This window comes from Belnapia sp. AC561, from assembly GCF_979252845.1.
On sequence record NZ_CEEDBP010000018.1, the window covers coordinates 1 to 56,337 of the forward strand.

Sequence of the window (56,337 nt, forward strand, 5' to 3'; positions counted from 1 at the left end):
GCCCCAGCAGGGTCGCGGCGCTGAAGATGTTGTAGGTGGTCATCAGGTTGTTCTGGAAGGTGACGGCATCGGGGGCCGAGGACCAGGCGGGCGGCCAGGGCGGCGTCCTCCTCGGTGATGCGGTCCCGGCCGGCCAGGGCAGCGGCGGCGCGGGCGGTCCGCAGGGCGAGCAGCGGGGCGCGGAGGGAGGCGATGCCGAGCGCCTGGGCGGTGCCGCAGAGGGCCTCCAGCACGTCGGCACCGGCCTGGATGGCGGGGAGGCGTGCCCGGGCCTCCGCCAGTGCCGTCGGCGGTGGCAAGGGACAGTCGGCGGCGCGGAGGCTGGCCAGGTCCAGGCGGAAGGCCAGGCGGTCGAGCAGCGCGGCGGGCGGGGCTTCCTCGATCCCCTCGTCCAGCGCCACCAGGCCGAGGCGGGCGGGGGAGCGGAGGGCGAGGCCGTCGCGCTCGGTGACGACCTCGCCGCGATCCTGCACGGCGGTGAGCCGGGCGGCGGTGCCGGCGGGCAGGCGCTCGGCCATGGCGAGCAGCAGGATGCCGCCATCGGCCTCGGCCAGCAGGCCGCGTTCGGCGACGGGGCGGCCGGCGCGGAGGGTGGCGGTAAGGTCGAGGCCGCCGAGCAGCCGGCCGTCGGCGATCTCCAGCGGCAGGCGGCGCCAGGGGGTGCCCTCCGGCAGCAGGGCGCGGAGCGCTTCCAGCCAGCGGTCCCGCACCGGGCCGGGCATGGCATGCAGGCTGGCGCCGCCGAGGCCCGGCGGGTCCAAGGCCAGCAGGGTGGCGGCCAGCAGGGCGTCGCCCCAGATGTCCCTCGCTGGGGGTGGGGCGGCGTCCATCACACGCCGAACAATTCCTGGATGGCGCGCTCGACCCGGGTGGTGGAGACCGCCTCGTCCAGCGGGTTGCGGCGCAGGCGGTGGCGCAGCGCCGGCGGGGCGACGCGGCGGAGCGCGGCATCGTCCACCGCGGCGCCGCCCTCGAAGGCGGTCAGCGCCCGGGCGGCGCGGATCAGGGTCAGCTCGCCGCGCAGCCCGTCGGTGCCGAGGGCCATGCAGAGCCGGGCGGCGCGCTCCAGCGCGGCATCCGGCACCTCGATGGCGGCGAGGCGGCCGCGGGCGGCGAGGATGCGGCCCCGCAACGCGCCCTCGGCATCCGCCCAGTCGGCGGCGAAGGCCGCGGGGTCGCGGTCGAAGCGGTCGCGGCGGCGGATGACCTCGATGCGGCTGGGCAGGTCCTGCGGGGTGGCGACCTCGACCGAGAGGCCGAAGCGGTCCAGCAACTGCGGGCGCAGCTCGCCTTCCTCCGGATTGCCGGAGCCAACCAGGACGAAGCGGGCGGGGTGGCGGATGCTGAGGCCCTCGCGCTCGACCACGTTCTCGCCGGAGGCGGCGACGTCGAGCAGGAGGTCGACCAGATGGTCCTCCAGCAGGTTCGCCTCGTCGATGTAGAGGAAGCCGCGGTTGGCGCGGGCCAGCAGGCCGGGCTCGAAGGATTTCTCGCCATGGGCCAGGGCGCGCTGGATATCGAGGGCGCCGACCACGCGGTCCTCGGTGGCGCCGAGGGGGAGATCCACCACGGGAACCGCGGCGAGGTGGTGCGGCAGCGGGCCGGCGGCGCGGCGGCTGCGGCAGTCGGTGCAGAGGGCGCGGTCATCGGCGGGGTCGCAGCGATAGGGGCAGCCATCGACCACGGCGATATCGGGCAGCAGCGCGGCCAGGGCGCGGACGGCGGTGGACTTGCCGGTGCCGCGGTCGCCGAAGACGAGGACGCCGCCGATGCCGGGATCGACCGCGGCGACCAGGATGGCAAGCTTCATCTCCTCCTGCCCGACGATGGCGGAGAAGGGAAAGGCGAGACGCGCGGTCATGCCGGCCCCCCGGGTTTCGATGGGGTCATGCGGCGCTTGAATGCAGCCAGATCGAAGAAGGCGCACAGCCGGGCCTCAGGACCCGGCCGCGACAGCCCCGTCGCGCAGGTTAGGTGGGCTTGGCGGCCCAGACCGCGCACCAGCCGTCCGGGCTGATGTTGCCGGAGACGATGGCGCAGGCATTGGGTGCCTGGAAATGCAGGCAGCCGCTGCAATGCTGGCCGTCCTTCGGCGTGCCCTGGTACATGACCATTTCCGGGGCGAGCTTGTCCTGGGCCTTGGCCCGGTGCGGGATGGCGAGAGGGGCGAGAGCCGCGAGGCCAGCGGCCTGCAATGCCGCGCGGCGGGTCTTGCGGAAGTTCTGTTCGTCCATAAGCTTGAGTGCCTCCGTCATTCAGCCAACGCCCATAGGCTGGGCATGGTTTCGGTTTTGCCAATCTCCGGCAAGCTAACTTCCTTGCAATGCGCGAGGTGTTCACGCTGCCCGCTGGAGGCTGAACTGGGACCAGATGCTCGAGAGCGCCTCCACCAGATGGTCGATGTCGGCAGCCGTGTGCAGCGGGCCAGGGGTGATGCGCAGGCGTTCCGTGCCACGCGGCACGGTTGGGTAGTTGATCGGCTGGACGTAGATTCCGTAGTGGTCCAGCAGCAGGTCGCTGATCTGCTTGCAGACCACCGGGTCCCGCACCATCACCGGGACGATGTGGCTGGGATTGTCGAGGTGGGGGACACCGGCCGCGTCCAGCCGGCGGCGGACCTCGGCGGCGCGGGCATGCAGGCCCTCGCGCTCGACGTTGCTCTGCTTGAGGTGGCGGATGCTGGCGACCACGCCGGCGGCGACCGCGGGCGGGATGGCCGTGGTGAAGATGAAGCCGGAGGCATAGCTGCGGACGAAGTCGCACATGGCGGCCGAGCCGGCGATATAGCCGCCGACCACGCCGAAGGCTTTTGCTAGTGTGCCCTCGATGACCGTCAGGCGGTGAGCGACGCCGTCACGTTCGGTGATGCCGCCGCCGCGCTCGCCATAGAGGCCGACGGCATGGACCTCGTCGATATAGGTCATGGCGCCGAATTCCTCGGCGACGTCGCAGATGGCGGCGATCGGGGCGATGTCGCCATCCATCGAATAGACGGATTCGAAGGCCACCAGCTTGGGCACGTCCGGCGAGAGCTCGGACAGGATGCGGCGCAGGTCCTCGGGATCGTTGTGGGCGAAGACGCGGCGCTCGGCGCGGCTGTGGCGGATGCCCTCGATCATCGAGGCGTGGTTCATCTCATCGGAGATGATGACGCAGCCCGGCATGCGGGAGGCCAGCGTCGAGAGGCTGGCCCAGTTGGACATGTAGCCGCTGTTGAACAGCAGCGCCGCCTCGGTGCCGTGCAGGTCGGCGAGCTCGGCCTCCAGCATGACGTGGTAGTGGTTGGTGCCGGCGATGTTGCGGGTGCCCCCTGCCCCGGCGCCGCATTTGTCCAGCGCCTCATGCATCGCTTCCAGCACCTTGGGGTGCTGACCCATGCCGAGGTAGTCGTTGGAGCACCAGACAGTGACCTGCTGGTTGCCGCGCGGGCGGTGGTGCGTGGCATAGGGGAAGGAGCCGGCCTGGCGTTCGAGGTCGGCGAAGACCCGGTAGCGGCCTTCGCGGTGGAGGGCGCCGATCTGCTTCCGGAAGAATGCTTCGTAGTTCATTGTCCCCTCCCTCCGGCCCCATGGGGCCTTGCTGTCAGTCACGCGACGGGACGCAGCGCATGCAGCGGCCCCGGCACGGCGGTTGTATCGGTGCCCGGCGGAGCGGCCTGGGCGGCCGGCGTCGCGCGGGATTTCATGGACCAGTTCCACAGCGCCTCGGCCGGGATCGGCAGCACCAGGAACCAGTGTTCGAGGATGGCAAGCGCGGTCAGCACGCCGAGGAAGGTGAAGCCGGCCGCCTGGAAATCATCGGCGCCGACGCCCAGCGCCCGGTGGAAGAACCAGGCACACAGCAGGGTGCCGAGCGTCACCGAGACCGGGAACAGCAGGTTCATCGGCTTGCGGGCGAAGAAGCTGCCGAGGTAGCGCAGGTGCGGCGGCAGGAACTGTTCGTTCAGGTTCCGCGCGCCGAGGAAGACGTTCAGCTTGGCCGATTGCCGCATGCCCCAGAGCAGCAGGTAGGTATAGGTGCCGATCTGGTTCGGCTGGCCCCAGGTGACCCAGACCACCGCGACGGCGCCCACGATGATGGCGAGCTCATGGTAGAGGATCGTCATCACCGCCAGGCGGAAGCGCGGCCAGCCGGTGCAGCCTTCCGGGCAGCGGTCCCGCTGCGGGCCGGTGGCGAAGCCCATCAGGAAGGCCATCTCCTGCCAGGCCCAGGCGAGCAACCCGCAGGAGAAGGCGCAATAGGCACCGATCGGCGAGGCATCGGCGCTGCTCGCCGCCAGGCCGTACAACCCCGCCACCAGCACGGCGGAGGCGCCGAGCATGCTCCAGCGATAGGTCCGCGCCGGCAGACCGTCCAGCCAGATGATCGCGCCGGTGCTGAACCACCAGATGAACAGCGCGAACAGGGTGGGGAAGCCGTAGTCGGCCATGGCGCGGTGCGGCCTCCTACCAGGCCGGCGCCATGCGGATTTCCGCCGGCAGCGGGGCATGCTTGCCGGGCAGCAGGTACAGCCGGGCAAAGGTCGCCGCCGCGGCGACGCTATAGCCCAGCCGCTTGGCACCGCCGGCGATGCCGCCCTGCGCCTTGGCCGCGGCGATCCTGCTGCTGAGGCGCCAGAGCCGGTCGAGGCCGCGCCGCATCGCCGGATGGTCGGTATCCAGCGTGACGGGGAAGACCTGCTTGCAGATCTCAGTGCAGGTCTCGAAGACCTTGTAGTCGTAGTCGGTCGGCGTCATGCCCAGGGCCTTGTGGAATTCGGGCCGGTCATGATCGCGCACATACATGGTGGCATAGACGGCGAGCTGGAAGAATTTCACCCAGAGCTTGTTGCCGCCCTCCAGCAGGTAGGGATTGGCGCGCATGAGCAGGGCGAAGGCCTCGCCATGGCGGAACTCGTCGTTGCACCACTTCTCGAACCACATGAAGATCGGGTGGAAGCGCAGCTCCGGATGCCGCTCGAACTGGCGGAAGATGGTGATGTAGCGGGCATAGCCGATCTTCTCGCTGAGGTAGGTGGCGTAGAAGATGAACTTCGGCTGAAAGTAGTGGTACTTCTTCGCCTTGGTCAGGAAGCCGAGATCGACGCCGATCCCGATATCCTTCAGCGCGTCGTTGATGAAGCCGGCGTGCCGGGCCTCGTCGCGCGACATGACGGCGAAGATGTCCTTCATGTCCGGGTTGGTCACCCGCTTGCGGATCTCGGCATAAAGCACGCAGCCGGAGAATTCGGCGGTGACGGAGCTGACGAGGAACTCCACCAGCTCCTTCTGCAGCGGCTCCGGCAGGGCCTCGAGACGGAACTCGTCGAAGGCCTCGGTGCGGACGAAGTGGCCCTTGTTCAGGTCCTGGTGGAATTCCGCCATCATGGCGTCCCACTCGGCGCGCACCGAGCTCACGTCGATCCGGTCCATGGCGGCGAAATCGGTCGTGTAGAAGCGGGGGCTGAGGACGGTCTCGGAGGTCGCCTGGCGCGTGGTGTCGTTCAGCGGCCGGCGTGGCGTGACGGCGTTCATGGCGCTTCCTTGGGCTCGAAGCCGCAATGATAGAGTTCGGTGAGTTCCAGGATGGCGACGAACTCGACCCAGGCGCGTTCGAGCCAGCCGGCGCGGATGACCGTGGCGCGGCACTGGAAGCTGACCGCCTCGTTGTAGCCGATGCCGGCGGGCGCGCCATGCACCACCACGCGGTCGCCGGGGCGCAGCATGACGCCTTCCGGGATGGCATGGGCATGCAGGCTGTCAAAGGTCTGCTCGATATCGACGGTGCAGGCGACGTCTTCGGTGCGACGGCCGCCGAGCCAGGCCATGAGGCCGGTTGCTGGCATGCTCATTGGGCTCCCTCCCTGATGGTGAGGAGCCTAGCGAAAGCTTCGCGGTTGGTGGAGCCAAAAGCGTCGAGCCCGAGCATTCTGCCGGTGCTCGGGTCCGTCAGCGTCAGCCGGCCGTCGGGCCAGGCGGCGAGGCGGAACTCGCTGCCCAGACCGATCTCGTTCAGCTTCCGCTCCCGCACCAGGGCGCGCAGGGTGCCGCGGATGAAGGCGTTGGAGCCGGGCTCCAATTCGGTCACCGCGGCGCCTGCATTCGGATCGCGCACCAGGATGCTGCCATCGGCGCGATCCTCGAAGGTGAGGGTGCGGGCGGCGAGCGGCAGGCCGGCCGGCGGGACCGGCGTGCCGAAGCCGGCGATGCGGCCGAGCGCCACGCCGAGCACGATCAATCCCAGGATGCCGATACCGATCAGCGGTGCCCGGGGGCGCAGGATGGGACGGGAGGGGGTGGGGTGACCGGCGGGCTGGCGCATGGGGTCCTCAGGCGGCGGCGGGGTGCTGCTGGGCCTCGCCGGCGGCACCGGCGCGGATGGAGCTGGGCATCGGCAGGACCGGCATGGCGGCTTCGGCGGCAAGTGCACGGGAAAGCAGCTGCGCGACGGCAGCGACCTCCGGGATGCTGCGGAGCGTCGGCTGCGCGCGGCGGAAGTGCCAGGGGCGGACATGCGGCCAGAAGAACAGGTAGGAGATCTTCTGCGTGGCGATCAGGGACAGGCTGATGTCGCCGCTGCCACCGGGGTTCAGCGTGACATCGGCCGACTGGATCACCTTGAAGGGCAGGTTCGCGGTGATCGGCAGCGCGACGCCGAGGCGCATCACCAGCCGACGATTGGTGACGGTATAGGCGGTGCTGCGCGCCGCGAGCCAGGCGATCAGCAGCACCAGGGCCAGGGTGACCAGCGCGAAGGGCGCGAACCACAGCGCATTCATCACCGCCGGCAGGGGATGCACGCCGTTCAGCATCGCCGAGATCGCATGGATGCCGAGCAGCAGCGCGAAGTAGCCGGCCAGCAGCGGCAGGTGCAGCGCCCGGCGGGCGAGGCTGCGCCAGTCCGGCTTGCCCTGCCAGAGGATCTGCTCGCCCTCGGGCGGTACCTCCGGCAGGCCCCAGACCGGTTCGTTCTCGTGCTCCCTCACAGCACGGGACCGAAGCGGTCGGGCGTGGCGTACATATGGCCGCCGGCGAAGTAGCCGCTGATCCGGTCCTCCTCCCGCAGGGTGATGGTCTCGGCATTCTGCAGGCCCGGCGCATCGAGGAAGTGGTGGGCCATGACGCTGACGACGTTCACCTGGCGCAGCCGGGCGTTGATGGTGGCGAGGAACATCGGGAAGACGACGCGGCGCGTGCCGGCGGTCCCCTCGGAATCGGCCTCGAGATAGCGGATCAGCATGTCGGAGCGATCGACCCAGGCATCGACGATGGTGCCGGCGACGATGCCATCCGCGGTGACGACGGAGAAGCCGACCGGGTTGGGGTCTTCCTCGGCGATGGAATAGGCCGGGGCGGTGCGCAGCGGGACGATCTTCGGCGTGTTGTCGTCGAAGGTCATGTCCGGCACGTCGGCGCGCAAAGCATAGGAGGCGGGGCCGACGCCATCGGCCATCGGGTTGCCGAGCGGCTGGAGCGGCGCGCCGGGCAGCAGGCTCTGCGGGCTCAGCAGGCCGGTGAGGTCGCGTTCCGGCGTATGCGGCACGATGCGGCCGTGATGCGCGGTGAGGAAGGACTTCGGCGCCGGCGGGGTATAGGGGGCCCGGACGACGAGCTCGCCCCGGACCTCGTTCAGCAGCGGGAAGCCTTCGCGGCGGCTCTCGCGCACCAGGTAGTAGATCAGCGCGGCGAAGGCCACCCAGAAGACATAGAGCGAGACAAGGGCGAGATCGAAATGGGTGTTGATGGTGTCCGATTGCATGGCGCTTTCTCCCCCGCGCTATGGTGAGTGGGCCGGCCGGGCGAGCCCGATCCGGTCGTTGTTCTGAAAGGCCGAGTTTGGAAAGGTTGGGATCGTGCTGCGCACCAGCGGCCCGATGACGGCGATGGTGGCAAACAGCAGGGCGATCTCGATGAGATAGACGGCGCCATAGCCGGTGACGGGGCCGGCCAGCGCCGGGCCGAGCCGGCCCGCCTCCGCCACATGCGAGATGAGGTCCCGGAGGATGCCGCCGAAGGCGATGGCGCTGCCCGCCGCCGTCGCCTGCACCGAGCCCCAGGCGCCGAGCGCCAGGCCCACCTGCTCGGCGGGTGCCGCCCGCATGCAGGCGGTGAGCGTCGCATGGGCGAACAGGCCGGCGCCGAAGCCGATCAGCCCGGTGCCGACGGCGAAGACCGCGCCGCTCTCGAAGGGCGCGGCGAAGATGACCGCGGCGAGACCGAAGGCGCCGCACAGGGCGCCATGGCCGGCGACGCGATGCGCGTCCCCGCCGCGGCCGATGACGGTGGCGGCGCGGATGAAGCCGGTGATGCCGCCGGCCGCGAACAGCGCGGTAAGCAGCGTGGTCTGCGCGACGGACAGGCGCAGGATCTGGCCGCCATAGGGTTCCAGCAGCACGTCCTGCATGGCGAAGGCGAAGCTGCCGAAGCCGACGGCGGTGAGGCGGCGGACCCAGGGGCCCTGGCGGCGGAGGCTGTTCCAGGCTTCCTGGAAGGCCGGGCGCTCGCGGTCCGGGCGGGTGGCTTCCGGGTTGCGGGCCTCCTGCTTCCAGACGGCGACCAGGTTCAGGATGATCGAGACCAGCGCCGTGCCCTGGATGACTTGGATGAGCCGGAGCTGGCTGAAGTTCGACAGCAGGGCGCCATAGACCAGCGCGGTGACGAGCATGCTGAGCAGCAGCATCACCGAGAGCAGGGCCACCACCCGCGGCTGGTTCTCCTGCGGGGAAAGGTCGGTCGCCAGCGCCAGGCCGACGGTCTGCGTCGTGTGCAGCCCGGCGCCGACGATGAGGAAGCAGACGCCGGCGATGAGCTGGTTGACGATGGGCGGCGCGGTGCTGTCGCCCGAAAGCAGGATGAGGGCGAAGGGCATCATCGACAGCCCGCCGAACATCACCACGGAGCCCATCCAAATATAGGGCACCCGGCGCCAGCCGAGGACGGACTTGTGCTGGTCCGAGCGGAAGCCGATCAGCGCCCGCAGCGGGGCGAAGACCAGCGGCAGGGCGAGCATCAGCGCGACCATCCAGGTCGGCACCAGCAGCTCCACGATCATCACCCGGTTGAGCGTACCGATCAGCAGCACGCTGACCATGCCGATCGAGACCTGGAACAGCGACAGGCGCAGGAGGCGGCCGAGCGGCAGGCTGTCCGACGCCGCATCGGCGAAGGGCAGCAGCTCCGGGCCGAGCTTCATCCAGGCGCGGGAGAGCTTCATGCGCGGCGGACCTCCAGCGCCTGGGAGGTATAGAAGCCGCTGGCGATGCGATGGGTACGGCCGGACTGCCACCCTACGACCTGCGTGCCGATGAGGCGGGCGAGGTGGCGCTCGCCGATCGGCACGATGGCGGGCGCCCGGTCGCTGCGCGGGAACAGCAGGCCGACGGTATGCATCATCGTCAGCAGCGGCGTGCGCGGGGCGAAGGTCAGCAGCATGGAGTGGCGGGTGCGGGCGGCGAGGCCGGCGAGCACCTTCACCACGTCGCCGGGGCGGTAGTGGATCAGGCTGTCCATGGCGACGACATGGTCGAATTCGCCCAAGGCCGGGTCCTGCATGTCGCCGGTGCGGAAATCGACATGGCCGGCGCCGAACTGGCCGGCGGCGCGTTCGGCGGCGAGGCCGACCAGCTTGGGCGAGAGGTCGATGGCGGTGACATGGGCGCCGCGGCGGGCGGCTTCCAGCGCCAGGGCGCCGGTGCCGCAGCCGGCATCGAGGATGCGGCGGCCGGTCAGGTCATCCGGCAGGTAGGAGAGCAGCGTCGCGCGCATCGCGTCCCGCCCGGCCCGGACCGTCGCACGGATGCGGCCGACCGGCGCGGTAGAGGTGAGGCGCATCCAGGCCTCGACCGCGGTGCGGTCGAAGTAGGTCTCCAATTGGCCGCGGCGATGCGCGTAGGTCTGCGTCGGCATCAGTCGAACCCCAGCAGGTCGAAGATGTCGCGGTCCTTCATGGGCGAGGCGCCGAGCGCCGGCGTCCCCGCCCAGAGATTGGCCGCGAGGCGGAGGTACTCGTTCTGCACCGCGATCAGCTCCGGCGTCGGGTCCATCTCGAAGAGGGTGGACTTCTTCAGGCGGGAGCGGCGGATGACGTCGAGGTCGGGGAAGTGGGCCAGGGTCTGCATGCCGGTCGCGGCGTTGAATTTGTCGATCTGGTCGGTGCCGTTGCTGCGGTTGACGATGACGCCGCCGAGCCGGACGTCGTAGTTCTTCGACTTCGCCTTGATGGCGGCGACGATGCGGTTCATCGCGAAGATGCTGTCGAAGTCGTTGGCGGCGACGATGATGCCGCGGTCGGCGTGCTGCAGCGGCGCGGCGAAGCCGCCGCAGACCACGTCGCCGAGGACGTCGAAGATCACCACATCGGTGTCTTCCAGCAGGTGGTGCTCCTTCAGCAGCTTCACCGTCTGGCCGACGACATAGCCGCCGCAGCCGGTCCCGGCCGGCGGGCCGCCGGCCTCGACGCACATGACGCCGTTGTAGCCCTCGAAGACGAAATCCTCGGTGCGGAGTTCCTCGGAGTGGAAGTCCACGCCTTCCAGCACGTCGATGACGGTCGGGATCAGCGACTTGGTCAGGGTGAAGGTGCTGTCGTGCTTCGGGTCGCAGCCGATCTGCAGCACCCGCTTGCCGAGCTTGCTGAAGGCGACCGAAAGGTTGGAGCTGGTGGTGCTTTTCCCGATGCCGCCCTTGCCATAGACCGAGAAGACCTTGGCGGTGCCGATGGTCAGGTTCGGGTCCAGGTGGACCTGCACGCTGCCGTCGCCATCCATCCGCGAAGGCTGCGGGCGGCGGTGCAATGCGGCGTGGGGCGTCTCGATTCTCATGCGGCCATCTCCACGCTGATTCCTTCGAGCCGGTCTTCCAGCTCCTCCCCCGCCTGGCGCAGCGCATCGAGCACGGATTGGTCCGGGGACCAGTATTTCCGGTCGTGCGCCTCGAGCAGGCGGTTGGCGATCTTGGCCGAGGCGGTCGGGTTCAATGTCGCCAGGCGTTCGCGCATGGCGGCGTCGAGCACGAAGGTCTCGGTCATCTGCTGATAGACCCAGGGGGAGACTTCCCCGGTGGTCGCCGACCAGCCGAGGGTGTTGCTGACCTGGGCCTCGATCTGGCGGACGCCCTCGTAGCCGTGCGCCAGCATGCCCTCGTACCATTTCGGGTTGAGAGTGCGGGTGCGGGTCTCGAGCGAGACCTGTTCGGACAGGGTGCGGACGGTGCCGTCGCCGCGGGTCTGGTCGCCGATATAGACCGCGGCGCTGGCGCCGCGGGCGCGCTTCACCGCGCGGGTGATGCCGCCGAGCGTATCGAAGTAGTGGTCCACGGTGGTGATGCCGAGCTCGACCGAATCGAGGTTCTGGTAGGTGATCTCGACGCTGGCGAGGACATGGGCGAGCACTGCGTCCTGGCGCACCGGCTTGCCGTTGGCGCCATAGGCGAAGCCCTTGCGCTTCTCATAGGCGTCGGCCAGCTCGTCCTCGTCGTTCCAGGCGCCGCTGCCGACCAGCTCGTTGACGTTGGCGCCATAGGCGCCATCGGCATTGCCAAAGACGCGGAGCGCGGCCTGGGCCATGTCGCCACCATGCGCGGCCTGGAAGGCCAGGGCATGCTTGCGGACGAAATTCTGCTCGATCGGCTCCTCGGCCTCGGCGGCCAGCAGCGCGGCTTCGGCGAGCAGGCGGACCTGCAGGGGCAGCAGGTCGCGGAAGATGCCCGAGAGGGTGATGACGACATCGACCCGGGCGCGGCCGAGCACGTCCAGCGGCACGAGCTGGGCGCCGCAGAGCCGGCCATAGGGATCGAAGCGTGGCGCGGCGCCCATCAGCCAGAGCGCCTGGGCGATCGGGCCGCCCTCGGTCTTCAGGTTGTCGGTGCCCCAGAGGACCATCGCCACGGTCTCCGGCAGGCCATGGCCCTCCGCCGCGTGGCGGGCCAGCAGCCTATCGGCCTGGTGGGCGCCGTCCTTCACCGCGAAGGCGCTGGGCAGGCGGAAGGGGTCGAAGCCATGCAGGTTGCGGCCGGTGGGCAGGACTTCCGTCGTGCGCAGCAGGTCGCCGCCGGGCGCGGGGCGGATATAGCCGCCGTCGAGCGCATGGATCAGCGCCGGCAGCTCATGGTCCTTGGCAAGCAGCGCATCGAGGTGGGCGCGGCGCTCCGGCTCGGTGACGCCGGCGGCGTCGAGCATCTCGGCGCGGTCGCGGGCATTCGGCGGCTGGCCGATGACGTGCAGTCCATAGGGGATGAGCGTCGCCTCGAGCTCCATCAGCGCGGCGCCGAGGCGGAGCGCCTCGGCCTCGGCCGCTTCACCCCAGGCGGGCTCGGCCGGGGCGAGATCGACCGCGGCGGCCTGGGCCTGGACGAGTTCGGCAAGCGAGAGGCGCTGCTCGGGATCGGTCTCGGGATCCAGCGCGCGCCAGCGGTCGAGCGAGGCCTTCAGGTCCAGCAGTCCGCGATAGAGGCCGGCATGGGCGACCGGCGGCGTGAGGTAGCTGATGAGGGCGGCGCCGGCGCGGCGCTTGGCGATGGTGCCCTCGGAGGGGTTGTTGCTGGCATAGAGGTAGAAATTCGGCAGGTCGGCGATCAGGCGGTCGGGCCAGCAGTCCCCGGACATGCCGGCCTGCTTGCCGGGCATGAATTCCAGCGCGCCATGGGTGCCGAAATGCAGCACGGCATGGGCGCCGAAGCTGTCGCGGATCCAGCGGTAGAAGGCGGTGAAGGCATGGGTCGGGGAGAAGCCGTGCTCGAAGAGCAGGCGCATCGGGTCGCCCTCGAAGCCGAAGGCGGGCTGCACACCGACGATGACGTTCCCGAATTCGGCGCCGAGGACGAAGATGCTGCTGCCATCGGTCTGGATGCGGCCGGGAGCGGCACCCCATTGCCGTTCGATCTCAGGCAGCCAGCGCTGGTTGCGGACATGGTCGTCGCTGCCGACGCGGGCGAGGACATTGGCGACGGTGCCATGCCGCGCCGCATTGCCGACGAGCAGGCTGTCGCGCAGCGCATCGACGCTTTCGGGGACGGTCACGGCATAGCCGGCATCGCGCATCGCGCCGAGGGTGCGGTGCAGCGACTCGAAGACGCCAAGATAGGCGGCGGTGCCGACGGCGCCGGCATTGGGCGGGAAGTTGAAGATCACCAGGGCGATCTTGCGCTCGGCCCGGGCAGCGCGGCGCAGCGCGACCAGGCGGGCGACGCGGCCGGCCAGGGTCGCGGCACGCTCGGGGTGCGAGACCATGTCGTGGCTGTGGTCGCGCAGGTCGGGCGTGCCATCGGGCAGGAAGCAGGGCTCGCTGGTGCCGCGACGGCCGCCGAAGGTCATCGGCCAGATGCCGCCGTCGAGCTCCGGGATGGCGACCATGATGGTGGTCTCGACCGGCAGCAGGCCGCGGGTGTCGTCCTGCCATTGCGCCATGGTCTGGAATTCGAGCGGATGCGCGGTGACATAGGGCACGTCGAGCTGGGCGAGGATCGCCTCCGCCGCGCGGGCATCGTTGTAGGCGGGGCCGCCGACCAGGGAGAAGCCGGTCAGCGAGACGACGGCATCGACGGTGGTGACGCCGTCGCGCAGGAAGAACTGCTCCACCGCCGGGCGGGCATCGAGGCCGGCGGCGAAGGCGGGGACGACGTTGAGGCCACGGGCCTCGAGCGCGGCGATGACCCCATCGTAGTGGCCGGCGTTGTTGGCCAGGACGTAGGAGCGGAGGATCAGCAGGCCGACGGTGCCCGCCTGGCCGCGGCGGGGCAGATCCTCCAGCCGTGCCGTGATGCGGCTGCCGATGCGCGGGTGATAGAGCCCGACATCGGGATATTCGACCGGTGCCGCGACGGTCAGCCGGGCGGCCATCCCCTGGCGCGGCCCGGCGGCATAGCGGCCGACCAGCAGGCGGACCATGTTGGCGAGGTTTTCCTCGGAGCCGGCGAGCCAGTATTGCAGCGACAGGAAATAGGCCCGCACGTCCTGGGCAGTGCCGGGGATGAAGCGCAGCAGCCGCGGCAGCTGCCGCAGCATCTTCATCTGGTCCTTGCCGCTGTTCGGCGTGCCCGGCTTCCGGCTGCCGCGCAGGCGCTTCAGCAAGCCCATCACGCCGGTGGCTTCGCCATCCATGCGGAACTTGCCGATGCGGGTGAGCTTCATCACCTCCCCGCCCGAAAGCAGGCCGACCAGGGCATCGCACTGGTCGCGGCGGGCGGCGAGCGCGGGCAGCACGGCGCGGATATGGTCGTCGAGGAAGAGCATCGCCGCGATGACGATGTCGCCGCGAGCGATATCGGCGTGGCAGGCGGCGAGCGCGAGGTCGTCCGAGCTCCATTGGTCGGCGGCATGGACGGTGAGCTGCAGGCCGGGGATGTCCCGCTGCACGGACGCGACGGCATTGGCCATCGCGCCGGACAGGTGGCTGTCCATGGTGACGACAACCACGCGGATGGGCGTGGCGCTAACGGGCGAAGTGGGCTTTTGCATCATACAACGTCTCGATCGTGATGGTGCCGATGCCGCGTTCGGATGCGTAGCGTTCCGTGTTCCGCCGGGCCTTGCCACGGACGAAGAACGGGATTTTGCCCAATTCCTTTTCTGCTTCGGTGGCCCAGGTTGCGGGGCCGGCCACCAGGGTGGTCTCTGCGTGGGTCTCGATGATGGTTTCGGCCTGCCGTTCCGTGGCGGCACCGCCGAGATGCGACGGCGCCGCCTGGCCGTGGAATTCGAAGTCCTCGCGGAACATGCCGAGGAGGTGCTCCTCGAGGCCCATCATCAGCGGATGGACCCAGGTGTCGAACAGCACGTTCGCCCCCTCGAAGCCCATCTGCGGGGAGTAGCGCGCGGGGTAGTCCTGCACATGCACCGGCGCCGAGATGACGGCGCAGGGGATGCCGAGGCGCTTGGCGATGTGGCGCTCCATCTGGGTGCCGAGGATCAGCTCGGGCTGCAGCGCCTGGATGGCGGCCTCGACCTCCAGGTAGTCCTCGGAGATCAACGCATCGATGCCGTGGGTCTTCGCGGCGTCGCGGACATCGCGGGCGAATTCGCGGCTGTAGGTGCCGAGGCCGACGACCTTGAAGCCGATCTCCTCCGCCGCCGTGCGCGCGGCGGCGATGGCGTGGGAGGCATCGCCGAAGACGAAGACCCGCTTGCCGGTGAGGTAGTTGCTGTCGACCGAGCGGGCATACCAGGCGGCGCGCGAGGTCTCGGCGGCGAGGATCGGGGCGGCGTCCAGCCCGGCGAGCGTAGCGACCTCGGCGATGAACTCGCGCGTCGCGTTGCTGCCGATGGGGATGGTCTTCGTGGATTTCTGGCCGAAGGTCCGGCCGAGCCAGGTGGCGGCCTGACCGGCGATCTCGGGGTAGAGGACGATGTTGAAATCGGCCTCGCCGAGACGGGTCAGGTCGTGCGGCGTGGCGCCGAGCGGGGCGGCGACGTTGATGGTCACCCCCATGCGGCCGAGCAGGCCGGTGATCTCGCGCAGGTCATCGCGGTGGCGGAAGCCGAGTGCCGTCGGCCCGAGGATGTTGCAGACCGGGCCGGGGCCGCGCTTGGTGCCCGGGGCTGGCGCATGCGGGCCGGCCAGCGCGCGGACCAGCTGGTAGAAGGTTTCGGAGGCGCCCCAATTCTCCTTCTTCTGGTAGCTCGGCAGCTCCAGCGGAATGACGGGGATGGGCAGGGCGAGCGCCTTGGCGAGGCCGCCCGGGTCGTCCTGGATCAGCTCGGCGGTGCAGGAGGCGCCGACGATCATCGCCTGCGGGCGGAAGCGCTCGAAGGCCTCGCGCGCGGCATTCTTGAACAGTTCCGCGGTATCGCCGCCGAGGTCGCGGGCCTGGAAGGTGGTGTAGGTGACGGGCGGGCGCTTGGCGCGCCGCTCGATCATCGTGAACAGCAGGTCGGCGTAGGTATCGCCCTGCGGCGCGTGCAGGACGTAGTGCAGGCCTTCCATCGCGGTGGCGATGCGCATCGCGCCGACATGGGGGGGACCTTCATAGGTCCAGACCGCGAGCTGCATGGCGCTAGACCATCAGCCGGGTGCGACGCACCAGCGGGCGGGCAAACAGCTCCGCCAGGTCACCGGCCTGGTCGTAGCCCTGGATCGGGGTGAAGACCAGCTCGATGGACCACTTGGTGGCGAAGCCCTCCGCCTCCAGCGGATTGGCGAGGCCGAGGCCGCAGACCACGAGGTCGGGCCGCGCCTCGCGGCAGCGGTCGAGCTGGCGGTCGACGTGCTGGCCCTCGCTGAGCCGGGTGCCGGCGGGCAGCAGGGCGAGTTCCTCGGCGAGGTGCTGGCGATGCAGGTAGGGCGTGCCGACCTCGACCGGGACCATGCCGAGCTCGCGCGCCAGGAAGCGGGCGAGCGGGATCTCGAGCTGGCTGTCGGGGAAGAAGAAGATCCGCTTGCCGGCGAGCTGGTCACGGTGGCGGGCGAGGGCGACCGCGGCGCGGGCCTCGCCGGCGGCAGTGACGCTGCGGAACAGGGCGGGCGCGACGCCCCAGGCGGTGGCGGCGGCCTGCAGCCAGGCGGTGGTGCCCTCGGCGCCCAGCGGGAAGGGCGCGGCGAGGCGTTGCGCGCCGCGGGCCTCGAGCAGCCGGGCGGTCTCGGCCAGGAAGGGCTGGGCCAGCAGCATGCGGGTGTTGCGGCCGACGCCGGGCAGGTCCGCGGCGCGGCGCGGCGGCAGGAAGGTGACGGGGCCGATGCCGAGCGCCTCGAAGAGCCGGCGCATCTGGTCCTCGACCACCTCGGCGAGCGCGCCGACGACAAGCAGGGATTGCGCCGTCGTCGCCGGCATCTCCGGCACCAGGGCGGCGAGGCAGGCGTCCTCGCCCTGGGTGAAGGTCGTCTCGATGCCGCTGCCGGAGTAGTTCAGCACGCGGACGCCGGGGGCATGGGTGACGTTCAGCCGCTGCGCGGCGCGGGAGAGGTCGAGCTTGATGACCTCGGACGGGCAGGAGCCGACCAGGAAGAGCAGCTTGATGTCGGGGCGGCGCGAGAGCAGCTGGGCGACGACGCGGTCCAGCTCCTCATTCGCATCGGCCAAGCCGGCGAGGTCGCGCTCGTCGATGATGGCGGTGGCGAAGCGCGGCTCGGCGAAGATCATCACGCCGGCGGCGGATTGCATCAGGTGGGCGCAGGTGCGGCTGCCGACGATGAGGAAGAAGGCGTCCTGGATCTTGCGGTGCAGCCAGATGATGCCGGTGAGGCCGCAGAAGACCTCGCGCTGCCCGCGCTCCCGCAGGACCGGGGCCTCGGCGCAGCCGATGTCCTTGGCCGGCGGGGCGAGCAGCGCCGCGCTCATTTGGAGAAGCCCAGGGCGCCGTGGTCGGCGCCGCGCCAGCCGGCCTCGTCGCGGCGGGCGGCGCGCAGCTTCATGATGAACTGCGTGGCGTTGACGACGTAGGAGGCATAGGCGGCGAGTGCGAGGAACATCAGGAAGCGGGCATCGCCGAAGCCGGTCGCCAGCGACAGCAGGTAGGCGGTGTGCAGCGCCAGCACCAGCATGCTGAAGACGTCTTCCCAGAAGAAGGCGCGGGCGAAGAGGTATTTGCCGAAGACCACCTTCTCCCAGATGCAGCCGGTGATCATGATGCCGTAGAGCAGCAGCGTCTTGACGACGATGGAGACGGTCGCCTCCGCATAGCCCTCGCCGGTGGCGAGGTAGCGCAGCACCAGGCTGACGCTGATGAGGAAGACCAGGAACTGCAGCGGCGCGAGGATGCCCTGGACCAGCGTCCACGTGGTGCCGTCGCGGCGCAGGCGTTCCTCCGGCGTATAGAGCGGCTGGCGCGAGCGATTGTCCTCGGCATGCCGAACGTGGCGGCCGGAGACGGTTCCCCAAGGGCTGCCATCGATGGAATCGATGATTCGGGCCATGAAGCCAGGTGTAAACATTGCTTGACAACCCTCTGTCCAGAAGGTCCGCTGACGAACTGGCCTGTGGCGGTGGGCCCTTGCACGCCGCAGTCCCGCCAGGGATTGCCGCGCTGCATTTGCCTTTTACCCGGCCAGCCTGCCTCCCCATGCGTGACGTTCTCAGTGGATCGAAGGCTAAGGCGCCCCGCTTCAAGGTGTCAAGCTCGATTGACGTAAAGACAGATTGACAGCGATCCGGAGCGGAGACGATAACCATCGGCGGGAGACAGCCGATGGCCACAATGGGACGAACCGCCCGTTCACTGGATCGCAGGGACCGCGCCGCGGAACTCCCTGATGGATCCGTCACGCTGCTCCAGCGGCCGGATACCGAGCCCCGGACGCCAACTCCTTCCCTCTGGTTGCCCGGCGCGGTCGCCGCGCCGCGCAGCGTGCCGGCGCATTTCAGCGCCGCCGTCGCAGCCGAGGTGATTCCCCGCCTGCGCCTCGCGCATGCGGCGCCGGTGGTGGAGATGCCGGCCGAGACGGTGCCGGATGCCGCCGATGTCGAGGCGCTGAGCACCCTGCTGGTGCGGCACGACGTCGCCGGCGCCCGGGCCTATGTCGAGGCGCTGGGCCAGGCCGGCACGGCGATGGAACAGATCTTCCTCGATCTGCTGGCGCCGAGTGCGCGGCTGCTCGGCGCCTGGTGGGCCAGCGATCGCTGCGACTTCGCCACGGTCACCCTGGGCACGATGCACCTGCGGCGCATGCAGCACGATCTCGCGCCGAGGCTGGTCGCCGGGGGCGAGGCCCGGCTGCGCTCCGAAGCGCATAAGGTGCTGATGGTGCCGCTGCCGGGCGAACAGCATGTCTTCGGGCTCGACATGGTGGCGAGCTTCTTCCGCCGCGCCGGCTGGCAGGCGCATGTCTCGCCGCTGCGCTCGGTGGAGGAGCTTTGCGCCCTGGTTCGACGGGAAAGCTATGCGGTGGTCGGCATCTCGACCAGCGCGACGAACCGGATGGATACGCTGGCGACGGCCATCCGCAAGCTGCGCCGGGCCTCCCGCAACCGTTCGGTCGGGGTGATGGTCGGCGGCCCGGCCTTCGCCGAGCACCCGGAATACGTGGCCCTGGTGGGGGCCGATGCCACCGCGACGGATGCACGCCAGGCGCCGGTCCAGGCCGAGCGGCTGCTGCGCTTGTTGGCCCAGGGCGACTGAGGCAGTGTCAGGTCTAAAAAAGGGAGGTATTTGGCCCTCTTCAGTGAAGGAATATGCCACCCGTGCAGGCGTTCAAAGCCCCGAAGACATCGCTGGGCAATCTGGATGCGGAAGCCGCAGCGGTCCTGATCTCCGCCGCGGCGGATGTCGCACTCATCATCGATGAGGCGGGCGTGATCCGGGATGCTGCCTTCAACAGCGAGGAACTCGCCCAGGAGATGGAGGGCCAGGAGAGCTGGCTCGGGCGTCCCTGGGTGGACACGGTGGCGGAGGACAGCCGTCCGAAGGTCATCGCCATGCTGCAGGACGTTGCCGACCGGGCGCTGCCGCGCTGGCGGCACATCAACCAGGGCGCCCTGCGCGGCACCTCGGTGCCGATCCTCTTCTCCACCGTCCGGCTGGGCGATGGCGGACGGACGGTGGCCTTCGGCCGGGACCTGCGGCCGCTCTCGGCGCTGCAGCAGCGGCTGGTCGAGGCTCAGCAATCCATCGACCGGGACTACGCCCGGCTGCGCAACGCCGAGACGCGCTACCGCATGCTGTTCCAGCTCTGGACCGAACCGGTGCTGATCCTGGAAAGCGGCTCGCACAAGGTGCTGGAAGCCAACCGGGCCGCCGACCAGTTGCTCGGCCGCGGCGGCAAGCGCGGCACGGCGCGGAGCTTCCTCGAGATGTTCGCCGCCGAGGGCCTGGGGCCGATCGACCAGCTGCTCTCCAGCGTCCGGGCGACCGGGCGGGCCGACGACGTCCGGGCGCTGCTGGCCGAGGACGAGCGGGAGGTGCTGATCTCCGCCACGCCCTTCCGGCAGGAGAATGCCAGCCTGGTGCTGGTGCGGCTGACCTATCCGCAGGGCGAGGCCGGGGCGATCGTGCTGCCCAAGGCCAAGTCGAAGCTGCTGAAGCTGATCGAGAGCGTGCCGGATGCCTTCGTCGTCACCGGTCAGGACGGCCGGGTGCTGACCGCCAATGCCGCCTTCCTCGAGATGACGCAGCTCGCCGCCGAGGAGCAGGCGGTGGGCGAGCAGCTCGAGCGCTGGCTGGGCCAGCCCGGCGTCGAGATGGAGGTGCTGACCGCCAACCTGCGGCAGCGCGGGCCGGTGCGGCTGTTCGCCACCACCATGCGCGGGGAATACGGCGCGACGGTCGATGTCGAGATTTCCGCCGTTTCGGTGATGAATGGCGTCGGCCCCTGCTTCGGCTTCGCCATCCGCGACATTGGCACGCGGGTGGCGCCGCCGCCCCGCATCGGGGTGAAGCAGCCGCGCTCGGTCGAGCAGCTCACCGAACTGATCGGCCAGGTCCCGCTGAAGGATCTGGTGCGGGAGGCGACGGATGTGATCGAGCGGCTCTGCATCGAGGCGGCGCTGGAGCTGACCGGAGACAACCGGGCTTCGGCGGCGGAGATGCTGGGGCTGAGCCGGCAGAGCCTCTACGTGAAGTTGCGGCGCTACGGGCTGGGCGACCTCCCGGCCGAGAATGGTGAGGCGGGATAGAGCATGGACCACGCGGCGCCCCGGCGACTGGAATTCTCGGCATGCCTCGAGCTGCTGAAGCCGATCACCTGGTTCGCGCCGATGTGGGCGTTTTCCTGCGGGGTGGTGTCCTCCGGCCTCGGCGGCAACGGGCGCTGGACGCTGATCGTCGCCGGGCTGCTGCTGACCGGGCCGCTGGTCTGCGGCACCAGCCAGGCGATCAACGACTGGTACGACCGGCATGTGGACGCCATCAACGAACCGAACCGGCCGATCCCCTCGGGGCGGATTCCGGGCAAGTGGGGGCTCTATATCGCCATCGGCTGGACCGTGCTGTCGCTGCTGGTGGCGACGCTGCTCGGCACCTGGGGCTTCCTCGCCACGGTGGTCGGGCTGGCGCTGGCCTGGGCCTATAGCGCGCCGCCCATCCGGCTGAAGCAGAACGGCTGGTGGGGCAATACCGCCTGCGCCGCCTGCTACGAGGGGCTGCCCTGGATCACCGGCGCCGCGGTGATGAGCGCGATGGCGCCCGATGCGGCGATCCTGCTGGTCGCGGCGCTCTACAGCCTCGGCGCGCATGGGATCATGACGCTGAACGACTTCAAGTCGGTCGAGGGCGACCAGCGCATGGGCATCGGCTCGCTACCGGTGAAGCTCGGCGTGGAGCGCGCGGCGCAGGTGGCCTGCGGGGTGATGGCGGTGCCGCAGGTGGCGGTGGTGGCGCTGCTGTTTGCCTGGGGGCGGCCCATCCATGCCGCGGCCATCGCGGCGCTGCTCGCGGTGCAGCTGGTGCTGATGCAGAAGCTGCTGGCCGACCCGCGCGGCAAGGCGCCCTGGTACAACGGCACCGGCACGACCCTGTATGTGCTCGGCATGCTGGTCACCGCCTTCGCGCTGCGGCCGGTGGTGCTGCCATGAGCAACGGCGCGGGCATGGGCTGGCTCGGCATCCTGCGGCTGGGGCTGGTACAGACCTCGCTCGGCGCCATCGTCGTGCTGACGACCTCGGCGATCAACCGGGTGATGGTGGTGGAGCTCGGCCTGCCGGCGACCATCCCCGGCCTGCTGGTGGCGCTGCACTACGCGGTGCAGCTCATGCGGCCGGCGATGGGCTATGGCTCGGACATGGGCGGGCGGCGGACGCCCTGGATCCTCGGCGGCATGGCGGTGCTGGCGACGGGTGGCCTCGGCGCCGCGGTGGCGACCGGACTGATGGCGGAGATGCGCCTCGCCGGGCTGGCGCTGGCGGTGGTCTCCTTCCTGCTGATCGGCCTCGGCGTGGGCGCGGCCGGCACATCCTTGCTGGCGCTGCTGGCGACGCGGGTGGCGCCGGCGCGGCGGGCGGCGGCGGCGACCATCGTTTGGCTGATGATGATATTCGGCTTCATCGTCACCACGGCGGTGGCCGGGCGCTTCCTCGATCCCTTCTCCCCGGCCCGGCTGGTCGCCGTCACGGCCACCGTCTCGGCGCTGGCGATGCTGGTGACCCTGCTGGCGGTGTGGCGGATGGAGGGGGCACCGGTCGCCGCCCCTGCCCCGTCGCCGCGCGGCGGCTTCCGTGCCGCACTGGGCGAGATCTGGGACGAGCCGCAGGCGCGGCAGTTCACCGTCTTCGTCTTCGTCTCGATGCTCGCCTACAGCGCGCAGGACCTGATCCTCGAGCCCTTCGGCGGCGTGGTCTTTGGGTTGAGCCTGGGCGAGACGACGAAGCTGGCCTCGGCGCAGCATGGCGGCGTCTTCGCCGGGATGATCCTGGTGGCGCTGGCGGCAGGGCGCCTTGGCGGGCTGAAGGCCTGGGCGATTGGAGGCTGCGCGGCTTCCGCGTTGGCCTTGTTCGCGCTGGCGGGCTCGGGCTTCGTCGGCCGGGGCTGGCCGCTGGCGGCGTCCTATGTGGCGCTCGGCGTCGCCAACGGCGCCTTCGCCGCGGCGGCCATCGGCACGATGATGCAACTCGCCGGCCAGGGCCGCAGCGGGCGCGAGGGCATGCGCATGGGCCTCTGGGGTGCGGCGCAGGCGGTGGCCTTCGGCGTTGGCGGGCTGGCGGGCTCGATGGCGAGCGACCTGGCGCGCAGCCTGATTGCCTCTCCGGCCGCGGCCTATGGCGCGGTGTTCTTTGCCGAGGGGGCCCTCTTCGTCGCCTCGGGCCTGCTGGCGGCGCGGATCGGCCGGGTGCCGGTGCCGCGGCTGCCCCTCGGCACTCTTGCCGCAACACGCAACTGAGGGAGGGCGCGATGGAAACCTTCGATGTCGTGGTCGTGGGCGGTGGCCCATCCGGTGCGACGGCGGCGCATGACCTGGCTCGGCAGGGGCGGCAGGTGCTGCTGCTGGACAAGGCGGGCCGCATCAAGCCCTGCGGCGGCGCCATCCCGCCGCGGCTGGTGCGGGACTTCGACATCCCGGACCGCATCATCGTCGCCCGGGTGAATGCGGCGCGGATGATCTCGCCCACCGACAAGGAAGTGGACATGCCGATCGACGGCGGCTTCGTCGGCATGGTGGACCGCGAGCATTTCGACGAGTTCCTGCGGGAGCGCGCAGCCGGGAGCGGCGCGGCGCGGCGGACCGGCAGCTTCGAGCGGATCGACCGCGATGCGGACGGCACCGCCATCGTCGCCTATAGCGGCAAGGACGGCACCGAGGTGCGGGTCCGGGCGCGCAGCGTGATCGGCGCCGATGGGGCGAAGTCCAAGGTGGCGAAGCAGGAAGTGCCGGAAGCCGCCAAGGTGCCCTGCGTCTTCGCCTATCACGAGATCATCGAATCCCCGGCCGATGGCGCCGGCAAGTTCGACGCCAAGCGCTGCGACGTCTTTTACCAGGGCAAGCATTCGCCGGATTTCTATTCCTGGATCTTCCCGCACGGGGATACCACCAGCATCGGCACCGGGTCGGCGCACAAGGGCTTCTCGCTGCGTGGCTCGGTCGGCGAATTGCGGAAGACGACGGGGCTCGAGGGCGCGCGGACCATCCGGCGCGAGGGTGCGCCGATCCCGATGAAGCCGGCCAAGCGCTGGGACAACGGCCGCGACGTGGTGCTGGCGGGCGATGCCTCCGGCGTGGTCGCGCCGGCCTCGGGCGAGGGCATCTACTACGCCATGCTCGGCGGCCGGCTGGCGGCGGAGGCGGCGGAAGCCTTCCTCGCCTCCGGCAATCCGGCGGCGCTGAAGCTGGCGCGCAAGCGCTTCATGAAGGCGCATGGCCGGGTCTTCTGGATCCTCGGGATCATGCAGTACTTCTGGTACTCCTCGGACAAGCGCCGGGAGAAATTCGTCAAGATCTGCGAGGACAAGGATGTCCAGCGGCTGACGTGGGAATCCTACATGAACAAGGAGCTGGTCCGGCAGGATCCCCTCGCCCATGTTCGGATTTTCTTCAAGGATCTCGCCCATCTTTTCGGCTTCGCACGCGCCTGAAGGACAAGAACCATGAGTCGCTTGCGGACCCTCGATACGCCCACCGCCCCGCGCCATGCCCGTGGCCAGACCCTGCCGCTGAAGGTCGGCACCCGCGGCTCGCCGCTGGCGCTGTGGCAGACGCGGCATTTCCTCTCGATCATCAGCGGCTTCTGCCCGGTGCTGCGGAATGCCGAGGCCTTCGAGGAACATGTCATCAGCACCGAGGGCGACCGGGTGCAGGACAAGCGCCTGGCCGACATCGGCGGCAAGGGGCTCTTCGCCAAGGAAATCCACGAGGCGCTGCTGGACGGCCAGGTGGATTTCGCGGTCCATAGCCTGAAGGACCTGGAGACCGAGCTGCCGCCCGGCATCGTGCTCGCCTGCCTGCTGAAGCGGGAGGATCCGCGCGATGCGATCATCCTCGGCCCGGTCTGCGGCGCGCCGGACCGGCGGGACCCGCTGGCCTGCATCCCGCAGGGGGCGCTGATCGGCACCGCCTCGGTCCGCCGGCAGTCGCAGATCCTGGCGGTGCGGCCCGACCTGCGCTGCGAGATCATCCGCGGCAACGTCCAGACCCGGCTCGGCAAGGTCCGCAACGGCGATTTCGCCGCGAGCTTCCTGGCCCTGGCCGGGCTGAAGCGGATGGGGCTGGAGCGCGAGGCGGGGGTGGTGCTGGACGCCGGCGCCATGGTGCCGGCCGCCGGCCAGGGCATCGTCGGCGTCACGGTGCGGGCGACGGATGTCGAGCTGCATGAGCTGCTCGGCGCCATCGAGGATCGCGAGGCGCGGATCGTGGCGACCGCCGAACGCGCCCTGCTCGGCGCGCTGGACGGGTCCTGCCGGACGCCGATCGGCGCCTATGCGCAGCTGCGGCCGGGCAATACCGTGCATCTCACCGGGCTGGTGGCCCGGGCAGATGGCAGCTTCCTGCTGCGCGAGACCGCGGAGGGACCGGCCGCCGATGCGGCGCGGTTGGGGCGGGAGCTCGGCGACCGGCTGCGGCGGGAGGCACCGGCCGACATCCTGGCTTGACGCGGCCCGTCGTCCTCCCGAGTCTGGCGCCTCGCTGGATGGTGGAGAGATCGCGTGCTGAGACGCCTGTTGCTGGCTGCCCCCGTTTTGCTGCTCGCCTTCCAGGCGCCGGCGCAGGAGGCTGACCATCCGGCGGCGAAGCCGCTGGTCGTCGGCTCGGACTTCGGCGTGGCGCCCTGGATGGTGCGCGGCGCCGCCGGGCCCGAGGGCTTCGGCGTCGACCTGGTGACCGAGATCGCCAGGCGGCTGGGCCGGCCGGGGGTCGAGATCGTCGACGTCAATTTCTCCGGCCTGTTCGCGGCGCTGTTCGCCAAGCGGTTCGAATTCACCGCCAACCCGCTGAACATCACCGAGGAGCGTGCCCAGCGCATGCTCTATACCGAGCCCTTCTTCGCGACTGGCAACGGCTTCGTCACCCGCCGGGCGGATACGCTGGCGAAGCTGGAGGACCTGAAGGGCAAGGCCATCGCGGTCAACCGCGGCACCATCAGCGATGCCTGGGCAACGGCGAACGCCGAGAAATACGGCTTCGAGGTGCAGCGCTACGACACCTTCCCCGATAGCGTGCAGGCGGTGCTGACCCGCCGCGCCTTCGCCGCCATCAACGAGATCCCGACCACGGTCTATGCCGCCAGCCAGAACCGGCAGATCCAGGTCGCCTTCAAGGACTACACCGGCCGCAATTTCGGCATCGCCTTCCGGCCGGAAAGCCGCGAGTACCGCAACCGGGTGGAGGAGGTGATCGAGTGCATGAAGCTCGACGGCTTCCTCGGCCGGCTGCACGAGAAGTGGTACGGCGCGCCGGCGGATGCCGGGTCCTCGCTGACTCAGGTCTTCCCCGGCTTCGGCCCGCCTGGCCTGCCCGGCTTCGAGGAGACGCCGCACACGCCGCGCTGCAACTGAGCGCGGCATGGACCGGCTCGGCGAGTACTACTTCAACCTCGACATCCTCAGGACTTACGGGCCGGAGATCGCGGCAGGGCTCTGGGTGACCCTGGCGGCGGCGGTGGCGACCGTGGCGCTGGGGATCGGCCTGGGGCTTGCCATGGCGGTGGCGCTGGCGGCGCGGGTACCGGTGCTGCGGCAGGCGGTCGTGGTGTGGATCGAGGTCTTCCGCACCCTGCCGCAGCTGGCCGTCATCATCGTGCTGTATTTCGGCCTGCCCTATGCGGGCCTCACGCTATCGCCCTTCTGGGCGACCGTCGGGGCGCTGGGGGCGGTGCTCTCGGCCTTCGCGGCGGAGATCTTCCGCAGTTCGATCCAGGCACTGCCGCGGGGGCAATGGGATGCCGGCTATGCGCTGGGGCTGCGGTTTCCGGTGGTCTTCTTCCGGCTGATCCTGCCGCAGGCGATCCGGCTGGCGCTGCCGCTGCTGACCAACCGGGCCATTGCCATCACCAAGGGCACGGCGCTGGGGACGGCGGTCTCGCTGTCGGAGATCCTCGGCCGGGCGCAGAGCGCGATGGCGATCGCCGCCAATCCCTCGCCGCTCACCCTGGCGGCGGCGCTCTACCTCGTGCTGTTCCTGCCGCTGGTGGTGGCGACCCGCTGGGTCGAGGCCGGCCGGATGGTGCCGCGCTGATGTGGCAGGACCTGCTGGACAACTTCGCGGACTGGGACAGCTTGGTGAAGGTCTGGCCCTTGCTGGCGCAGGGCCTGTGGCTGACGGTGAAGCTGGCGGCGGTGGCGCTGCCGCTCGGCCTCGGCGCCGGGCTGCTGGTCGGGCTGGGCTGTGCCCTCGGCGGGCGGGCGGCGCGGATCGCGCTGCTCTGCTGGATCGATTTGTTGCGCGCCTTCCCGGTGCTGGTGCTGCTGGTGCTGATCTACTACGGCCTGCCCTTCCTTGGCCTGACCCTGCCGGCCTTCGCCGCCACGGTGCTGGCGCTGGTGCTGAACAACTCCGGCTACTACGGGGAGATCTTCCGCGCCGGCCTCGCCAGCATCCCGCATGGGCAGCGGGAGGCGGCCTCGGCGCTCGGCCTCTCGCCGCTGCGGGCGATGCTGCTGGTGGTGCTGCCGCAGGCCTTCCGCGCGGTGCTGGCGCCGCTGGCCTCGAACAGCCTGGAGCTGGTGAAGGCGACCTCGATCGCGGCAATGGTGGCGCTGCCGGAGCTGCTGCGCAGCGCCCGGGTGGCGCAGGAACAGACCTACAACCCGACGCCGCTGATGGCCGCGGCGGTGCTGTATTTCGTGCTGCTCTGGCCCTTCGCGCATCTGGTGGCGCGGCTGGAACGGCGGATGCTGCTGGCGAGCGGGAACGGGCGATGAGATTAGCAGGCAAGGTGGCGCTGGTCACCGGCGGCGCCTCCGGCATCGGCCGGGCCATCGCGGCGCGCTTCGTGCGGGAGGGCGCGGTGGTGGTCATCGCCGATATCACCACGGCGGTGCGGGAAGGCGGCCAGCCGACGCATGAGTGGCTCGGCATCCAGCATATCCCGACCGATGTCTCGGTCGAGGCCGATTGCGAGGCGGCGGTCGCCGCGGTGGTGGCGCGGCACGGAAGGCTGGACGTGCTGGTCAACGATGCCGCCATCACCCTCGGCAAGCCGCTGCTGGACTGCACGCGGGAGGAGTGGGACCGGGTGCTTGCGGTGAACCTGACCGGCTGCTTCCTGATGAGCCGCGCCGCCGTGCGGCAGATGCTGGGCCAGGCGCCGCGCGACGAAGTGCGCGGGCGGATCGTCAACATCTCCTCCCAGCACGGCATGGTCGCCTCGCCGGGGGATGTCGCCTATGGCACCTCGAAGGCCGGGGTCGCCTACCTCACCCGGCAGGTGGCGGTGGATTACGCGGCGCAGGGGATCGTCTGCAATGCGGTGGCGCCGGGCAAGATCCTGACGGGCAAGACCGGGCGGGCGGTGGACCCGGCGATGCTGGCCTATTCCGCGGCGCGGACGCCCTGGCCGCGGCTCGGCCGGCCGGAGGATGTAGCCGGCGCGGCGCTGTTCCTCGCCTCGGACGACGCGATGTTCGTCACCGGCGAGAACCTGATGGTGGACGGCGGCTGGATGGCGTTCTGACGCGCGAAGTCAGCCTTTCGGCTGACCGCGGTACCAGTCCAGCAGCTGCACCCCGTTCCAGTGCAGCACGCCCGTGTGCTTCGCCACATGGTCGTAGAAGGCCTCGAGGTACTTGATCCGGTGCGGCTGGCCGGAGATGTAGGGGTGGATGGCGATGGACATGATCTTCGCCCGCTCCGCCCCTTCCTCGTAGAGCCGGTCGAATTGGTCGATGGCGCGCTTCAGCAGGTAGTCGCTCTCGTGGTGCTGGACCAGCATCATCGGGATGTCGTTCAGCTCGACGGTATAGGGCAGGGTGACCAGCGGGCCGCGCTCGGTGTGGATCGTCGTCGGCTCGTCGTCGTAGACCCAGTCGCCGATGTACTGCACGCCGGCGGCGGCCAATAGCTCCGGCGTCTCCAGCGTCTGGGTCAGCCCGGGTCCGAGCCAGCCGACGGGGCGCTTCCCCGTGAAGCGCTCGATCTCGTCCATGGACCGCGCGATCATCGCGGCCTGATCGGGTTCCTTGTGGATCGGCCCCTGTTCCCAGCTATGGCCCATGAACTCCCAGCCGGCGTCATGCGCCTGCTGCGCCACCCTTTCGTAGTCCTGGCAGACCCGGGCGTTGATCGAGAGGGTGGGCGCGATGCCGAGCTTCTCGAACAGCCTGAAGAAGCGCCAGACGCCGACGCGCATGCCGTATTCGTGCCAGGACCAGTTCGGCACGTCGGGCAGCAGCACCTGCCCGGTCGGCGCCGGCAGCACCTGCCGTGCCATCGGCCTGGCGATGTCCCAGACCTCGAGGTTGACGATGCTCCAGACCACGATGCGGGCGCCGCCGGGCAGCACCAGGGCTGGCCGGTCGACGATGGCGGAATAGGGGACGCGGTCCCGCGGCTGCATGCTCATCTCAGACCCTCCGTACACCCCAGAACAGGCTATGGCCCGGCTGGATATCGACCAGATTGCGCCGATGCGCCATCACCCGGGCATATTCGCCGAGCGGGATATAGGGCACGTCCTGCATCGCCTGCCGCTGGATCTCGCGCGCGATGGCCTGCTGCGCCGGCAGGTCGGGCGCGGCCATCCAGTCCAGCCGCAGCGCCTCCAGCCGCGGGCTGTCCGGCCAGCCGAACCAAGCGCCGGCGCCATTGGCCCGCAGCGCGAGGTGGGAGACGGGATCGAGCACGCTCGGGCCGCTGACGCCGGTGACGAAGATGCTCCAGCCGCCCTTCTCCACCGGCTCCCGGCTGCCGCGGCGCTGGGTGACACTGCCCCAGTCGGCGGCGACGACGTCGACGTTCATCCCGGCCCGGCGCAGCAGGTCGGCGCTGACCTCGGCGAGCGCCCGCAGGGTCGGGTAGTCGTTGGCCTGCAGGACGACGACCTTCTCCCCGCGGTAGCCGGCGGCGGCCAGGTCGCGCTTCACCGCGGCGATGTCGCGCGGGCCGCGCAGCGGCTCCAGCCCGGCGTCGCTGGCCATCGGCGTGCCGGAGAGGAAGGTGCCGATGCCATCGGACCAGGTGGTGCGGTCCTCGCCATAGCCGGCGGTCATGAAGTCGCTTTGTTCCACCCCACGCAGCAGGGCGCGGCGGATGGCAGGGTTGTCGAAGGGCGGATGCAGGTGGTTGAAGCGCATGACGCAAATGCTGCGGTCATCCACCGCCGTCACCGTCAGCTCGCGGCTGCGGCGCAGCATGGGGATGCTGTCGATGCCGGCGGCCTCCACCCAGTCCACCTCGTTGCGCTGCAGGGCGGCGGCGGCGGTGGCCGGGTCGGGGATGACGTTCCATTCCATGCGGTCGAAGTGCAGCCGCTTGCCGCCGGCGGTGCGGCTGGCGGGTTCGTCGCGTGGGACGTAGCCGTCGAACTTCGCATAGACCAGGCGGGCGCCGGAGAGGCGTTCCTCCGGCACGAAGCGCCAGGGACCGCTGCCGATGATCTCGGCCAGGCCACGCGGGGCATCCTGGGTCGCCAGCCGCTCCGGCATCATCGCCGGCATGGGGGAGGTGACCTTGCCCAGGGCACGGGACAGCAGCGGGAAGGGCCGCTTGAGGCGGAACAGGATGGTGCGGTCGTCCGGGGCGGAAAGCTCATCGGTCGCGGCCATGAGGTCGGCGCCGAAATTGTCCCGGCTGGCCCAGCGGCGGATGGAGGCGACGCAGTCCCGGGCACGGACCGGCTCGCCATCGTGGAAGCGCAGGCCCTCCCGCAGGGTCAGGGTCCAGCGGCGGCCGTCCTCCTCCACAACATGGCCGGCGACCATCTGCGGCCGGACGTCGTAGGCGGCGTGGGTCGCGAAGAGCGTGTCGTAGACGGCATAGCCATGCACGGTGGTGATGGTGGCGGTGGTGACGATGGGGTCGAGCACCGCGACATCGGCCTGGGGCACGAAGCGCAGCACGCGGCTCCCCTGCGCGGCGGCAAGGCGCGGGGTGGCCAGCAGGGGCGCGGCAAACAACGAGCGGCGGGTGAGCTGGGTCATCCGAGGCGTCCCTGTCCGGAGGTGTGAGCGTCGCGTCAACCCTTGGCGCTTTGCAAGCGCCGCGCCACTCTGGCGCCACCCCGGGAGAGCACCCATGGCCCTGCGCTGCGACCTCATCATCCGCGATGCCACCCTGGTCGATGGCAGCGGCGGGCCGCGCCGGCGGGGCGACCTCGGCGTCACCGGGGACCGGATCGTGGCGATGGGCGACCTCTCCGGCGCCAGCGCGGACCGGGAGGTGCTGGCCGGGGGCCGCGTGCTGGCGCCGGGCTTCATCGATGCCCATACCCATGACGACCAGATGGTGCTCTGCGGCCCGCAATGCATGGTCTGCAAGACCTCCCAGGGGGTCACCAGCGTGGTCGTCGGCAATTGCGGCATCAGCCTCTCGCCGGTGCCCATGGCGACCCGGCCGCCGGCGCCGCTGGACCAGGTCTGCGCCCCGGAATGGTGGATCTTCGACAGCTTCGCCGCCTATGCCGAGCGGCTGGCGAAGGAACCATCCTCGGTGAATACCCTGGCGCTGATCGGCCACATGTCGCTGCGGGTGGGCGCGATGGGCGCCGACCTCGACCGCCCGGCGACCGACCGCGAGGCCGAGGCGATGCGTCGCCGCCTGGCCGAGGCGCTGGCCGAGGGTGCCGCCGGCCTGTCCACCGGGCTGTTCTACGCGCCCAGCAAGCAGGCGCCGACCGGTGAGGTGATCGCGGTGGCGGAGGCGCTGCGGGCGCAGCAGGGCCTTTACGTCACCCATATGCGGGACGAGGCGGATGGGGTGCTGGACAGCATCCAGGAGACGCTCGGCATCGGCGCCGCCGTGGGCGTGCCGGTCATCATCAGCCACCACAAATGCGCCATGCCGGAGAACCATGGCCGCTCGGCCGAGACGCTGCCGATGATCGAGGCGGCGGCGGCGCGGCAATCCGTCGCCTTCGACGTCTATCCCTATACCGCCGCCTCCACCTCGCTCGGCGCCCGCAGGCCGCGGCCGGACGTGCCGGTGCAGATCACCACCTCCCTCCCCCATCCGGAGACGGCGGGGCGGATGCTGGCGGATGTGGCGGCGGACTGGGGGCTGAGCCTCGAGGCAGCGGTGGCGCGGCTGCTGCCGGCCAGCGGCATCTTCCACAGCATGGCGGAGGCGGATGTGCAGCGGATCATGGCGCATCCGCTGGCGATGATCGGCAGCGACGGCGGGCCGCTGGCGAAGCAGCCGCATCCGCGGCTCTGGGGCACCTTCCCGCGGGTGCTCGGGCATTACAGCCGGGACCTCGGCCTGTTCAGCCTGGAAGCCGCCGTCCACAAGATGACGGGGCGGCCGGCGGCGGTCTTCGGGATGGCGGATCGCGGCCTGCTGCGGCCGGGCGGCTTCGCCGATCTGGTGCTGTTCGATGCCGGCACGGTGCGCGACCGCGCCACCTTCGCCGCGCCGAAGCAGGCGGCGACGGGCATCCACGAAGTCTGGGTGAACGGGCAGAGCGCCTATACCCCGGCGGGCGGCGCCACCGAGGCACGCTCCGGCCGGCTGCTGCGGCGCGAGGCGCGCGACAGACGCGACAATTCCACCGCGACGCCGGCACCGGGCTGAGACCCGCGCGCCGCCATGGGGAGGGCCATGCCTGACCTCGAGCTGACGCGGGAGCGGATCGACCCGGGCGATGCCGCGCTGCTGCTCCCGGCCCTGCTGCGGCAGGTGACGGCGGGAATCGCGGTGCTCGACGACCGTCTGGTGGTGCGGCTGGCGAATGCGCGGCTGGGCTCCGTGCTGGGGCTGCCGGCGAAGCCCGAGGCAGGGCAGCCGCTGGCCGCGCTGCTGGCGCCCTGCGCCGGGCCGGCGCTGGATGCCGCGCTGGCCCCTTTCCAGCAGCCCGGCGGCGGGACCGCGCATTGGACCTCCCCCGACGGACGGCGGCTGGAGGTGACGGCCGAGCCGCTGGGCGAAGGTCGGGTGCTCGGCCTCTGGCGCGACATGACGCGGCAGCAGGAAGCCGAGGCCAGCCTGGCCGAGGCCCGGGTGCGGACCAGCCACCTGCTGCGGCACGTGACGGATTGCATCGTGCTGCTGGATGCGGATGGGGTGATCCTCGAGAATTCGGACCGCTCCGGCCGGCTGCTGGACCTGCCGCCGGAACTGGTGCGGCCCGGCGGCACCCACCAGGAGATCCTCCGCCACATGTACCGGCGCGGGGATTACGGCTTCGACGTGCCGGAGGATGTCTTCGTCGCGGAGCGCCGGGCGCGGATCCTGGCGGCGGGTGAGCTGACCTTCGCCACGCTGATGCCGAACGGCGTCTGGGCCGAGTATAATTTCCGGCCGCGGCCGGATGGCTATCTGCTGGTCGTCGTCCGCGACGTGACCGCGCTGAAGGAAGCCCAGGCGACGCTGGAGGCGGAGCGGGCGACGATGCGCACCGTCATCGACAACCTCGGCGACGGGGTGATGCTGTTCGACCGCGACTTCCGCTGGCGCATCGCCAATCGCCCGATGGTCGAGTTCCAGGGCTTCCCGGCGGAGCTCGCCCGGCCCGGCGCGGATGGCCGGGCCTTGCTGCGCTTCCAGGCCCGGCGCGGCGACTTCGGCGCACCGCCGGCGGACGACGCGGCGCTGGAGGCGATGGTCGAGGAAGCGGCGCAGCGGATGCTGCGGCCGGGCGGCAACCGCTATGTCCGCAGGACCGCCGGCGGCCACTGGATCGAGTTCACCATGCTGCCGCTGCCGGATGGCGGGCTGCTGGCCTGCTACCGCGACATCACCCGGCTGAAGGACCAGGAGGAAGCGCTGGAGGCCGAGCGCGTCCTGCTGCGGCGGGTGCTCGACGGCATGCAGGATGCGGTCGTGCTGCTCGACCCCGATGGCGCCATCGTCGAGACCAACGGCAAGGCCCCGGCCCTGTTCGGCATCCCGCCGGAGCTGATGGAGCCGGGGTCCAGCCACCAGGCGGTGCAGCGCTGGCGCTACCGGCGCGGCGAATTCGGCTTCGACCGGCCGGAGGATGCGGTGGTGGAGGCGCGCTGGGCGCTGGTGAAGGCGGCCGAGGGACCGCTGCCCCTGCGGCTGACGCCCAACGGCAAATGGGTGGAGAACCAGTTCCGCACCCTGCCGAGCGGGCAGATCCTGGCCACCTGCCGCGACATGACCGCGGTGAAGCTGGGCGAGCAGGCGGCGCTGGCCGCCAAGGCGGAGGCCGAGGCGGCCCGCGATGCGGCGGAGGCGGCGGCCCGCGCCAAGGCGACCTTCCTCGCGGCGATGAGCCATGAGATCCGCACCCCGATGAACGGCGTGCTGGGGATGATGGAGATCCTCGAACGCTCGGCGCTGAGCGGGGAGCAGGCGCGCAGCGTGGCGATCATGCGGGACAGCGCGCAATCCCTGCTGCGGATCATCGACGACATCCTGGACTTCTCGAAGATCGATGCCGGGCGGATGGAGGTGGAGGAACTGCCCTTCAGCCTGCGCGGGCTGGTCGAGGGGGCGGTGGAGACGCTGGCGCCGCAGGCGCGGGCCAAGGGGCTGGCGCTGTTCAGCGACCCACCCCAGACGGGCCTGTCCCAAGCGGGCCCGGCCCAAGCGGGCCCGGCCCCCGACTGGGTCGCCGGCGACCCGACGCGGGTGCGGCAGATCCTGTTCAACCTCATCGGCAATGCGCTGAAATTCACCGGGCGCGGCTTCGTCCGGGTGATGGCGGATAGCCGGCTGCTGCCCGATGGCGCGGTGCAGGTGGTGCTTGCGGTGGAGGATAGCGGCATCGGCCTGGATGCCGGGGCCCAGGCGCGGCTGTTCCAGCCCTTCGCCCAGGCCGATAGCTCCACCACCCGGCGCTTCGGCGGCACCGGCCTCGGGCTGTCGATCGTGCGGCGGCTGGCGCAGCTCATGGGCGGCGACGTGGCGGTGGAGAGCACGCCGGGCCGGGGTAGCCGCTTCACCGTGACCCTCCGCCTCGCCGCGGCCAGCGCGGCCGGGACGGCGGCCGGCACTGCGACGGGAATGGCGGCCGCGGCCTTGGGCGGGCTGCCGCGGCTGCTACTGGCCGACGACCATCCGGTGAACCGGGAGGTGCTGCTGCGCCAGCTCGAAACGCTGGGGCTGGAGGCGGATGTGGCCCGCGACGGGGCGGAGGCGCTGCGGCTGTGGCAGGCGGGGCGGCATGGGATCGTGCTGCTGGACCTCCACATGCCGGAGCTGGATGGCTTCGACCTGGCCCGGGCGATCCGGCAGGAGGAGGCGGCGGCCGGCCTGCCCCGCTGCGGCCTGGTGGCGGTGACGGCGGATGCGCTGAAGGGCGAGGATGCCCGCTGCTATGCCGCCGGCATGGATGGCTTCCTGTCCAAGCCGGTCTCGCTGGATGCCCTGGCGCGGACCCTGGGCCGCTGGCTGCCGGAACTGGCGCCGGCGGCCGATCCGGGCAGCGGCGCGCTGTTCGACCCGGAGGCGCTGCGCGGGCTGTTCGGGGCGGATGCGGCCCGGCTCGGCAGCATCCTCGACAGCTTCGGCGCCAATGCGGCGGCGGAGGTGGCCCTGCTGCTGAACACGGTGGAGGCGAAGCGGCTGGCCGGGACGGCGCATCGGCTGAAGGGGGCGGCGCATCTGGTCGGCGCCCGGCTGCTGGCGGAACAGGCGGCACGGGTCGAGGTGCTGGCCGGGACCGGCGATACGGCGGCGGCCCTGGCGGCGGCCGGCGGGATCGGCGGGCTGCTGGCCGAGACGTTGCGGGCGGCGCGGGGCAGCCTGGCCTAGGGCGCCGCCGCGCCCCTCTCGCCGGCCTGGGTTTTCCGCTACACTGGCGCCATGCCCGATGTCGGCGTCCTCCCGGACCAGCAGCAGACCACCCCCGCCCCACGCCGCAAGCGCTGGGTCTCCCCGCTGCTGCGCCGCATCCTGTTGCTGAACGTGCTGCCGCCGGCGCTGCTGGCGGCCGCCATGCTCTACCTGGACCAGTACCAGAACGGGTTGCTCGCCGCCGAGGTGGAGGCGATGCGGACCCAGGCGCGGATCTATGCCGGGGCCATCGCCGAGGCCGGGGTGCGGATGCAGGACGACAAGCCGGTGCTGGTGCCGGAGGCGATCCGGCCGCTGCTGCGCCGCCTGGTCGATCCCTCCCCCAACACCCAGGCAAGGCTCTTCGACAATACCGGGCTGGTCGTCGCCGACAGCCGGGTGCGGGAGGGCGCGGGCGGCGCGGTGGTGACCGAGCCGCTGCCGCCGCCCGAGCCGCGCGGCGCCTTCTCCACCAGCATCGCCGGGCTGTACGAACGGCTGCTCACCCTGGTGCCGCGGGGCGGCCGGGCCTCGGATGTCGAGGTCGACATGAACCCCGACGCGGCTTCCTTCGACTGGCAGCCGGACCTCGGCCCGGCCAATCTCGGGCCGGACCGGCGGGAGGAGCTGCGGCTGGCGCTGGAGGGCGGCGTCACGCCCTATATCCGCCGGACCTCGGATGGGCGGCTGCTGGTTTCCGTGGCCGAGCCGGCGCGGCGGGGCAACCAGGCGGTCGGCATCGTCCTGCTGACGCGCGAGGCGCGGGAGGTGGACCAGCGGCTGTTCGAGATCCGCGCCAGCGTGCTCGGCATCTTCGTCATCTCGCTGATCCTGACGGTGCTGCTCTCGCTCTATCTGGCGCAGACCCTGGCGAACCCGATCATGCAACTGGCCGGCGCCACGGCGGCGATGCGCCAGGGCGAGGGCCGCGGCGGCAGCGTCCCGGCCGCGGTGCTGGCGCGGGACGACGAGATCGGCATCCTGGCGCGCGACCTGCAGTCGGCCGCCCGGGCGCTCTGGGCGCGGATCGACACCAACGAGCGCTTCGCCGCCGATGTGGCGCATGAGCTGCGCAACCCGCTGACCAGCGTGCGGTCGGCGATCGAGACCCTGCGGCGGATCCAGAACCCGGAGCAGCAGCAGCGGCTGCTGGCGATCATCGCCGAGGATGCGGTGCGGATGGACCGGCTGATCGCGGATATCTCGGACAGCTCCCGCGTCGATGCCGAGCTGTCCCGCACCGTGGCGGTGCCGGTGGATATCGCGCCGATCCTCTCGACCCTGGCCGAGCTGCACAACGCGACGCGGGAGGATGAGGAGAACGACCCGACCGTGGTGCTGGAAGCCCCCGCCGAGGGGCTGGTGGTCCGCGGCGTGGAAGGCAGGCTGGTGCAGGTGCTGCGCAACCTGCTGGGCAATGCGCTGTCCTTCAGCCCGGCCAAGGGGCGGGTCTGGGTCCGGGCGCGGCCGACCGGGGCGATGGTGGAGGTGGTGGTCGAGGACGAGGGCCCCGGCATCCCCGAGGCCAAGCTGGAGGGGATCTTCGAGCGCTTCTATTCCGAACGCCCGACCGGGGAACGTTTCGGCCAGCATTCCGGCCTCGGCCTGTCGATCTGCCGGCAGATCGTCGAAGGGCTGCGCGGGCGGATCGCGGCGGAGAACCGGCGGGATGCGGATGGCAAGGTGCTGGGGGCACGCTTCGTGATCCGCCTGCCGGTGGGCTAGCGTAACGGCACGCAACCGGCACCACTCCCGAAACCCTGCGTTATACTCTGTGCACTGTCCGCCACCCCCTCGGCCGGCGTATATCCACCCGAGGCGGCGGATCGGGCGCCGGAGGACCGCACGGCATGGGCCAGATCGTCATCACCGAATACATGGAGGCCGCGGCCATCCAGCGCCTGAGCGCGGCCTATGCCACGCTCTACGACCCGGAGCTGGGCAAGGCGCCCGAGCGTCTGCGCGCCGCCGTCGGCGAGGCCCGCGCGCTGATCGTCCGCAACCGGACCCAGGTCGACGACGCCCTGCTGGCCGCCGCGCCGGGGCTGAAGGTGCTCGGGCGCTTGGGCGTCGGCCTCTACAACATCGACCTCGAGGCCTGCCGGACCCGGCGGGTGGAGGTCATCCCGGCGGCCGGGGCCAATGCGGATTCGGTCGCGGAATACGCCATCCTCTCGGTCGGCATGCTGCTGCGCGGGGCCTTCCTGGCCACCGCCGAGATCAGCGCCGGGGACTGGCCGCGGGAGCGCCTGAGCGGCGGGCGGGAGCTGGGCGGCAAGACGCTCGGCATCCTCGGCTTCGGCGATATCGGCCGGCGGGTGGCCAAGCTGGCCCGGGCCTTCGGCATGCGGGTGATCGCGCATGACCCGGTGCTGCCCATCGATCATTCCGGCTGGGCCGAGCATGGCACCAAGTCGGTCACGCTGGATGAGCTGGTTGCACGGGCGGATGCGATCAGCCTGCATGTCCCGCTGGAGCCGGCGACGCGTGGGCTGGTTTCGGCCGGGCTGCTGGCGGCGATGAAGCCGGGGGCGGTGCTGGTCAATGCCTCCCGCGGCGGGGTGGTGGTGGAGGCCGATCTTGCGGCGGCGCTGCGCTCCGGCCAGCTCGGCGGCGCGGTGCTGGATGTCTACGAGGTGGAGCCGCTGCCGGCCGACAGCCCGCTGATCGGCGCGCCCAACCTGGTGCTGACGCCGCATATCGCGGGGGCGACGCGGGAGAGCAACCTGCGCGTCTCCTCCCTCATCGCGGCCCGGGTGCTGGTCGCCCTGGCGATGGACTAGCCGATGCCGATCATCAGCATGGCGGCGGCCGAGGATCTGGCCCGCCGGGCGCTGCTGCGGGCCGGCGCCGCCGCCCCCATGGCCGCGGCGACGGCACGAACCCTGGTGCGGGCCGAGGCCGAGGGCCAGGCCGGGCATGGCCTGTCCCGCGTGGCGCAATATGCCGCCTTCCTGCGCAACGGCCGGGCCGACGGAGCCGCGGTGGCGGCCGTCGTCGCCTCCCGCGGCGGCGCGGCGCTGGTGGATGCGCGGGACGGGCTGGCCTATCCGGCGCTCGATCTCGCGGTGGCGGAAGCGGCGCGGCGGGCGGCCGAGTTCGGCATCGCCTGCGTCGGCATCACCAATAGCCAGCATTCCGGTGCCATGGGCCTGCCGGTCGCGGCGCTAGCGGACCAGGGGCTGGTGGCACTGGCCTTCACCAACTCGCCGGCGGCCATGCCGGTGCCGGCGGGACGGCGTCCCCTGATGGGAACCAATCCGGTGGCAGCGGCGTTCCCCCGCCGGAACGGCAATTCACTGGTAATCGACCTCGCACTATCGGAAGTTGCACGCGGCAAGATCATGCTCGCGGCCAAGGCGGGCAAGCCGATCCCGCTCGGCTGGGCGCTGGATGCGGCGGGGCAGCCGACCACCGACGCCGAGGCGGCTTTGTCGGGCGCCATGCTGGCGATGGGCGGGACCAAGGGGGCGCTGCTGGGGCTGGTGGTGGAATTGCTCTGCGTGGCGCTGACCGGGGCGGCCTTCGGCTTCGAGGCCGACAGCCTCTTCACCGAAGCCGGGAACCGGCCCCGCCTGGGCCAGCTTCTGCTGGCGGTGGATCCGGGCGCGCTGGCCGGGGAGGCGACCTATCTGGCGCGGGTCGAGACCCTGGTCGAGGCCATGCTGGCCGAGGAGGGCGTCCGCCTGCCGGGGGCCCGGCGTGCGGCGCTGCTGGCCGGGGCGGCGGAGGGGTTGGACGTGCCGCTGTCATTGATCGAGGGTTTGAACGCGCTTGCAGCCTGAATCCCCCATCCTGGAATACCACCCCCGGCCGCCCGAGCCGCATCGCATCTGCGGCGCCAATCCGGTCAAGGCGGTGTTCCTGCGCCGGCCGGAAGCGGTGCTGCGGCTGTTCTACACGGAAGCGATGCGGCGGGTGGCGGGGCCGCTCTGCGCCCATCTGGCCCGCACCCGACGGCCCTACCGGGAAGTGCTGCCGGAGGAGCTGGGCCGCATCGCCGGCACGCCGCACCACGGCGGGATCTGCGCCATCACCCAGGTCCGCTTCGCCGAGCGCCTGCCCGGCCCGGCGCTGCCGGCCGACCTGCCGGTCTCGCCGCTGCTGCCGGTGCTGGACCGCATCGGCAATCCGCACAACCTCGGCGCCATCGCCCGCTCCGCCGCCTTCTTCGGCTGCCGCGGGCTGCTGCTAGCCGACGACCCGGCGCAGGCCGACCTCTCCGATGCGTCCTTCCGCACGGCGGAGGGCGGGCTCGAGCTGCTGCGGGTGATGCGGGCCCGGGCGCTGCCCGAGCTGCTGCGGGCGATGCAGGGCCAGTATCTGGTGGTGGCTGCGGTCGCGGCCGGCGGGGTCGCACCGGCCGCGCTGCCGCGCGACCGGCCGCTGGCGCTGGTATTGGGCAACGAGGAACAGGGGCCCTCGGCCGCCGCGCTGGAGGCCTGCGAGGCGCGGGTGTCGCTTGCCGGCGGCGGCATGGTCGAGAGCCTGAATGTCTCGGCGGCGGCGGCGGTGCTGTTCCACGCCCTGCAAGGGACCCCGGCGCCGAAGGTGGTGCCCCAGCCGGTCGCCCGGCCCGCGCCGCCCCCGCCCCCGCGGCTGCACCTGCCGCGGCGTTGAGCATGACCGCCAGCCTGGACACCACGACCGAGGCCGAGGGCACGCGCCTCGCCTTCAAGGGCGCGCTGGACGCGGCCGGGGCCGCGCGGCTCTGGGCGGAGGCGATGCGTGGCGCCAAGGCGGCGCCGGGCGCGCTGGTGCTGGACCTCGCCGGCGTCACCGGCCTCGATACCGCGGGCGCCGTGCTGCTGCTGCGGCTGGAGACGCTGGCCGGGGCGGCGCGCTGGGAAGGCCTGGCCGCCGGCCCCTGGCAGGCGGTGCTGGACCGGACCCGGCAGGCGCTGGCCGCGCCGCCGCCCACCCCGCCGCCGGCCCTGCCCGTCCTGGCGCTGCTCGGCCGGGCGACGGTGGAACGGGGCAAGGGAGGCCTCGCGCAGATCGCCTTCCTGGGAGAGGCGGCGGTCGCCGGCTTCGGCACGCTGCGGCGGCCCTGGCGGCTGCGCTTCGCGGAGGTATTGCGGCACCTGGACGAGGCGGGGCTCCGGGCCTTCGGGCTGACCCTGCTGCTCGGCTTCCTGATCGGCGTGATCCTGGCCTTCCAGTCCTCCGTGCCGATGCGGCGCTTCGGGGCGGAAACCTTCATCCCCAACCTCGTCGGCCTGTCGCTGCTGCGGGAGCTCGGACCGCTGATGGCGGCGGTGGTGCTCTCGGGCCGGACCGGGTCCGCCTATGCGGCGGAGCTCGGCACCATGACGGTGAACGAGGAGGTGGATGCACTCCGGATCATGGGCATCGACCCGATCGCCTGGCTGGTGCTGCCGCGGCTGCTCGCCGCCGTCCTGGTCATGCCGGTGCTGGCGCTGCTGATGGACCTGTCCGGCCTCATCGGCATGGGCGCCGTCATGGCGGCGCTGGGCTTCCCCCCGGCCGGCGTCGTCACCCAGCTCCGGGCCGCGATCGGCCTTGGCGACCTGGCCGGCGGGCTGTTCAAGGCGGCGGTCTTCGGCCTCTCGATCGGCCTGGTCGGCTGCCGGGCCGGGCTCGGCGCCGGGCGCGGGCCGCGGGCGGTGGGCGATGCGGCGACCGCGGCGGTGGTGGGCGGCATCGTCTCCATCGTGCTGCTGGACGGCCTGTTTGCCATCCTGTTCTTCCGGCTGGGCTGGTGAGCATGGCCGGGGAGACAGCGGAAAGCGTCATCCAGGTGGAGAACCTGGCGGCCCGCTTCGGCGGCCGGACCATCTTCGAGCATGTCAGCTTCGAGGTGAAGCGGGGCGAGGTCTTCGTCATCCTCGGCGGCTCCGGCTGCGGCAAGTCGACGCTGCTGAAGCACATGATCGGCCTCTATCCGCCGGCCGAGGGCAGCATCCACATCCTGGGCGAGGACATGGGCCAGGTGGACGGCGCCGAGCGCACCGCGCTGCTCACCCGGATCGGGGTGATGTGGCAATCGGGCGCGCTCTTCGGCTCCTCGACCCTGGCGGAGAACATCGAGGTCCCGCTGGAGGAGCATACGTCGCTGCCGGCGGAGGCCCGGGCGCTGGTGGCGCAGGCCAAGCTGGGGCTGGTCGGGCTGGCCGATGCGGCGCTGCGGCTGCCGGCGGAGATCTCGGGCGGCATGGCCAAGCGGGCCGGCATCGCCCGGGCCATGGCGCTCGACCCGCCCATCCTGTTCCTCGACGAGCCCTCGGCCGGGCTCGATCCCATCACCTCGGCCGGGCTGGATGCGCTGATCAAGCAGCTCGCCCGGGACCTCGGCACCACCTTCGTCGTGGTGACGCACGAGCTGCAATCCATCCTGGCGATCGGGGACCGCTGCATCATGCTGGACAAGGACGCCAAGGGAATGATCGCCGAGGGAGACCCGCGCAAGCTGCGCGACGAGAGCGAGAATCCCGTGGTGCGCGCCTTCTTCCGGCGCGAGGTCATGGCCACGCCCGCTCCCCGGCCGGACAAGGCCTGACGCATGCCGCAGGCCCGGGGACTTTATCTGCGCGTCGGCGTGCTGGTGGTGGTGGGGCTGGCGCTCTCGCTCGGCTTCGTCCTGTTCTTCACCTCCTCCCGCTTCGGCAGCGGCAGCGTCACCTACGAGACCTATCTGCGGGAATCGGTGCAGGGGCTCGATGTCGGCTCCCCCGTGCGCTACCGCGGCGTGGCGATCGGCCGGGTCTCGGAGGTCGGGCTGGTGGCGGCGGAATACCATCCGGCCCAGCGCGAGACCTTCGGCACCGTCTTCCAGCTGGTCTTCGTGCGCTTCGCGGTGGATACCAACCGGATCGGCGACGTGCCCTCGATCGAGGATGCCATCAAGCTCGGCCTGCGGGTGCGGATCGCGGCCCAGGGCATCACCGGGGTGAACTACCTGGAGCTGGACTTCGTCCCGCCCGACCGCTTCCCACCGCGGGAGGTGCCGTGGCAGCCGCGCTACCCCTATGTGCCGGCGGTACCCTCCACCGTGGCGCAGGTGCAGAGCGCGGCGGAGCTGCTGCTGCAGAAGCTGCAGGACGTGGACCTGCCGGGGCTGCTCGACAACGTCATCGGGCTGGTGGCGGATATCCGCGGCCAGGTGAAGGACGGCGACCTGGCGATCACGCTCCGCGAAGCGGCGACCCTGCTGCGCTCGGTGCGCAGCCAGGCCGAGGCGGCGCAGCTGCCGGCAATGGTGGCGGAGCTGCGCGGGGTGGCGACCGATGCCCGCGGGCTGCTGGCCAGCCGGGAGGTGCAGCAGACGCTGACCAATGCCGCCGCCGCCATGGCCGAGCTGCGGACCACGGTCGGCCGGCTGCCGGCCACCATCACCAACCTGGAAGGCGGGGTGCGCACCGCGCGCGGCGCGACCACGGACCTGCAGGCGGAGCTGGCGCCGATCTTGCGGGACCTGCGCGCCGCGGTGGGCAACCTGCGGGATACCACCGAACAGCTGCGGCGCTACCCGTCCCAGGCCATCTTCGGCGCGCCGCCGCCGGCACCGGAGCAACGCCGATGAGCATCGCCACGAACCGCCGATCCCTGCTGCTGGCCCCGCTTGTCCTGGGCGCCTGCAGCGTGCTGCCGGACCGGCCCTACCAGGAGGTCCAGCGCTTCGGCCTGGCGCCGGTACGGCCCGGGGCGCCTGCGCCGCGCATCCCCGGCCGGGCGGCGCCGGTGCTGCTGGTGCGGACCCTGCGGGCGGCCCCCGGCCTCGATGTCCGCGGGCTGCGGATGCTGGCGGCGGATGGGCAGGTGACGACGGAATACTGGCAGGAATGGGCGGCGCCGCCGGCCGACCTGACGGAGGAGGCATTGCGCCGCTGGCTGATGGCGAGCGGCCGGTTCAGCGCCGTCACCCTGCCGGGCTCCCGCCTCAGGGCCGATGTGGTGCTGGAAGGCGAGCTGACCCGGCTGCAGGCGGAAGTCGCCACCGGGCTGGGCCGGGCGGCGATCGCGGTGCTGTTCCTGGCCGAATCCCAATCGGGCGGCGATGCCCGCATTCTCGGGCAGTTCACCGCCGAGGGCACCGCGCCGATCGCCGGCGAGCGGCGCCGGGACGGCAAGGTGGATGCCGCCGCCGCGGCCGCGGCCATGTCGGCAGCACTGGGTGCGGCGCTGGCCGGGGTGGAACAGGGCGTGGCGCAGCTGCTGCCGGCAGCGGTGGCCGCCTCGGCCAGCCGCCCCCCTGGCAGCCGCCCCCCTGTCAGCCACAATGCGCGGTCCGCGCCTCGATGAAGCCGAGCAGGCATTCGCCGTAGCGGTTGCTGAAGGCGGGCAGCGCCCCGCCGCCATGGCCGGGGATGCCTGAGGGCCGGTCGAGGAACAGCAGCCGGTCGATCTGCGGCGTGGCCAGGGTGCGGAACAGCGCGGCGCGGGCTTCCGGATCCGGATCGTAGTCGTCGCCGGCGAAGGTGGCGACGGCGACGCGGGCGCCGGGGTTGCGGGCACGGACCAGCACCTGCCGGAGATCCGCCACCGCGACCGGCCAGGCCGGGCTGCCCTTGGGGCCATGCGCGGCGGGGGCGACGGCGATGACGCCATCGACCAGGCCCGGCTCGTCCAGGGTTTGCAGCGCGTTCCAGCCACCGCGCGACTGGCCGCCGACGATGATGCGGCGATAGCCCTGGGCGCGCAGCCGGCGGAGCGCGCCATGCAGCCAGCGGGCGGCGGCCTCGGTATCGTCCACCGCCGGGTCGCGGTCGAAGCGCAGCACGTCATAGCCGGCATTGTTGAAGACCCGGACATGCGGCTGCGGCTGGCTGCCGCGGCTGTCCTGGCCGCCGGCGGCGCGGCCATGCGCCCAGACATAGGCGCCGCGGGCCCTGCCCGGCCCCTGCCAGAGGAAGCGGCCATCCGGCACCACCGCCCAGCCCGGGCCGCCCTGGACCGGGCGGGTCGGCGCCGCCGCCGCCACCGCTTCCCGCCCCGGCCAGACCACGGCCAGGTCGCGGGCATAGACCTGGCAGCCGGCACCGCCCCATTGGGCGCAGAGCGCCATGGCCCGGGCCTCGGTCGCCGCCAGGTCCGGCTGGGCGGCGGCCCAGCCCCATTCGCCGCTGGGGCTGAGGGCGAAGACCCGCGGGGTCGCCTGCTGCAGGAAACGGGCATAGTCGGCGCGGCCTGCCGCCGTCAGGCCCGGGACGGCGGCGATGTCCAGGACCGAGGCGACGGCACCCGCGGCGGCACCCATGGCAGCCCCCGGGGCGGGAGCGCCCGAGGCAGGGGGCAGCATCGCCGGATCGGCGGCGGTACCGGCCGGGAAGGCGGCGGAAATGGCCAGCGCCAGGGCAAGCCACACTTGTATGTGATATCCCATAATCGTGATGCAATCACGATTCGCCTTCGCATTGCAACATGACATTTCGGCTGCCGCCACGATCTCCATCGGTGCCCGGACGTGGCAGTGAAGGCCGGAATCAGGGGGCCGGAGCGGCTGCCGCGCAGGGAATTCGCGCAAGCCCCTTTACCAGGCCTGCCTTCCGGGGCACCTAGCCGCACCGAAGCAGCGGCCGAGCCCGAGGATCAGATCATGCGCGTGAAGGATGTGAAGAAGGTCGTCCTGGCCTATTCCGGCGGGCTCGACACCAGCGTCATCCTGAAGTGGCTGCAGACCACCTACCGGTGCGAGGTGGTGACCTTCACCGCCGACCTCGGGCAGGGCGAGGAGCTCGGCCCGGCCCGCGACAAGGCGCTGCTGCTCGGCATCAAGCCGGAGAACATCTTCATCGACGACCTGCGGGAGGAATTCACCCGCGACTTCATCTTCCCGATGTTCCGGATGAACGCCCTGTACGAGGGGCAGTACCTGCTGGGTACCTCCATCGCCCGGCCGCTGATCGCCAAGCGGCAGATCGAGATCGCCGAGCAGGTCGGTGCCGATGCCGTGGCGCATGGCGCGACGGGCAAGGGCAACGACCAGGTGCGGTTCGAGATCGGCTACTATTCGCTGAAGCCGGACATCAAGATCATCGCCCCCTGGCGCGAATGGGACCTGACCAGCCGCACCGCGCTGATCGCCTTCGCCGAGGCGCACCAGATCCCGATCGCCAAGGACAAGCGCGGCGAATCCCCCTTCTCCGTGGATGCCAACCTGCTGCACTCGAGCTCCGAGGGTAAGATCCTCGAGGAGCCCTGGGACGCACCGGACGAGATGGTCTGGCAGCGCACCATCCGCCCCGAGGATGCGCCCGATACCCCGACCGAGATCACCGTCGAATTCGAGCGCGGCGATGCCGTCGCCATCAACGGCGAGCGGCTGTCGCCGGCCATGCTGCTGACGAAGCTGAACGAGCTCGGCCGCGCCAATGGCATCGGCCGGCTGGACCTGGTGGAGAACCGCTTCGTCGGCATGAAGTCGCGCGGCTGCTACGAGACCCCGGGCGGCACCATCCTCTATCAGGCGCACCGGGCGATCGAGAGCATCACCCTCGACCGCGAGGCCGCGCATCTGAAGGACAGCCTCATGCCGCGCTACGCCGAGATCGTCTACAACGGCTTCTGGTTCAGCCCGGAACGCCGGATGATCCAGGCGATGGCGGATGCCAGCCAGGCCAGCGTCACCGGCACCGTCCGGCTGAAGCTGTACAAGGGCAATACCATCGTCACCGGGCGGCAGTCGCCGCACAGCCTCTATTCGATGAAGCACGTCACCTTCGAGGACGACCAGGGCGCCTACGACCAGTTCGATGCCCAGGGCTTCATCAAGCTGAACGCGCTGCGGCTGCGGCTCGGCGCGATGGCGGGCCGGAAGGGCGGCGCGCTCTAGCCATGGCGACGCCGCGGCATGGCCGGACCCGGGTCCTGCTGCGGCAACTCTACCGGACCGAGGCGCCGCGGGCCCGCCAGTTCCGCTATGCCCTGCTGGTGCTCGACCTGCTGAGCATCGCCTGGATCGTCGCGGCCTCCTTCCTGCCGCTGAGCGCGACGGTGCTGACGGTGGATTGCGTGCTCGGCCTGGTCCTGCTGGCGGAATTCGCCGCGCGGCAGGGCGCCAGCGCCCGGCCCTGGCACAGCCTGATCCAGCCGCTGGAATTGGCCGACCTGCTGGGCATCCTGTCGCTGCTGCTGGCGCCGGTGCTCTATGGCGCGCTGGGCTTCCTGCGGGTGCTGCGGACCCTGCGGCTGCTGCATTCGGTGCGGCTGGTCGCATCCCTGCGCAGCGACCTGCCCTTCTTCCGGCGGAACGAGGAAGCGACCCTGGCGGCGGCGCAGCTCGGGGTCTTCATCTTCGTCATGACCGGCGTGGTCTTCGAGACGCAGCACCGCGGCAACCCGCATATCACCAACTACGCCGATGCCCTGTATTTCACCGTGACCGCGCTGACCACGACCGGCTTCGGCGACATCACCTTGCAGGGCCAGCTCGGCCGGCTGCTGACGGTCGTCATCATGCTGGCGGGGGTCACGCTGTTCCTGCGGCTGGCGCAGACGCTGTTCCGGCCGAACAAGGTGCGCTTCGCCTGCGAGAGCTGCGGGCTGCAACGGCATGAGACGGATGCGGTCCATTGCAAGGCCTGCGGCGCCCTGCTGCGCATCCCGGACGAAGGCGATGGCTAGAACCCAGGCAGTTCGCCCCATCCGGCGGGGAATTCCAGCAATGAATCCGTAAGTTCTGCTACGAACTTCGGCTTTGTTTCCATAGCCAAGCAAGGTCAATGTTGAGCGCAACGGTCAGTTGTTTTAGCATTGGCCAATCTTAAATCCCAAAGTGGTGGCAGCCTCCATGTCCTTGGCCCAAACGGGCGCTTCTCCCGACCTTGGACTGACGGTTGGCCTTCCGGCCATTGACAATCCCTGGTTGCTGCCCTGGCTGGCGCAGGGCAATGCCCTTCGCTGGCTGATCGCCAACCTGCTGGTCGCGGCGCTCTATGCCGGGCTGGGCGTGGTGGTCGGACGCTTCTTCGGCGCCTATGGGCTGTTCCCGGCGCCCATCTGGCTACCCGCCGGCATTGCCGCCATCGCCTGCATGGTCGGCGGCTCCGGCCTCCTGCCGGGCATCTTCCTCGGCTCCCTGGCGGTGAATGCCGGCTTCTTCGGGACCGCGCTGCCGGTTGCCGCCATGATCTCGGCGACCAATGCGCTGGGGCCCTGGGCCGGCGTGCAGCTCACCCGGCTGATGCGGCCGCCGAGCGGGCTCTTCACCCGCTTCAGCGGCGTGCTCGGCTTCATCCTCGGCGCCGTGCTGCTGCATGCCGCGCTGACCGCCGCCGGCGGCACCCTGGCGCTCGCTTTGGCCGAGCCGATGTCCTTCTCCAAGGCCTATGCGGTCTTCTCCGCCTGGTGGCTCTGCGACAGCGGCGGCACCTTCTTCTTCGCTCCGGCTCTGCTGCTGTGGCTGGGGGCCGAAAGGACCACCGCCGCGGCGGACCGCCAGCCCTCCCCGGTGGATACGCTGGTGCTGCTCGGCATGGTGGCGTCGGCGGCCTTCCTGTTTGCCATCCCCGGCGTGGGCAAGCTGGTGCGGCCGGATGCGGTCTTCCTGCTGACCGTCCCGCTGTCCTGGATCACGCTGCGGATCTCGCTGCGGGCCGCCTATACGCTGCTGACCCTGATCTGCATCGCGGCGACCGTCGGCACGGTGATGGGCGAAGGGCCCTTCCAGGGGCCGGGCGTCGCCAATCCGCTGCAATCGGTCGGGCTGATGACCGTGCTCTTCGCCATGGATGCGCTGACGCTGATCGCCCTGACCAGCGAGCGGCGGGAAGCCGAGGCGCGGCTGCACGAGGCGCGCGGCACCCTGGCCCGGGCGGTGGCGCGGACCGAGGACCTGACGCGGGAGGCACTGACCGACCCGCTGACCGGGGCCGGCAATCGCCGCCACTTCACCTCGGCCGGCGGCACCGCCTTCTACCTCGCGCGCAAGGCGGGGACGCCGCTGGGCCTGATCCTGTTCGACCTGGACCACTTCAAGCGGCTGAACGATTCCGCCGGGCACGAGGCCGGCGACCAGGCCCTGCGCGCGGTGGCGATGACCTGCGGCGGGACGCTCCGCGAGCACGACCGGCTGTTCCGGCTGGGCGGGGAGGAATTCGCCGTGGTGCTGCCCGGGGTGAGCCTGGCCGGCGCGGTGGAGGTGGCCGAGCGGCTGCGCCAGGCGATGGGCTATATCGCCCTGGCCGACGGCCAGCGGATGACCGCCAGCTTCGGCGTCACCGAGCGCGGCCCGCATGACCGGGCGCTGGACGACCTGCTGCGGCGGGCCGATGCCGCGGTCTATGGCGCCAAGGGCCGTGGCCGCGACCGGGTGGAAGTCGCGGCCGCCGATTGACGGCGCTGCCTATGGCGGCGGGCCGCGTCCGTTCCAGGCCGGCTCCGTGCTGCTGCCGCGCGGGGCGGCGCCGGGCCGGGCCGGAGATTGGCCCGGAGCCTGGGCCGGAGCTTGGGCCCGACCCTGGGTGGGCGGGGCGGTGGCATCGGCCCCGGTCTGGAACAGGCCGAACAGCCCGCGGAGGAAGCCCGGGGTCAGCGCCGCCAGCGGATTGACCACCACCTGCGGGTCGGCCAGCGGCCCCTGGATGCGGTAGGTCGCGGCGAAAAGCCCGCCACCGGCCTCCGGGCTGAACAGCCGGCCGATCAGCGGCAGGTTGCCCAGCAGCGTGTTGAAGACATAGGCCGGGACGATGGTCCCCTCGATCTCCGCGACGGCCCGCTCCCGCAGGATGCGACCCTTGGCGGTGACGCCGAGCGAAGCGGAGAAGGCCCGGGCATCGGCCAGGATCAGGGCCTCCGGCGTCAGGGTGAAGGGCGCGATCAGCCGGCTGAAGATCAGTCCGGTGCCGCCCTGCGCGGCCTCGAGCATGCCGTAGACCGTCATGGCCTGCAGCAGCTTGGCCGCCGCCGGGGCGTCCGAGAGGATGAACCCATCCATCTCCGCGGTGCCGGTCAGCGGCGCGCCGGTGCGCAGCTCGGCATAGCTGCCGGTGACGGTCAGCCTGCCGCCGCGGATGACATTCACCAGGTCCAGCGCATGCAGCAGCCCGCCGCCATCCTCGGCGGTCAGGCGCAGCAGGCGCTGGTCGCCGCGTGGCGTGAGGGTGAATTCGAAGGGCCCGGGCTGGCCGGGCGCCGCCGGGGCACCGGGCGCCGGCGGGGCGGTGCCGAGGCCGCGGACGGCGGTGCGGCCGGTCGCCCGCGCCTCCCGCAGGACGCCGCGGGCATCGGTGCGGGCGCGGGTCTGCACGCCCAGCAGGTTGCGGTCCTCCCCCATCGTCACCCGGTCGAAGCGGAGGTCGAGCAGCAGCGGCGGGCCGTCCCCGGCGCTGGCGGCAGGCGACGCCGGGTCGCGGGCGCCGCCGCCCTCGGCATGGCCGGCCGGGCCGAGCACCGGCCGCAGGTCCAGCAGCGGGCCGCGCAGGGCGATGGACCAGGCGGCATTGGCGCGTTCCGGCGGCCGCACCTCCCCGGTGAAGCGGGACCCGCCGAAGAGACTTTCGGTGATCTCGACCCGGTCGAGCTTCGATCGGACGAAGCCGGCGCGGCCGCGCAGCGACAGCTCCAGCGCCTCGACCCGGAAGGTCTCCACCGCGATCAGCGCATCGCCCTGCATGCGCAGCGTGGCATCGGCGGTGCCGGCGGTGCCGGGCAGCTTGGCCCAGTTCAGCGCCTCCATCCCCAGCCTGGCGTCGCGCAGGTCCCCGCGCAGCACCACCTGACCCTGGCCGTTGCGGCGCTTCTCGGACCGCGCCTCCAGCGCCACCGGCCCGTCCAGCGCCCGGGTCGCATCGAAGCCCAGGATGGCGATCTGCTGCGCGTCGAGCCGGCCGGACAGGGTGGCGCGTTCCACCACCTGCGTCGCCGGGCCGCGGCGGAAGTCGAGGTCGATGGCCAGCTTCACCGGGGCGCCCAGCAGCAGCGCGGTGCCGCTGGCCTTCAGCGTATCGGTGTCCACCGCCAGCTCGAAGGCGGCGCGGTCGAGGTCCTGGTCGAGCAGCATCCCGGGCAGCCTGGCATCGGTGACGCGCGCGGTGGCGCGGATGCGCAGCTCCTCGACCGGCAGGTCCTCCAGCAGCGGGAAGGCGATGGTCAGCCGGGCCTCGGCCTGGCCCTCGGCGACGCGCAGCGTCAGCGGCTGGCGCTCGAACAGCTTCAGCCGGGGATGCTTCAGCAGGGTCACCGCCTCGGCCAGCGGACCGGCGACCTGCAGGGCGATCTCGGCATTGCCCGGATCGGCATCGAGGTTGAAGAAGCGCACCACCCCATCGCGCAGCTCCATCGGGGCGCGGGCGCCCTCGCCGATCAGCTGGCGGCCGCCGCGGGCGCGGAGGGTGATCTCCCTCAGGGTGAATTCGGCGGTGCCGGATACGCCGACGGCGGCGGGAACCGGGCGCAGCCAATGCACCGTGGCATCGCTTGCCTCGGCGGTGCCGGTCAGGGCGGTGATGCGCAGGCCCTCCGGCTCGCCGGCCGGGGCCTCCGCCTCGATCCGCCACTGGCCGTTGCGGATGGTGCCGGCGGTGATGTTCTGGGTGATCCACTCCCGCTCGCCGCCCTTGGGGCTGCCGAGGCCGCGCGGCCAATAGGTCGGCAGGTCGGCGAAGCGGACGGCATCGAGGCCGATGCCGAGCCAGCCGCGCCAGAGGCCATTGGCGCGTTCGGCACTGCCCTCGGCCCGGATGGTCGGGCCGGCGGCGGCCTGGCCGAGGGAGGCAGGACCCAGGGAGGCAGCGCCATTGGCGGCCGGCAGGCGCAGCACGGCGCGTTCCAGCCGCAGGTGGTCCGGCGTGCCGGAAAGGGCAAAATCCGCGCTATCCGCGGCGATGCGCCGGCCGCGGCCGAGGTCCACCACGGCGCGGGAGACGCCGAAGTCGAGGCTCGCCTGTTCCGGCACCACCGTATCCAGCGAATCCGGCAGGCGGAAGCGGCCGCGCAGCCGGGTATCCCGCAGCAGCCCGGCGGGCAGGGCGCCCAGGGCGGCGGTCCGCGCCTCCGGCGCCAGCGCGGCCGGCCAGAGGCGGGGCAGGTCGCTGGCCTCGAGGGGGCTGGCGGCAAGGTCCAGCGCAATCTCCCAGCCGGCATCGCGGTGGAGGATCTCGCCGGTCGCATCCAGCGCCGGGCCCGGCAGGCCGCCCTGGCCCGGCAGCACCAGCCGCGCCTGCCGCAGCGCCAGCGCCCGGCCGGTGATATCGGCGGCGATGGCGAGACCGGCGAAGGGCAGCCGGCGTGGCGCGGCGCCCGCGGGCTGCGGGCCGGGACCGGGGCCCAGGTCGAAGGCGCCGGCACCGGCCGTGAGGGTGGTGCGGACCCGCTCCGGCCGGGCGGCGGCATCGAGCTCGGCGGTGACGGAGAGGCTGACCAGGGCATCCAGCGTGGCCAGCGGGGCGAGCGGCGGCCAGACCGTGGCGAGCTCGGTCGGGCGCAGCGCCGGCAGGCTCATCCCGGCGGCGATCCGCATCGGCGTGCCCTCGGCGCTGCCGTTCAGCCGCACCGGCATGCTGAGGCCGGCGGCACGGAATTCCGCCGCCCCCTCTCCCACCAGCCCGCCGGCCGCGGCCCGGCGGATATCGATCTGCGGCTCGTGCAGCGACCAGCTCCGGCCGCTGGCGGGGTCCTGCAGCGTGAATTCGCCGCCGGCGATGCGCAGCCGGCGGAGCGCGGCGAAGCCGCTGCCTTCGGAGGCCGGGCGCATCAGCTCGGCCAGCAGGGCCAGCGGATTGGCTTCGCCCGCGGCGGCATCCGCCGGGGAATCGGGGCCGAGGCCGAGCGCGAGGCTGCCGTCGGCGGCAAGCTGCGCCACGATTCGCGGCTGGCGCAGTTCGATGGTCGCCGGCGCCAGGGTGCCGCGCAGCAGCGCGCGGAAGGAGAGGGTGGCGGCGGCATCCGGCAACTCGGCCCGGGCGCCGCCATCGGCGCCGCGCAGCCGCACGTCGCTCAGCCGGATGTCGATCGGCGCGGCGGTGCCGCCGCGGAAGCCTTCCCAGGCGACCGCCGCGCGGCCGATGGCCAGGCGCGGGCCATCCGTCGCGGCGTTGACGCTGGCCTCGATCTGCCGGGCGAGGAAGGGAATCTCGAGCGGTCCCTCGGCCAGCCGCCAGGCCAGCGCCCCCAGCGCGAGGGCCAGGACGAGCAGGATGGCGAGCAGCAGGTTGCAGGCCCGGGGCACCCATCGGGGCAACGACCAAACCCGCGCTTGACCTTCAGCGCCGGTCACGCCTTCCCTCCTGCATCATGTCCCAGATCGACCCGAGGAGCCTCCTCCCCACCCTGCCGCGCCCCTTCGACCCGGAGGCGGCCTCGCGCCTGGCCGAGCGGTTCGGCGACCGCGACCCCGCCTGCCGGGCCTTCGCCGCCAGCGCTGATGGCGTGGCGCTGCTCGGCGCGCTCGGCGGGCATAGCCCCTATCTCGCGGATCTCGCGGTCAGGGAAGCCCCGGCCCTGCTGCGGCTGCTGGACCGCGGCCCGGACGAGGCCTTCGCCGTGGCCCTGGCGCCGCTCGGCCGGGCCGAGCCGGGGGCCGCGCGGGAGGCGGTGGGCGCCATGCTGCGGCAGGTGAAGCGCCAGGCGGCGCTGATCGCCGCGACCGCGGATATCATCGGGCTGTGGCAGCTCGACCGGGTGACCGGGGCGCTGTCCGAGGTGGCGGAGCAGACCATCGACTTCGCCTGCGCCCATCTGCTGCTCGCCGCGGCGGAGCGCAAGGAACTCCGCATCGCCAAAGGGACCACGCCGAAGGCGATCTCGGCCGGCAGCGGCCTGATCGTGCTCGGCATGGGCAAGCTCGGCGGACGGGAGCTGAACTACTCCTCGGATGTGGACCTCATGGTGCTGTACGACCCGGAGGCGGCAACCTACCACAGCGATCGGGCCGGCGCCTGCTATGTCCGGCTCGCCCGCGATCTCGTGCGGCTGCTCGAGGAGCGGACGGCGGAAGGCTACGTCTTCCGCACCGACCTCCGGCTGCGGCCCGACCCGGCGGCGACGCCGCTCGCGGTCTCGATCAATGCCGCCATCGTCTACTACGAGAGCATGGGGCAGAACTGGGAACGCGCGGCCATGATCAAGGCCCGCCCGGTCGCCGGGGACCGCGCCCTGGGTGAGCAATTCCTGCGGGAGATCCGGCCCTTCGTCTGGCGCCGGCACCTCGATTTCGCCGCGGTCGCGGATATCCATTCGATCAAGCGGCAGATCTATGCCCACAAGGGCGCCAAGGGCGCCGGGGCGACCATCGCCCTGGCCGGGCACGACGTGAAGCTCGGCCGCGGCGGCATCCGCGAGATCGAGTTCACCGCCCAGGTGCTGCAACTGATCTGGGGCGGCCGCGACCCGGGGTTGCGCGACCCGACCACGTTGGGCGCCCTGGCGGCGCTGGCCGCGGCCGGGCGGATCGAGCGGCGGGCCGCCGCCGATCTCGCGGATGCCTATGTCTTCCTCCGCAACCTCGAGCACCGGCTGCAGATGGTGGCGGACCGGCAGACGCACAGGCTGCCGGAGGACGAGGCCGGGCTGGCCCGCATCGCCTCCTTCATGGGCTTCGCCAGCGGGGAGGAATTCGCGGCCGCCTTCCTGGGCCATCTCGGCCGGGTCGAGCGGCACTACGGCAATTTCTTCGAGGCGGCGCCGGCCCTGACCGGCACGGCAGCGACGGAGGCCGGCGGCAACCTGGTCTTCACCGGGGTGGAGGACGACCCGGAGACCTCGGCCACCCTGAAGCGCATGGGCTTCGCCGATCCCGGCTCGGTCGCGGCGATGATCCGCGCCTGGCACCACGGCCGGCCCCGCGCCACCCGCAGCGCCCGGGCGCGGGAGCTGCTGACCGAGCTGATGCCCGGCCTGCTCGGCGCCTTCGCCCGGCAGTTCAACCCCGACCAAGCGCTGGCCCGCTTCGATGCCGTGCTGACGCGGCTGCCGGCGGGCGTGCAGATGCTCAGCCTGTTCCGGCGGAACCCGGCGCTGCTGGACCGGGTGGCGGGGATCCTCGGCGCGGCGCCGGAACTGGCCAATCATCTCGCCCATAACGCGGCGGCACTGGATGGGCTGCTGGCCGGCAGCGTTTCCCAGATGGGTGGGGGGGCCGGGGCCGATCCCTCCGCCTGCCTGCCCGCCCTGGTGAAGGATGCGCGGCACCTGGAGGAGGCGCTGGAGGCGGCGCGGCGGCTGGCGACGGAGCGGAAATTCGAGATCGACGCGGCGGCGCTGGAAGGCCAGCTCGACGTGGACGTGGCCGGGGAGCTGCGGGCCGACTTGGCCGATGCCGCCATCGCCGCGCTGCTGCCGCGCGTCGCGGCGGATTTCGCCGAGCGCTACGGCCGGGTGCCGGGCGGGTCGCTCGCCGTCGTCGCCTTCGGCAAGCTCGGCGGCCGGGAGATGCTGCCGGGCTCCGACCTCGACCTCGTGCTGCTCTATGACCACGACCCGGAGGCGGCCGAGAGCAGCGGTGGCCGGCGCAGCCTGGCGCCTTCCGAGTATTTCCTGCGGCTGGCGCCCCAGGTGGTCGGCGCCATCACCGCGCCGGGCGCCGAGGGGCGGTTGTGGGAGGTCGACATGCGGCTGCGGCCGTCCGGCAACAAGGGACCCGTCGCCATCCGGCTGGCGGCGCTGGAGCAGTACCACCGCGAGAATGCCTGGACCTGGGAGCGCATGGCGCTGACCCGGGCTCGGGCGGTGGCCGGGCCGCCGGCGCTGAAGCGGCGCATCAACGAGGTGCTGCGCGCCAGCATCGTCAAGCCGGGCGCGGCGGCGGTGGCGCTGGCGGATGCCACGGCGATGCGCCAGCGGATGCTGAAGGAGTTGCCGGCCGAAGGCCCCTGGGACGTGAAAGCCATGCCGGGGGGCCTGATCGAGGTGGAGTTCATCGCCCAGGCCCTGCAGCTGGTGCATGCCCCGGCCGAGCTGCGGGTGCTGGCCACCACCACGCGGCTGGCCCTGGCCCGGCTCGGCCAATACGGCTTCCTGCCGGCCGAGGAGGTCCAGGCCCTGGTCGCCGCCGACCGGCTGTGGCGCACCATCATCGGCATGGTGCGGCTGACCATCGGCAAGTCCCGTGAGGTCGCCTTGCCGGCGCCGGCCACCGCGGCGCTGCTGCGCGCGGTCGCGCCGCTGCAGGAACAAGCTCCGGTTGACCTGCCGGCTCTGCGCGCTCAGATGGCGGAGGTGGCCGGAACGGTTCGGGCGATCTTCGAACGCCGCGTCGGCCGGCTGGGTGCGGGTGGGGGATTGGCATGAGCGAGAGCATGGGACCGGTGGAGGGCGCCGCGGCGCCGGATTTCAGCATGCCGGCGAGCGGCGGGCGGACGGTGTCCCTCGCCGGGCTGAAGGGCGCGCCTTTCCTGCTGTATTTCTACCCGAAGGCCGATACGCCCGGCTGCACCAAACAGGCCTGCGGCATCCAGGAAGCTTTGCCGCAGCTCGGCAAGCTCGGGCTGACGGTGATCGGGGTGAGCCCGGACAGGCTGCCGCCGATCGAGAAATTCGCCAGTAAATTCGGCCTCGAATTCCCGCTGGCCTCGGACGAGGACCATGCGGTGGCCGGCGCCTATGGCACCTGGGTCGAGAAATCCATGTATGGCAAGAAGTACATGGGGATGGAGCGCAGCAGCTTCCTGGTCGATGCCCAGGGCAAGGTCGCCAGGGTCTGGCGCAAGGTGAAGCCCGAGGCCCATGCCGCCGATGTCCTGGCGGCCGCCGCGGCGCTGAAGTAGCGCCTCAATCGGCCAGCGGACGGAAGTCCTCGGTCGCCACGTCGCGGCCGAACTGGCCCTTGTCCTCCGGCAGCGGGCCGCGCGCCGCGGGCGGCGGCGGGCCATCCATCGGCGCCGCCAGCATGGAGCCGTCGCCCTCCCGCGGCAGGGCCCGTTCCGCGGTGCAGGAACAGACGTAGCTGCCGTCGGCGAGCAGGTTCGGCATGGTGACCTGGTCGCAATGCGGGCATTGCATTGCGTCCTGGCGGGGGTGGCCGGGCTGGATGTCGCTGTCGCTCATGCCGATCAGAACGCCGGCGGGCCGTCCGGTTCCGCGGGATCAGTTGATCTGGGACAGATCCTCGGCCAGCACGACGATCTGGATGGCGTAGGAAACCTCGCCGTCCTCGGTGTCGCGATGGACGGTACCGACGAATTCGCTGCCGACGAAAAGCTCGACCGAGGCATTCTTTCGCTGCGGCGTGCTGAGCTTGATCCGGTCGTTGCCCAGCAGCCGGCGGAGATGCGCCTGCACCGCGG

At 71.5% G+C, this 56,337-nt stretch carries 47 protein-coding genes and 1 pseudogene (1 of these 48 only partly in view); 25 read left to right on the top strand and 23 right to left on the bottom strand.

Features of this window, described 5'->3' with window-relative positions:
• From AC0IW9_RS15780 to bchF, 17 genes and pseudogenes are all read right to left on the bottom strand, one after another.
• Positions 1 to 830: pseudogene (locus tag AC0IW9_RS15780) on the bottom strand (hypothetical protein); the annotation flags it as partial.
• The gene (bchI, locus tag AC0IW9_RS15785; RefSeq protein ID WP_471649230.1) at positions 830 to 1,861 is read right to left on the bottom strand and encodes a magnesium chelatase ATPase subunit I; all 1,032 of its coding nucleotides are present in this window, start codon (positions 1,859 to 1,861) and stop codon (positions 830 to 832) included. The gene bchI and the pseudogene AC0IW9_RS15780, both read right to left, overlap by 1 nt.
• A gap of 109 nt (positions 1,862 to 1,970) precedes the next feature.
• A complete protein-coding gene (locus AC0IW9_RS15790) occupies positions 1,971 to 2,234 on the bottom strand; it encodes a high-potential iron-sulfur protein (RefSeq protein ID WP_471649231.1) in 264 nt (87 codons plus the stop codon).
• Between the two features lie 102 nt (positions 2,235 to 2,336).
• Positions 2,337 to 3,548 (bottom strand): 5-aminolevulinate synthase, encoded by a 1,212-nt coding sequence (gene hemA, locus AC0IW9_RS15795; protein WP_471649232.1) that lies wholly within the window; start codon positions 3,546 to 3,548, stop codon positions 2,337 to 2,339.
• A 38-nt stretch (positions 3,549 to 3,586) separates the two neighbouring features.
• On the bottom strand, positions 3,587 to 4,429 hold the full coding sequence (puhE, locus tag AC0IW9_RS15800; protein ID WP_471649233.1) for a putative photosynthetic complex assembly protein PuhE: 843 nt from the start codon (positions 4,427 to 4,429) through the stop codon (positions 3,587 to 3,589).
• A 16-nt stretch (positions 4,430 to 4,445) separates the two neighbouring features.
• On the bottom strand, positions 4,446 to 5,513 hold the full coding sequence (gene acsF / locus AC0IW9_RS15805) for a magnesium-protoporphyrin IX monomethyl ester (oxidative) cyclase (protein WP_471649234.1): 1,068 nt from the start codon (positions 5,511 to 5,513) through the stop codon (positions 4,446 to 4,448).
• Complete coding sequence (locus tag AC0IW9_RS15810; protein WP_471649235.1) at positions 5,510 to 5,830, bottom strand: hypothetical protein; 321 nt, start codon at positions 5,828 to 5,830, stop codon at positions 5,510 to 5,512. Before AC0IW9_RS15810 ends, acsF begins: the two co-directional genes overlap by 4 nt.
• A complete protein-coding gene (gene puhC, locus AC0IW9_RS15815; RefSeq protein WP_471649236.1) occupies positions 5,827 to 6,300 on the bottom strand; it encodes a photosynthetic complex assembly protein PuhC in 474 nt (157 codons plus the stop codon). The genes AC0IW9_RS15810 and puhC overlap by 4 nt, the downstream gene beginning before the upstream one ends.
• 7 nt (positions 6,301 to 6,307) lie before the next feature.
• Positions 6,308 to 6,964: a photosynthetic complex putative assembly protein PuhB gene (gene puhB, locus AC0IW9_RS15820; protein ID WP_471649237.1), complete on the bottom strand. Its 657-nt coding sequence runs from the start codon at positions 6,962 to 6,964 to the stop codon at positions 6,308 to 6,310.
• Positions 6,961 to 7,737 (bottom strand): photosynthetic reaction center subunit H, encoded by a 777-nt coding sequence (gene puhA / locus AC0IW9_RS15825; RefSeq protein ID WP_471649238.1) that lies wholly within the window; start codon positions 7,735 to 7,737, stop codon positions 6,961 to 6,963. Before puhA ends, puhB begins: the two co-directional genes overlap by 4 nt.
• An 18-nt stretch (positions 7,738 to 7,755) precedes the next feature.
• Positions 7,756 to 9,192, bottom strand: coding sequence for a BCD family MFS transporter (locus AC0IW9_RS15830; RefSeq protein WP_471649239.1), 1,437 nt, complete (start codon positions 9,190 to 9,192; stop codon positions 7,756 to 7,758).
• Positions 9,189 to 9,884: a magnesium protoporphyrin IX methyltransferase gene (gene bchM / locus AC0IW9_RS15835; RefSeq protein WP_471649240.1), complete on the bottom strand. Its 696-nt coding sequence runs from the start codon at positions 9,882 to 9,884 to the stop codon at positions 9,189 to 9,191. The genes AC0IW9_RS15830 and bchM overlap by 4 nt, the downstream gene beginning before the upstream one ends.
• The gene (bchL, locus tag AC0IW9_RS15840) at positions 9,884 to 10,798 is read right to left on the bottom strand and encodes a ferredoxin:protochlorophyllide reductase (ATP-dependent) iron-sulfur ATP-binding protein (protein ID WP_471649241.1); all 915 of its coding nucleotides are present in this window, start codon (positions 10,796 to 10,798) and stop codon (positions 9,884 to 9,886) included. Before bchL ends, bchM begins: the two co-directional genes overlap by 1 nt.
• Entirely contained in the window at positions 10,795 to 14,433 is a 3,639-nt protein-coding gene (locus tag AC0IW9_RS15845) for a magnesium chelatase subunit H (protein WP_471649242.1), read from the bottom strand. The genes bchL and AC0IW9_RS15845 overlap by 4 nt, the downstream gene beginning before the upstream one ends.
• Positions 14,405 to 15,961, bottom strand: coding sequence for a ferredoxin:protochlorophyllide reductase (ATP-dependent) subunit B (gene bchB, locus AC0IW9_RS15850; RefSeq protein ID WP_471649243.1), 1,557 nt, complete (start codon positions 15,959 to 15,961; stop codon positions 14,405 to 14,407). The genes AC0IW9_RS15845 and bchB overlap by 29 nt, the downstream gene beginning before the upstream one ends.
• A 4-nt stretch (positions 15,962 to 15,965) precedes the next feature.
• Entirely contained in the window at positions 15,966 to 17,246 is a 1,281-nt protein-coding gene (locus AC0IW9_RS15855) for a ferredoxin:protochlorophyllide reductase (ATP-dependent) subunit N (protein ID WP_471649244.1), read from the bottom strand.
• Complete coding sequence (gene bchF, locus AC0IW9_RS15860; protein WP_471649245.1) at positions 17,243 to 17,821, bottom strand: 2-vinyl bacteriochlorophyllide hydratase; 579 nt, start codon at positions 17,819 to 17,821, stop codon at positions 17,243 to 17,245. Before bchF ends, AC0IW9_RS15855 begins: the two co-directional genes overlap by 4 nt.
• Positions 17,822 to 18,222: 401 nt before the next feature.
• Between bchF and AC0IW9_RS15865 the strand changes: the two genes are divergently transcribed.
• From AC0IW9_RS15865 to AC0IW9_RS15910, 10 genes are all read left to right on the top strand, one after another.
• Positions 18,223 to 19,023 (top strand): cobalamin B12-binding domain-containing protein, encoded by an 801-nt coding sequence (locus AC0IW9_RS15865; protein ID WP_471649246.1) that lies wholly within the window; start codon positions 18,223 to 18,225, stop codon positions 19,021 to 19,023.
• 62 nt (positions 19,024 to 19,085) lie between these two features.
• The gene (gene ppsR / locus AC0IW9_RS15870) at positions 19,086 to 20,516 is read left to right on the top strand and encodes a transcriptional regulator PpsR (protein WP_471649247.1); all 1,431 of its coding nucleotides are present in this window, start codon (positions 19,086 to 19,088) and stop codon (positions 20,514 to 20,516) included.
• 3 nt (positions 20,517 to 20,519) lie between these two features.
• Positions 20,520 to 21,413 carry a chlorophyll synthase ChlG gene (chlG, locus tag AC0IW9_RS15875; protein WP_471649248.1) on the top strand — a complete coding sequence of 298 codons (894 nt, stop codon included), beginning with the start codon at positions 20,520 to 20,522 and terminating at the stop codon, positions 21,411 to 21,413.
• A complete protein-coding gene (locus tag AC0IW9_RS15880) occupies positions 21,410 to 22,714 on the top strand; it encodes a BCD family MFS transporter (RefSeq protein ID WP_471649249.1) in 1,305 nt (434 codons plus the stop codon). Before chlG ends, AC0IW9_RS15880 begins: the two co-directional genes overlap by 4 nt.
• Before the next feature lie 11 nt (positions 22,715 to 22,725).
• Positions 22,726 to 23,904, top strand: a complete 1,179-nt coding sequence (locus tag AC0IW9_RS15885) for a geranylgeranyl diphosphate reductase (protein WP_471649250.1) — start codon at positions 22,726 to 22,728, stop codon at positions 23,902 to 23,904.
• A gap of 12 nt (positions 23,905 to 23,916) precedes the next feature.
• Positions 23,917 to 24,918: a hydroxymethylbilane synthase gene (gene hemC, locus AC0IW9_RS15890; RefSeq protein WP_471649251.1), complete on the top strand. Its 1,002-nt coding sequence runs from the start codon at positions 23,917 to 23,919 to the stop codon at positions 24,916 to 24,918.
• A gap of 54 nt (positions 24,919 to 24,972) precedes the next feature.
• Positions 24,973 to 25,821, top strand: a complete 849-nt coding sequence (locus AC0IW9_RS15895) for a substrate-binding periplasmic protein (RefSeq protein ID WP_471649252.1) — start codon at positions 24,973 to 24,975, stop codon at positions 25,819 to 25,821.
• Between the two features lie 7 nt (positions 25,822 to 25,828).
• Entirely contained in the window at positions 25,829 to 26,500 is a 672-nt protein-coding gene (locus tag AC0IW9_RS15900; RefSeq protein WP_471649253.1) for an amino acid ABC transporter permease, read from the top strand.
• Complete coding sequence (locus AC0IW9_RS15905; RefSeq protein WP_471649254.1) at positions 26,500 to 27,186, top strand: amino acid ABC transporter permease; 687 nt, start codon at positions 26,500 to 26,502, stop codon at positions 27,184 to 27,186. The genes AC0IW9_RS15900 and AC0IW9_RS15905 overlap by 1 nt, the downstream gene beginning before the upstream one ends.
• Entirely contained in the window at positions 27,183 to 27,938 is a 756-nt protein-coding gene (locus AC0IW9_RS15910) for an SDR family NAD(P)-dependent oxidoreductase (protein WP_471649255.1), read from the top strand. The genes AC0IW9_RS15905 and AC0IW9_RS15910 overlap by 4 nt, the downstream gene beginning before the upstream one ends.
• A gap of 9 nt (positions 27,939 to 27,947) precedes the next feature.
• On the opposite strand, the gene AC0IW9_RS15915 is transcribed toward AC0IW9_RS15910, so the two are convergent.
• A complete protein-coding gene (locus AC0IW9_RS15915; protein ID WP_471649256.1) occupies positions 27,948 to 28,826 on the bottom strand; it encodes a polysaccharide deacetylase family protein in 879 nt (292 codons plus the stop codon).
• A 1-nt stretch (position 28,827) separates the two neighbouring features.
• Entirely contained in the window at positions 28,828 to 30,402 is a 1,575-nt protein-coding gene (locus tag AC0IW9_RS15920; protein WP_471649257.1) for an ABC transporter substrate-binding protein, read from the bottom strand.
• Between the two features lie 94 nt (positions 30,403 to 30,496).
• Here AC0IW9_RS15920 and AC0IW9_RS15925 point away from each other — a divergent pair, with 94 nt between their 5' ends.
• The 10 genes from AC0IW9_RS15925 (at position 30,497) to AC0IW9_RS15970 (ending at position 43,420) form a co-directional block, all read left to right on the top strand.
• Positions 30,497 to 31,990 (top strand): N-acyl-D-amino-acid deacylase family protein, encoded by a 1,494-nt coding sequence (locus tag AC0IW9_RS15925; protein ID WP_471649258.1) that lies wholly within the window; start codon positions 30,497 to 30,499, stop codon positions 31,988 to 31,990.
• A gap of 27 nt (positions 31,991 to 32,017) precedes the next feature.
• Positions 32,018 to 35,137: a PAS domain-containing hybrid sensor histidine kinase/response regulator gene (locus tag AC0IW9_RS15930; RefSeq protein ID WP_471649259.1), complete on the top strand. Its 3,120-nt coding sequence runs from the start codon at positions 32,018 to 32,020 to the stop codon at positions 35,135 to 35,137.
• Between the two features lie 51 nt (positions 35,138 to 35,188).
• The gene (locus tag AC0IW9_RS15935) at positions 35,189 to 36,883 is read left to right on the top strand and encodes a stimulus-sensing domain-containing protein (protein ID WP_471649260.1); all 1,695 of its coding nucleotides are present in this window, start codon (positions 35,189 to 35,191) and stop codon (positions 36,881 to 36,883) included.
• Between the two features lie 125 nt (positions 36,884 to 37,008).
• Positions 37,009 to 37,941 carry a hydroxyacid dehydrogenase gene (locus tag AC0IW9_RS15940; RefSeq protein WP_471649261.1) on the top strand — a complete coding sequence of 311 codons (933 nt, stop codon included), beginning with the start codon at positions 37,009 to 37,011 and terminating at the stop codon, positions 37,939 to 37,941.
• A 3-nt stretch (positions 37,942 to 37,944) separates the two neighbouring features.
• Positions 37,945 to 38,943 (top strand): Ldh family oxidoreductase, encoded by a 999-nt coding sequence (locus AC0IW9_RS15945; RefSeq protein WP_471649262.1) that lies wholly within the window; start codon positions 37,945 to 37,947, stop codon positions 38,941 to 38,943.
• Positions 38,933 to 39,778, top strand: a complete 846-nt coding sequence (locus AC0IW9_RS15950; protein WP_471649263.1) for a TrmH family RNA methyltransferase — start codon at positions 38,933 to 38,935, stop codon at positions 39,776 to 39,778. The genes AC0IW9_RS15945 and AC0IW9_RS15950 overlap by 11 nt, the downstream gene beginning before the upstream one ends.
• A 2-nt stretch (positions 39,779 to 39,780) precedes the next feature.
• On the top strand, positions 39,781 to 40,884 hold the full coding sequence (locus AC0IW9_RS15955) for an ABC transporter permease (protein ID WP_471649264.1): 1,104 nt from the start codon (positions 39,781 to 39,783) through the stop codon (positions 40,882 to 40,884).
• Between the two features lie 2 nt (positions 40,885 to 40,886).
• The gene (locus AC0IW9_RS15960; RefSeq protein WP_471649265.1) at positions 40,887 to 41,678 is read left to right on the top strand and encodes an ABC transporter ATP-binding protein; all 792 of its coding nucleotides are present in this window, start codon (positions 40,887 to 40,889) and stop codon (positions 41,676 to 41,678) included.
• Positions 41,679 to 41,681: 3 nt separating this feature from the next.
• Positions 41,682 to 42,701 carry an MlaD family protein gene (locus tag AC0IW9_RS15965; protein WP_471649266.1) on the top strand — a complete coding sequence of 340 codons (1,020 nt, stop codon included), beginning with the start codon at positions 41,682 to 41,684 and terminating at the stop codon, positions 42,699 to 42,701.
• On the top strand, positions 42,698 to 43,420 hold the full coding sequence (locus tag AC0IW9_RS15970; protein WP_471649267.1) for an ABC-type transport auxiliary lipoprotein family protein: 723 nt from the start codon (positions 42,698 to 42,700) through the stop codon (positions 43,418 to 43,420). Before AC0IW9_RS15965 ends, AC0IW9_RS15970 begins: the two co-directional genes overlap by 4 nt.
• Here AC0IW9_RS15970 and AC0IW9_RS15975 read toward each other — a convergent pair.
• A complete protein-coding gene (locus tag AC0IW9_RS15975) occupies positions 43,389 to 44,483 on the bottom strand; it encodes a hypothetical protein (RefSeq protein WP_471649268.1) in 1,095 nt (364 codons plus the stop codon). The two genes, AC0IW9_RS15970 and AC0IW9_RS15975, sit on opposite strands and share 32 nt — an antisense overlap.
• 231 nt (positions 44,484 to 44,714) lie before the next feature.
• Between AC0IW9_RS15975 and AC0IW9_RS15980 the strand changes: the two genes are divergently transcribed.
• The 3 genes from AC0IW9_RS15980 to AC0IW9_RS15990 all read left to right on the top strand — a co-directional run bounded on the left by AC0IW9_RS15980 (position 44,715) and on the right by AC0IW9_RS15990 (position 48,452).
• Entirely contained in the window at positions 44,715 to 45,950 is a 1,236-nt protein-coding gene (locus AC0IW9_RS15980) for an argininosuccinate synthase (protein WP_471649269.1), read from the top strand.
• Positions 45,951 to 45,952: 2 nt separating this feature from the next.
• Positions 45,953 to 46,741 carry a potassium channel family protein gene (locus tag AC0IW9_RS15985; RefSeq protein ID WP_471649270.1) on the top strand — a complete coding sequence of 263 codons (789 nt, stop codon included), beginning with the start codon at positions 45,953 to 45,955 and terminating at the stop codon, positions 46,739 to 46,741.
• Positions 46,742 to 46,982: 241 nt separating this feature from the next.
• On the top strand, positions 46,983 to 48,452 hold the full coding sequence (locus AC0IW9_RS15990) for a GGDEF domain-containing protein (protein ID WP_471649271.1): 1,470 nt from the start codon (positions 46,983 to 46,985) through the stop codon (positions 48,450 to 48,452).
• Positions 48,453 to 48,461: 9 nt separating this feature from the next.
• Here AC0IW9_RS15990 and AC0IW9_RS15995 read toward each other — a convergent pair whose 3' ends face one another.
• A complete protein-coding gene (locus AC0IW9_RS15995; RefSeq protein ID WP_471649272.1) occupies positions 48,462 to 52,295 on the bottom strand; it encodes a hypothetical protein in 3,834 nt (1,277 codons plus the stop codon).
• A 53-nt stretch (positions 52,296 to 52,348) separates the two neighbouring features.
• Between AC0IW9_RS15995 and AC0IW9_RS16000 the strand changes: the two genes are divergently transcribed.
• Together AC0IW9_RS16000 and bcp are read left to right on the top strand one after the other, a co-directional pair.
• On the top strand, positions 52,349 to 55,342 hold the full coding sequence (locus tag AC0IW9_RS16000; protein WP_471649273.1) for a bifunctional [glutamine synthetase] adenylyltransferase/[glutamine synthetase]-adenylyl-L-tyrosine phosphorylase: 2,994 nt from the start codon (positions 52,349 to 52,351) through the stop codon (positions 55,340 to 55,342).
• 8 nt (positions 55,343 to 55,350) lie between these two features.
• Complete coding sequence (gene bcp, locus AC0IW9_RS16005; protein ID WP_471649334.1) at positions 55,351 to 55,818, top strand: thioredoxin-dependent thiol peroxidase; 468 nt, start codon at positions 55,351 to 55,353, stop codon at positions 55,816 to 55,818.
• A 4-nt stretch (positions 55,819 to 55,822) separates the two neighbouring features.
• Here the strand turns inward: bcp and AC0IW9_RS16010 are convergent, their stop codons facing one another.
• Complete coding sequence (locus AC0IW9_RS16010) at positions 55,823 to 56,098, bottom strand: hypothetical protein (protein WP_471649274.1); 276 nt, start codon at positions 56,096 to 56,098, stop codon at positions 55,823 to 55,825.
• Between the two features lie 39 nt (positions 56,099 to 56,137).
• Positions 56,138 to 56,337 carry the 3' portion of a DUF3126 family protein gene (locus tag AC0IW9_RS16015; RefSeq protein ID WP_202825157.1) on the bottom strand. The gene runs 19 nt beyond the window's last position, so only the last 200 of its 219 coding nucleotides appear in the window; its start codon lies beyond the right edge, outside the window; it ends in the stop codon at positions 56,138 to 56,140.

What these genes read in the sequence shown, in the direction of transcription:
- AC0IW9_RS15935 (WP_471649260.1), top strand. Translation starts at nt 35,189, where the DNA reads ATGCCCGATGTCGGCGTCCTCCCGGACCAGCAGCAGACCACCCCCGCC.
- bchF (WP_471649245.1), bottom strand. Translation starts at nt 17,821, where the DNA reads ATGGCCCGAATCATCGATTCCATCGATGGCAGCCCTTGGGGAACCGTC.
- puhE (WP_471649233.1), bottom strand. Translation starts at nt 4,429, where the DNA reads ATGGCCGACTACGGCTTCCCCACCCTGTTCGCGCTGTTCATCTGGTGG.
- AC0IW9_RS15810 (WP_471649235.1), bottom strand. Translation starts at nt 5,830, where the DNA reads ATGAGCATGCCAGCAACCGGCCTCATGGCCTGGCTCGGCGGCCGTCGC.
- AC0IW9_RS15845 (WP_471649242.1), bottom strand. Translation starts at nt 14,433, where the DNA reads ATGATGCAAAAGCCCACTTCGCCCGTTAGCGCCACGCCCATCCGCGTG.
- bchL (WP_471649241.1), bottom strand. Translation starts at nt 10,798, where the DNA reads ATGAGAATCGAGACGCCCCACGCCGCATTGCACCGCCGCCCGCAGCCT.
- AC0IW9_RS15960 (WP_471649265.1), top strand. Translation starts at nt 40,887, where the DNA reads ATGGCCGGGGAGACAGCGGAAAGCGTCATCCAGGTGGAGAACCTGGCG.
- acsF (WP_471649234.1), bottom strand. Translation starts at nt 5,513, where the DNA reads ATGAACGCCGTCACGCCACGCCGGCCGCTGAACGACACCACGCGCCAG.
- AC0IW9_RS15915 (WP_471649256.1), bottom strand. Translation starts at nt 28,826, where the DNA reads ATGAGCATGCAGCCGCGGGACCGCGTCCCCTATTCCGCCATCGTCGAC.
- hemC (WP_471649251.1), top strand. Translation starts at nt 23,917, where the DNA reads ATGAGTCGCTTGCGGACCCTCGATACGCCCACCGCCCCGCGCCATGCC.
- AC0IW9_RS15900 (WP_471649253.1), top strand. Translation starts at nt 25,829, where the DNA reads ATGGACCGGCTCGGCGAGTACTACTTCAACCTCGACATCCTCAGGACT.
- bchB (WP_471649243.1), bottom strand. Translation starts at nt 15,961, where the DNA reads ATGCAGCTCGCGGTCTGGACCTATGAAGGTCCCCCCCATGTCGGCGCG.
- AC0IW9_RS15880 (WP_471649249.1), top strand. Translation starts at nt 21,410, where the DNA reads ATGAGCAACGGCGCGGGCATGGGCTGGCTCGGCATCCTGCGGCTGGGG.
- AC0IW9_RS15920 (WP_471649257.1), bottom strand. Translation starts at nt 30,402, where the DNA reads ATGACCCAGCTCACCCGCCGCTCGTTGTTTGCCGCGCCCCTGCTGGCC.
- AC0IW9_RS15855 (WP_471649244.1), bottom strand. Translation starts at nt 17,246, where the DNA reads ATGAGCGCGGCGCTGCTCGCCCCGCCGGCCAAGGACATCGGCTGCGCC.
- AC0IW9_RS15930 (WP_471649259.1), top strand. Translation starts at nt 32,018, where the DNA reads ATGCCTGACCTCGAGCTGACGCGGGAGCGGATCGACCCGGGCGATGCC.
- hemA (WP_471649232.1), bottom strand. Translation starts at nt 3,548, where the DNA reads ATGAACTACGAAGCATTCTTCCGGAAGCAGATCGGCGCCCTCCACCGC.
- puhA (WP_471649238.1), bottom strand. Translation starts at nt 7,737, where the DNA reads ATGCAATCGGACACCATCAACACCCATTTCGATCTCGCCCTTGTCTCG.
- AC0IW9_RS15985 (WP_471649270.1), top strand. Translation starts at nt 45,953, where the DNA reads ATGGCGACGCCGCGGCATGGCCGGACCCGGGTCCTGCTGCGGCAACTC.
- AC0IW9_RS15970 (WP_471649267.1), top strand. Translation starts at nt 42,698, where the DNA reads ATGAGCATCGCCACGAACCGCCGATCCCTGCTGCTGGCCCCGCTTGTC.
- AC0IW9_RS15945 (WP_471649262.1), top strand. Translation starts at nt 37,945, where the DNA reads ATGCCGATCATCAGCATGGCGGCGGCCGAGGATCTGGCCCGCCGGGCG.
- AC0IW9_RS16010 (WP_471649274.1), bottom strand. Translation starts at nt 56,098, where the DNA reads ATGAGCGACAGCGACATCCAGCCCGGCCACCCCCGCCAGGACGCAATG.
- AC0IW9_RS15980 (WP_471649269.1), top strand. Translation starts at nt 44,715, where the DNA reads ATGCGCGTGAAGGATGTGAAGAAGGTCGTCCTGGCCTATTCCGGCGGG.
- bcp (WP_471649334.1), top strand. Translation starts at nt 55,351, where the DNA reads ATGGGACCGGTGGAGGGCGCCGCGGCGCCGGATTTCAGCATGCCGGCG.
- AC0IW9_RS15905 (WP_471649254.1), top strand. Translation starts at nt 26,500, where the DNA reads ATGTGGCAGGACCTGCTGGACAACTTCGCGGACTGGGACAGCTTGGTG.
- AC0IW9_RS15885 (WP_471649250.1), top strand. Translation starts at nt 22,726, where the DNA reads ATGGAAACCTTCGATGTCGTGGTCGTGGGCGGTGGCCCATCCGGTGCG.
- AC0IW9_RS15910 (WP_471649255.1), top strand. Translation starts at nt 27,183, where the DNA reads ATGAGATTAGCAGGCAAGGTGGCGCTGGTCACCGGCGGCGCCTCCGGC.
- AC0IW9_RS15965 (WP_471649266.1), top strand. Translation starts at nt 41,682, where the DNA reads ATGCCGCAGGCCCGGGGACTTTATCTGCGCGTCGGCGTGCTGGTGGTG.
- AC0IW9_RS15925 (WP_471649258.1), top strand. Translation starts at nt 30,497, where the DNA reads ATGGCCCTGCGCTGCGACCTCATCATCCGCGATGCCACCCTGGTCGAT.
- chlG (WP_471649248.1), top strand. Translation starts at nt 20,520, where the DNA reads ATGGACCACGCGGCGCCCCGGCGACTGGAATTCTCGGCATGCCTCGAG.
- AC0IW9_RS15940 (WP_471649261.1), top strand. Translation starts at nt 37,009, where the DNA reads ATGGGCCAGATCGTCATCACCGAATACATGGAGGCCGCGGCCATCCAG.
- bchM (WP_471649240.1), bottom strand. Translation starts at nt 9,884, where the DNA reads ATGCCGACGCAGACCTACGCGCATCGCCGCGGCCAATTGGAGACCTAC.
- puhC (WP_471649236.1), bottom strand. Translation starts at nt 6,300, where the DNA reads ATGCGCCAGCCCGCCGGTCACCCCACCCCCTCCCGTCCCATCCTGCGC.
- AC0IW9_RS15955 (WP_471649264.1), top strand. Translation starts at nt 39,781, where the DNA reads ATGACCGCCAGCCTGGACACCACGACCGAGGCCGAGGGCACGCGCCTC.
- AC0IW9_RS15830 (WP_471649239.1), bottom strand. Translation starts at nt 9,192, where the DNA reads ATGAAGCTCTCCCGCGCCTGGATGAAGCTCGGCCCGGAGCTGCTGCCC.
- bchI (WP_471649230.1), bottom strand. Translation starts at nt 1,861, where the DNA reads ATGACCGCGCGTCTCGCCTTTCCCTTCTCCGCCATCGTCGGGCAGGAG.
- AC0IW9_RS16000 (WP_471649273.1), top strand. Translation starts at nt 52,349, where the DNA reads ATGTCCCAGATCGACCCGAGGAGCCTCCTCCCCACCCTGCCGCGCCCC.
- AC0IW9_RS15790 (WP_471649231.1), bottom strand. Translation starts at nt 2,234, where the DNA reads ATGGACGAACAGAACTTCCGCAAGACCCGCCGCGCGGCATTGCAGGCC.